60 protein-coding genes and 2 pseudogenes (2 of these 62 running past the window's edge) are annotated in these 56841 nt (G+C 53.6%); 26 read left to right on the forward strand and 36 right to left on the reverse strand.

The window, feature by feature from the left end; translation table 11 throughout:
* Both AV656_RS11135 and AV656_RS11140 read right to left on the reverse strand, forming a co-directional pair.
* A pseudogene (locus AV656_RS11135) lies at positions 1-251 on the reverse strand (AMP-binding protein); its annotated part reaches 1396 nt to the left of the window's first position; the annotation flags it as partial.
* A 126-nt stretch (positions 252-377) separates the two neighbouring features.
* Positions 378-1967 (reverse strand): FMN-binding glutamate synthase family protein, encoded by a 1590-nt coding sequence (locus AV656_RS11140; protein WP_156484852.1) that lies wholly within the window; start codon positions 1965-1967, stop codon positions 378-380.
* A gap of 125 nt (positions 1968-2092) precedes the next feature.
* Here AV656_RS11140 and nfsA point away from each other — a divergent pair, with 125 nt between their 5' ends.
* The 4 genes from nfsA to AV656_RS11160 all read left to right on the forward strand — a co-directional run bounded on the left by nfsA (position 2093) and on the right by AV656_RS11160 (position 5409).
* Positions 2093-2824 (forward strand): oxygen-insensitive NADPH nitroreductase, encoded by a 732-nt coding sequence (gene nfsA, locus AV656_RS11145; protein WP_063181972.1) that lies wholly within the window; start codon positions 2093-2095, stop codon positions 2822-2824.
* A 46-nt stretch (positions 2825-2870) separates the two neighbouring features.
* On the forward strand, positions 2871-4049 hold the full coding sequence (locus tag AV656_RS11150; RefSeq protein ID WP_063181973.1) for a class I SAM-dependent methyltransferase: 1179 nt from the start codon (positions 2871-2873) through the stop codon (positions 4047-4049).
* Between the two features lie 61 nt (positions 4050-4110).
* Entirely contained in the window at positions 4111-4932 is an 822-nt protein-coding gene (locus AV656_RS11155; RefSeq protein WP_063181974.1) for a purine-nucleoside phosphorylase, read from the forward strand.
* Positions 4933-5043: 111 nt separating this feature from the next.
* Positions 5044-5409, forward strand: a complete 366-nt coding sequence (locus AV656_RS11160; RefSeq protein ID WP_063181975.1) for a helix-turn-helix domain-containing protein — start codon at positions 5044-5046, stop codon at positions 5407-5409.
* Positions 5410-5471: 62 nt separating this feature from the next.
* Here the strand turns inward: AV656_RS11160 and AV656_RS11165 are convergent, their stop codons facing one another.
* From AV656_RS11165 to fumC, 4 genes are all read right to left on the reverse strand, one after another.
* Positions 5472-6080, reverse strand: a complete 609-nt coding sequence (locus AV656_RS11165; protein ID WP_063181976.1) for a tetratricopeptide repeat protein — start codon at positions 6078-6080, stop codon at positions 5472-5474.
* Entirely contained in the window at positions 6077-6736 is a 660-nt protein-coding gene (locus AV656_RS11170) for a diphthine--ammonia ligase (RefSeq protein ID WP_063181977.1), read from the reverse strand. Before AV656_RS11170 ends, AV656_RS11165 begins: the two co-directional genes overlap by 4 nt.
* Before the next feature lie 230 nt (positions 6737-6966).
* Positions 6967-7515, reverse strand: coding sequence for a PCYCGC motif-containing (lipo)protein (locus AV656_RS11175; RefSeq protein WP_063181979.1), 549 nt, complete (start codon positions 7513-7515; stop codon positions 6967-6969).
* 118 nt (positions 7516-7633) lie between these two features.
* Entirely contained in the window at positions 7634-9016 is a 1383-nt protein-coding gene (fumC, locus tag AV656_RS11180; RefSeq protein ID WP_063181981.1) for a class II fumarate hydratase, read from the reverse strand.
* Between the two features lie 177 nt (positions 9017-9193).
* On the opposite strand from fumC, the gene AV656_RS11185 reads away from it, so the two are divergent.
* Together AV656_RS11185 and AV656_RS11190 are read left to right on the forward strand one after the other, a co-directional pair.
* Positions 9194-9646 (forward strand): GNAT family N-acetyltransferase, encoded by a 453-nt coding sequence (locus AV656_RS11185; protein ID WP_063181984.1) that lies wholly within the window; start codon positions 9194-9196, stop codon positions 9644-9646.
* Positions 9643-10047: a hypothetical protein gene (locus tag AV656_RS11190; RefSeq protein WP_063181986.1), complete on the forward strand. Its 405-nt coding sequence runs from the start codon at positions 9643-9645 to the stop codon at positions 10045-10047. Before AV656_RS11185 ends, AV656_RS11190 begins: the two co-directional genes overlap by 4 nt.
* Positions 10048-10138: 91 nt before the next feature.
* On the opposite strand, the gene AV656_RS11195 is transcribed toward AV656_RS11190, so the two are convergent.
* Together AV656_RS11195 and AV656_RS11200 are read right to left on the reverse strand one after the other, a co-directional pair.
* On the reverse strand, positions 10139-11422 hold the full coding sequence (locus AV656_RS11195) for an ABC transporter permease (RefSeq protein ID WP_063181988.1): 1284 nt from the start codon (positions 11420-11422) through the stop codon (positions 10139-10141).
* Positions 11412-12110, reverse strand: a complete 699-nt coding sequence (locus AV656_RS11200) for an ABC transporter ATP-binding protein (protein WP_063181990.1) — start codon at positions 12108-12110, stop codon at positions 11412-11414. Before AV656_RS11200 ends, AV656_RS11195 begins: the two co-directional genes overlap by 11 nt.
* A 236-nt stretch (positions 12111-12346) precedes the next feature.
* Here AV656_RS11200 and AV656_RS11205 point away from each other — a divergent pair, with 236 nt between their 5' ends.
* Positions 12347-12817 carry a GtrA family protein gene (locus AV656_RS11205; RefSeq protein ID WP_063181992.1) on the forward strand — a complete coding sequence of 157 codons (471 nt, stop codon included), beginning with the start codon at positions 12347-12349 and terminating at the stop codon, positions 12815-12817.
* 484 nt (positions 12818-13301) lie between these two features.
* Here AV656_RS11205 and AV656_RS11210 read toward each other — a convergent pair whose 3' ends face one another.
* Both AV656_RS11210 and AV656_RS11215 read right to left on the reverse strand, forming a co-directional pair.
* Complete coding sequence (locus AV656_RS11210; RefSeq protein WP_063181993.1) at positions 13302-14879, reverse strand: flotillin family protein; 1578 nt, start codon at positions 14877-14879, stop codon at positions 13302-13304.
* 50 nt (positions 14880-14929) lie between these two features.
* A complete protein-coding gene (locus AV656_RS11215) occupies positions 14930-15472 on the reverse strand; it encodes an NfeD family protein (RefSeq protein ID WP_063181996.1) in 543 nt (180 codons plus the stop codon).
* Positions 15473-15747: 275 nt separating this feature from the next.
* Here AV656_RS11215 and AV656_RS11220 point away from each other — a divergent pair, with 275 nt between their 5' ends.
* On the forward strand, positions 15748-15948 hold the full coding sequence (locus AV656_RS11220; protein WP_008297547.1) for a cold-shock protein: 201 nt from the start codon (positions 15748-15750) through the stop codon (positions 15946-15948).
* Positions 15949-16005: 57 nt separating this feature from the next.
* Here AV656_RS11220 and AV656_RS11225 read toward each other — a convergent pair whose 3' ends face one another.
* Both AV656_RS11225 and AV656_RS11230 read right to left on the reverse strand, forming a co-directional pair.
* Positions 16006-16227 (reverse strand): hypothetical protein, encoded by a 222-nt coding sequence (locus tag AV656_RS11225; RefSeq protein ID WP_063181998.1) that lies wholly within the window; start codon positions 16225-16227, stop codon positions 16006-16008.
* Between the two features lie 35 nt (positions 16228-16262).
* A complete protein-coding gene (locus AV656_RS11230; protein WP_063182000.1) occupies positions 16263-16703 on the reverse strand; it encodes a MarR family winged helix-turn-helix transcriptional regulator in 441 nt (146 codons plus the stop codon).
* A 147-nt stretch (positions 16704-16850) separates the two neighbouring features.
* Between AV656_RS11230 and AV656_RS11235 the strand changes: the two genes are divergently transcribed.
* The 5 genes from AV656_RS11235 (at position 16851) to AV656_RS11265 (ending at position 23155) form a co-directional block, all read left to right on the forward strand.
* The gene (locus tag AV656_RS11235) at positions 16851-17348 is read left to right on the forward strand and encodes a CarD family transcriptional regulator (RefSeq protein WP_063182002.1); all 498 of its coding nucleotides are present in this window, start codon (positions 16851-16853) and stop codon (positions 17346-17348) included.
* A gap of 1148 nt (positions 17349-18496) precedes the next feature.
* Positions 18497-20647 (forward strand): MMPL family transporter, encoded by a 2151-nt coding sequence (locus AV656_RS11250; protein ID WP_156484853.1) that lies wholly within the window; start codon positions 18497-18499, stop codon positions 20645-20647.
* A gap of 144 nt (positions 20648-20791) precedes the next feature.
* Positions 20792-21727 (forward strand): ABC transporter permease subunit, encoded by a 936-nt coding sequence (locus AV656_RS11255; RefSeq protein WP_063182010.1) that lies wholly within the window; start codon positions 20792-20794, stop codon positions 21725-21727.
* Positions 21724-22614: an ABC transporter permease subunit gene (locus AV656_RS11260; protein WP_063182012.1), complete on the forward strand. Its 891-nt coding sequence runs from the start codon at positions 21724-21726 to the stop codon at positions 22612-22614. Before AV656_RS11255 ends, AV656_RS11260 begins: the two co-directional genes overlap by 4 nt.
* Before the next feature lie 31 nt (positions 22615-22645).
* A complete protein-coding gene (locus AV656_RS11265) occupies positions 22646-23155 on the forward strand; it encodes a GNAT family N-acetyltransferase (protein WP_082818759.1) in 510 nt (169 codons plus the stop codon).
* Between the two features lie 420 nt (positions 23156-23575).
* Here AV656_RS11265 and AV656_RS11275 read toward each other — a convergent pair whose 3' ends face one another.
* From AV656_RS11275 to AV656_RS11295, 5 genes are all read right to left on the reverse strand, one after another.
* Entirely contained in the window at positions 23576-24487 is a 912-nt protein-coding gene (locus tag AV656_RS11275; protein WP_063182018.1) for an EamA family transporter, read from the reverse strand.
* Between the two features lie 60 nt (positions 24488-24547).
* Entirely contained in the window at positions 24548-24952 is a 405-nt protein-coding gene (locus tag AV656_RS11280) for an HIT family protein (RefSeq protein ID WP_231877276.1), read from the reverse strand.
* 97 nt (positions 24953-25049) lie between these two features.
* On the reverse strand, positions 25050-25517 hold the full coding sequence (locus AV656_RS11285; protein WP_063182020.1) for a hypothetical protein: 468 nt from the start codon (positions 25515-25517) through the stop codon (positions 25050-25052).
* A gap of 62 nt (positions 25518-25579) precedes the next feature.
* Positions 25580-25951, reverse strand: a complete 372-nt coding sequence (locus AV656_RS11290; RefSeq protein WP_063182022.1) for an iron chaperone — start codon at positions 25949-25951, stop codon at positions 25580-25582.
* Positions 25952-25970: 19 nt separating this feature from the next.
* Positions 25971-26612, reverse strand: coding sequence for a pentapeptide repeat-containing protein (locus tag AV656_RS11295; RefSeq protein WP_063182024.1), 642 nt, complete (start codon positions 26610-26612; stop codon positions 25971-25973).
* A 239-nt stretch (positions 26613-26851) separates the two neighbouring features.
* Between AV656_RS11295 and AV656_RS11300 the strand changes: the two genes are divergently transcribed.
* The 3 genes from AV656_RS11300 to AV656_RS11310 all read left to right on the forward strand — a co-directional run bounded on the left by AV656_RS11300 (position 26852) and on the right by AV656_RS11310 (position 30394).
* The gene (locus AV656_RS11300) at positions 26852-27997 is read left to right on the forward strand and encodes a zinc-dependent alcohol dehydrogenase (protein ID WP_063182026.1); all 1146 of its coding nucleotides are present in this window, start codon (positions 26852-26854) and stop codon (positions 27995-27997) included.
* Positions 27998-28199: 202 nt separating this feature from the next.
* Positions 28200-29345, forward strand: coding sequence for a zinc-dependent alcohol dehydrogenase (locus AV656_RS11305; RefSeq protein WP_063182028.1), 1146 nt, complete (start codon positions 28200-28202; stop codon positions 29343-29345).
* Between the two features lie 269 nt (positions 29346-29614).
* Complete coding sequence (locus tag AV656_RS11310) at positions 29615-30394, forward strand: DUF3298 and DUF4163 domain-containing protein (RefSeq protein ID WP_082818721.1); 780 nt, start codon at positions 29615-29617, stop codon at positions 30392-30394.
* 110 nt (positions 30395-30504) lie between these two features.
* Here AV656_RS11310 and AV656_RS11315 read toward each other — a convergent pair whose 3' ends face one another.
* Positions 30505-31476 (reverse strand): bile acid:sodium symporter family protein, encoded by a 972-nt coding sequence (locus tag AV656_RS11315; RefSeq protein WP_063182032.1) that lies wholly within the window; start codon positions 31474-31476, stop codon positions 30505-30507.
* A gap of 128 nt (positions 31477-31604) precedes the next feature.
* Here AV656_RS11315 and AV656_RS11320 point away from each other — a divergent pair, with 128 nt between their 5' ends.
* Complete coding sequence (locus AV656_RS11320; protein WP_063182034.1) at positions 31605-32744, forward strand: CAP domain-containing protein; 1140 nt, start codon at positions 31605-31607, stop codon at positions 32742-32744.
* 48 nt (positions 32745-32792) lie between these two features.
* Here AV656_RS11320 and AV656_RS11325 read toward each other — a convergent pair whose 3' ends face one another.
* Both AV656_RS11325 and AV656_RS11330 read right to left on the reverse strand, forming a co-directional pair.
* The gene (locus AV656_RS11325; protein ID WP_063182035.1) at positions 32793-33356 is read right to left on the reverse strand and encodes a superoxide dismutase family protein; all 564 of its coding nucleotides are present in this window, start codon (positions 33354-33356) and stop codon (positions 32793-32795) included.
* Between the two features lie 414 nt (positions 33357-33770).
* Complete coding sequence (locus AV656_RS11330) at positions 33771-36980, reverse strand: efflux RND transporter permease subunit (RefSeq protein WP_063182038.1); 3210 nt, start codon at positions 36978-36980, stop codon at positions 33771-33773.
* Between the two features lie 166 nt (positions 36981-37146).
* Between AV656_RS11330 and AV656_RS11335 the strand changes: the two genes are divergently transcribed.
* A complete protein-coding gene (locus AV656_RS11335; RefSeq protein WP_063182040.1) occupies positions 37147-38034 on the forward strand; it encodes a TetR/AcrR family transcriptional regulator in 888 nt (295 codons plus the stop codon).
* Between the two features lie 56 nt (positions 38035-38090).
* Here AV656_RS11335 and AV656_RS11340 read toward each other — a convergent pair whose 3' ends face one another.
* Both AV656_RS11340 and AV656_RS11345 read right to left on the reverse strand, forming a co-directional pair.
* Positions 38091-38774: a phosphoribosylaminoimidazolesuccinocarboxamide synthase gene (locus tag AV656_RS11340; RefSeq protein ID WP_063182042.1), complete on the reverse strand. Its 684-nt coding sequence runs from the start codon at positions 38772-38774 to the stop codon at positions 38091-38093.
* A gap of 267 nt (positions 38775-39041) precedes the next feature.
* Entirely contained in the window at positions 39042-41597 is a 2556-nt protein-coding gene (locus AV656_RS11345; protein ID WP_063182044.1) for a DEAD/DEAH box helicase family protein, read from the reverse strand.
* 177 nt (positions 41598-41774) lie between these two features.
* Here AV656_RS11345 and AV656_RS11350 point away from each other — a divergent pair, with 177 nt between their 5' ends.
* Positions 41775-42146, forward strand: coding sequence for a VOC family protein (locus AV656_RS11350; RefSeq protein ID WP_063182046.1), 372 nt, complete (start codon positions 41775-41777; stop codon positions 42144-42146).
* 81 nt (positions 42147-42227) lie between these two features.
* Here the strand turns inward: AV656_RS11350 and AV656_RS16740 are convergent.
* Positions 42228-42353 (reverse strand): annotated as a pseudogene (locus AV656_RS16740) (DUF600 domain-containing protein); the annotation flags it as partial.
* A gap of 65 nt (positions 42354-42418) precedes the next feature.
* Complete coding sequence (locus AV656_RS11355) at positions 42419-43315, reverse strand: LysR family transcriptional regulator (RefSeq protein WP_063182048.1); 897 nt, start codon at positions 43313-43315, stop codon at positions 42419-42421.
* A 132-nt stretch (positions 43316-43447) separates the two neighbouring features.
* Here AV656_RS11355 and AV656_RS11360 point away from each other — a divergent pair, with 132 nt between their 5' ends.
* Positions 43448-44428: a DMT family transporter gene (locus AV656_RS11360; protein ID WP_419865561.1), complete on the forward strand. Its 981-nt coding sequence runs from the start codon at positions 43448-43450 to the stop codon at positions 44426-44428.
* 89 nt (positions 44429-44517) lie between these two features.
* Here AV656_RS11360 and AV656_RS11365 read toward each other — a convergent pair whose 3' ends face one another.
* From AV656_RS11365 to AV656_RS11385, 5 genes are all read right to left on the reverse strand, one after another.
* On the reverse strand, positions 44518-44964 hold the full coding sequence (locus AV656_RS11365; protein WP_063182052.1) for an SMI1/KNR4 family protein: 447 nt from the start codon (positions 44962-44964) through the stop codon (positions 44518-44520).
* Between the two features lie 126 nt (positions 44965-45090).
* Positions 45091-45540 carry a hypothetical protein gene (locus AV656_RS11370; protein WP_063182053.1) on the reverse strand — a complete coding sequence of 150 codons (450 nt, stop codon included), beginning with the start codon at positions 45538-45540 and terminating at the stop codon, positions 45091-45093.
* A gap of 136 nt (positions 45541-45676) precedes the next feature.
* The gene (locus AV656_RS11375) at positions 45677-46102 is read right to left on the reverse strand and encodes a hypothetical protein (protein WP_063182981.1); all 426 of its coding nucleotides are present in this window, start codon (positions 46100-46102) and stop codon (positions 45677-45679) included.
* A 98-nt stretch (positions 46103-46200) separates the two neighbouring features.
* Positions 46201-46593, reverse strand: a complete 393-nt coding sequence (locus AV656_RS11380) for a hypothetical protein (protein ID WP_063182983.1) — start codon at positions 46591-46593, stop codon at positions 46201-46203.
* Positions 46594-46782: 189 nt separating this feature from the next.
* The gene (locus AV656_RS11385) at positions 46783-47307 is read right to left on the reverse strand and encodes an LXG domain-containing protein (protein WP_063182054.1); all 525 of its coding nucleotides are present in this window, start codon (positions 47305-47307) and stop codon (positions 46783-46785) included.
* A 428-nt stretch (positions 47308-47735) separates the two neighbouring features.
* On the opposite strand from AV656_RS11385, the gene AV656_RS11390 reads away from it, so the two are divergent.
* Together AV656_RS11390 and AV656_RS11395 are read left to right on the forward strand one after the other, a co-directional pair.
* Positions 47736-48617: a DMT family transporter gene (locus tag AV656_RS11390; RefSeq protein ID WP_063182055.1), complete on the forward strand. Its 882-nt coding sequence runs from the start codon at positions 47736-47738 to the stop codon at positions 48615-48617.
* Between the two features lie 18 nt (positions 48618-48635).
* A complete protein-coding gene (locus tag AV656_RS11395; RefSeq protein WP_063182056.1) occupies positions 48636-49301 on the forward strand; it encodes a CPBP family intramembrane glutamic endopeptidase in 666 nt (221 codons plus the stop codon).
* A 52-nt stretch (positions 49302-49353) separates the two neighbouring features.
* Here the strand turns inward: AV656_RS11395 and AV656_RS11400 are convergent, their stop codons facing one another.
* On the reverse strand, positions 49354-50028 hold the full coding sequence (locus AV656_RS11400; RefSeq protein ID WP_063182057.1) for a hypothetical protein: 675 nt from the start codon (positions 50026-50028) through the stop codon (positions 49354-49356).
* A gap of 409 nt (positions 50029-50437) precedes the next feature.
* On the opposite strand from AV656_RS11400, the gene AV656_RS11405 reads away from it, so the two are divergent.
* The 4 genes from AV656_RS11405 to AV656_RS11420 all read left to right on the forward strand — a co-directional run bounded on the left by AV656_RS11405 (position 50438) and on the right by AV656_RS11420 (position 52867).
* Complete coding sequence (locus AV656_RS11405; protein WP_063182059.1) at positions 50438-50755, forward strand: YbjQ family protein; 318 nt, start codon at positions 50438-50440, stop codon at positions 50753-50755.
* Positions 50716-51669, forward strand: a complete 954-nt coding sequence (locus AV656_RS11410; RefSeq protein ID WP_156484854.1) for a hypothetical protein — start codon at positions 50716-50718, stop codon at positions 51667-51669. The genes AV656_RS11405 and AV656_RS11410 overlap by 40 nt, the downstream gene beginning before the upstream one ends.
* A gap of 55 nt (positions 51670-51724) precedes the next feature.
* Entirely contained in the window at positions 51725-52108 is a 384-nt protein-coding gene (locus AV656_RS11415; protein ID WP_063182062.1) for a YkvA family protein, read from the forward strand.
* Between the two features lie 123 nt (positions 52109-52231).
* Entirely contained in the window at positions 52232-52867 is a 636-nt protein-coding gene (locus AV656_RS11420) for an O-methyltransferase (protein ID WP_063182064.1), read from the forward strand.
* Between the two features lie 59 nt (positions 52868-52926).
* Here the strand turns inward: AV656_RS11420 and ssuE are convergent, their stop codons facing one another.
* The 6 genes in view from ssuE to AV656_RS11450 are tightly spaced (at most 45 nt apart) and all read right to left on the reverse strand, a layout consistent with a single transcriptional unit that may run on beyond the window.
* On the reverse strand, positions 52927-53469 hold the full coding sequence (gene ssuE, locus AV656_RS11425; RefSeq protein ID WP_063182067.1) for an NADPH-dependent FMN reductase: 543 nt from the start codon (positions 53467-53469) through the stop codon (positions 52927-52929).
* Positions 53470-53486: 17 nt separating this feature from the next.
* Complete coding sequence (locus tag AV656_RS11430) at positions 53487-53744, reverse strand: glutaredoxin family protein (protein WP_063182069.1); 258 nt, start codon at positions 53742-53744, stop codon at positions 53487-53489.
* Positions 53745-53769: 25 nt separating this feature from the next.
* The gene (locus AV656_RS11435; protein WP_063182071.1) at positions 53770-55101 is read right to left on the reverse strand and encodes an LLM class flavin-dependent oxidoreductase; all 1332 of its coding nucleotides are present in this window, start codon (positions 55099-55101) and stop codon (positions 53770-53772) included.
* 18 nt (positions 55102-55119) lie between these two features.
* Positions 55120-55920: a transporter substrate-binding domain-containing protein gene (locus AV656_RS11440; RefSeq protein ID WP_063182073.1), complete on the reverse strand. Its 801-nt coding sequence runs from the start codon at positions 55918-55920 to the stop codon at positions 55120-55122.
* A 22-nt stretch (positions 55921-55942) separates the two neighbouring features.
* Positions 55943-56614, reverse strand: coding sequence for an amino acid ABC transporter permease (locus AV656_RS11445; RefSeq protein ID WP_063182075.1), 672 nt, complete (start codon positions 56612-56614; stop codon positions 55943-55945).
* Between the two features lie 45 nt (positions 56615-56659).
* On the reverse strand, positions 56660-56841 hold the 3' end of the coding sequence (locus tag AV656_RS11450; protein ID WP_063182077.1) for an amino acid ABC transporter ATP-binding protein. The gene runs 607 nt beyond the window's last position; the window shows 182 of its 789 coding nt (coding positions 608-789); its start codon lies off the right edge, out of view; its stop codon occupies positions 56660-56662.

Here is a 56841-nt window from a genome sequence, read left to right on the forward strand (position 1 = left end):
GCCCCCATCTTGCCGCTCGCGAACTGGCTCAGAAACCACTGGCGCTTGTTGTCACTCCAGATGGCCACATGTTCCCCTTTTTTGATCCCCATCCCGAGATACGCTTTCGCCAGACGGTCCGTCTCTTCGTCGAATTCCCGGTACGTTTTCCGGATTCCGTGCTCCGGATAAACGTAGGCTTCCACATCAGGAAACTCCCGTGCCTTGTCCCGTACCACTTCTCCGACGGTTTTATTGAGCAGTGCCATCCAAACGCCCCCTTGAAATCGTTTTCAACAGTATGTTACCACATTTTTCAGAGGGTTTAGAAACTTTATTGAAGACGATAGACCAGAAAAACACGCCGCTCCCTAAGGACGGCGTGTCCATCGTTATCGTTATCGAACACTCAGGTGCTCATCGTGGGTCTGCACCGGATGTGCACGGCCCCTCTCATCCATGTAGACCAGGTGACTGCGGTTCAGTTTTGTCGGAGAATCGACGCCGGCCGCAGCGGCGATGCGGAAAAGCCCTTCGCGCATCGTGAGGATGTAATTTGTGACACGGTATTTTTTCTCGTCGACGACAAGTGCGCGCTGAAGGTCCTCGTCGGTTGTGGCGACACCTGCAGGACATTCGTTCGTATGGCATTTCAGCGCCATGATGCATCCGACGGAAATCATGAAGCCGCGGGCCACCTGGACAAGATCCGCTCCAAGTGCGAGCGCGATGGCCGCTTTATCGGGTGTGGTAATCTTGCCGGAGGCGATGATCTTCACCCGGTCGCGGACACCATGCTCGCGGAGAGAGTCATCGAGGATCGTGAGCGCCGTCTTGATCGGGAGGCCGAGGCTGTCCGCCAGATCCTGGTAAGTCGCGCCTGAACCGCCTTCCGATCCGTCGACCGAGATAAAGTCGGGGCCTTTTCCGGTCTTCTGCATCCAATTCGCCAGTTCATCGGCTTCACTCTTGCTGCCGATGACCACCTTGATGCCGACCGGCTTCCCCCCGACCTCACGAATATGGCCAATGAATTCGAACATCGACGGATAATCATCGAACTCGCGGAACCGGTTCGGGCTGTTGATTGTCGTGTACGGCTCGACGGTCCGGATTTTTGCGATCTCTTCTGTTACTTTCGAGCCTTCGACGTGCCCGCCGCGCATCTTTGCACCCTGTGCAAGCTTCAATTCAAATGCCCGGACATTCGGGATGGCGGCCTTTTCTTTCACCTTTTCGATATCAAACTCCCCGTCCGGGGTCCGATAGCCGAACAGGCCGGAGCTGATCTGCGCGATGATTTCCGGTCCGCCTGACAAGTGATAGTCTGACAGGCCGCCTTCGCCGGTGTTCATCCAGGCGCCTTTCGCCATGCCGATGCCCTTCGACAGTGCGGTGATGGCGTTTTTGCCGAGTGACCCGAAACTCATCGCCGACTGGCCAAGCAGGCTGCGCACATGGAACGGCTCACGGCAATCCGGCCCGATCACGACTGCGTCATCCGGCGGCAGCAGCCAAGGCAGCGCCGGAATATCCTTCATATGCTCACGGCGGGTGAACAGTCCCTCATCGTCGATCACATAGTGGCGGGTGTCGACAAGGTCAGCGTTGTCCACACGCATCTCTTCATTCTGCTTGGTGAACATCGCGTTCCGGATGTAATATCCGGGTTCATCAAAATCCCTCTTTGAACCGAATCCGATCAGCGAGCTTTTGTACTTGCCCGGAAGCACCATATGCAGGTACTCCTCCCGGCTGAACGGCTTTCCGCTGTTGTCATCCGAGAACAGGTATTGCCTGAACTCCGGTCCCGTCTTCTCAAGAAAATAGCGGACCCGCCCGAGAATCGGGAAATTCCGCAGGATTGAGTGCTGCTTCTGCCCGCGGTCATAGAAAAATAGCCAGATCAGTGTTGCGATCGGTACAATGATCAGCAAAATAAACAGGATCATCGCCGTCAGCGACACATTTTCAAAAAAAGAGCTCATCCTCCGTTCTCTCCTTTCAATATGTATTTTCCGTTGGTGCAGACCTCAGAAATTGTTTACCCTAAAACTCTTTTGATAAGCTAGGGTGTATGCATGACTACATAAACATGAAAGGGGTCTTATAGTTGGTTATCGATCTTCTTGCCTCCCACTCCTCCGTCCGCGATTACGAGGATGAAACGCTCAGCCGTGAAACGGTCGAGCGGCTCGTCAGCGCCGGCCAGCACGCGGCGAGTTCTCATTTTGTCCAAGCCTATTCTGTCATTCACGTAACGGATCCGGCAAAGCGTCAGGCACTTGCGGAGCTTTCGAAAAACCCCAAACAATTCCTGAATGCCGGTGCGGCACTGATCTTCTGCATGGACTTCCGCCGGCTGGAAGCGGCGGCGGCCCTTCAGGACGAGAACATCGTCTATTCGAACGCCGAAGCACTCGTCGTCGGCGTGACCGATACCGCATTGTTCGCGCAGAACGTCGCCGTTGCTGCTGAATCGGAAGGCTACGGCATCTGCTATATCGGCGGCGTCCGCAACGCACCCGAAGAAATCAGCGAAGTTCTCGGCCTGCCGAAAGGCGTCGCGCCGCTTTACGGAATGACGATCGGGGTGCCGAAGTTCCGCAATGAAGTAAAACCGCGTCTGCCTGTAAGCGCTGTGCTGCATGAGAATGAGTACAATAGTCAAAAGTATGAAGAGCAGCTTCCGGAATACGACCGGACGATGAATGACTACTACCTGAACCGCGGAAGCAACCGGAAAGACGCCACATGGTCAGGCGACATGGCCGAATTCCTGAAGTCACCGCGCCGTATGCACCTGAAGGAATTCCTCGGAAAACAAGGGTTCCGATTCGAGTAAGGATCGACGCGAGCTCCCCATCTCCCTTCAGAAAGGAGGACAACCGTTGGAATTTGAAGAGATGATCGATGCACTTGCGTCCCGCTTGGCGAACGGCACGCTGGTCAAGGCGACAATCAGCCAGCCCCGCCTCAAATCCGAGGAGCTGAAGCGCATCAGGCTGAAACCCGTCGAGCTTCGTGGAGAGCTCCATATCCAGTTTGAATACCAGTACGAACGCATCCTGAAGCACGAAAACGTGCCGGCCGGAGTAGTACGCCCCGTCCTGGACGGCATGCTCCGAAATTTCCGCCAGATGCAGGCAACCTTCACCGGCGAAGAAGTGCAGATCAGGCTCTCGAAGAAGCTGAAGGTTTCCTGGAAGACCGAACAGTCCGAAACGAAAGCGGCACCGAACCTCTCCCACAACCGCAAAAAGCAGTACATCCTAGAGGAAGGGACACCGTACCCGTTCCTCGTGCGGCTCGGCGTGCAGACCGAGGACGGGACAGTGAAAAAAGGGAAAATGGACAAGTTCCGGCAGATTAACCGGTTTACCGAGTACATCTCCGACAGCCTTTCCCATCTGCCGACGGACCGTACCATCCGGATCCTCGACTTTGGTTCGGGCAAGTCGTATCTCACGTTCGCCCTTTACCACTACCTGAGGGTCGAAAAAGAACTCGACGTCAGGGTGACCGGTCTCGATCTGAAAAAGGAAGTGATCGAAGAATGCTGGCAGATCGCATCCGATCTGGGCTATGGGGATGACCTTGAGTTTCTTGTCGGTGACATTAACGACTACAATGACGAGACGGCGGTCGACATGGTCGTGACGCTGCATGCCTGCGATGTCGCGACTGATATGGCGCTTGCCCGCGCGGTTCGCTGGGATGCAGATGTCATCCTGAGCGTGCCGTGCTGCCAGCACGAGCTGTTCGGCCAGCTGGATGCGCCGGAACTCGGTGTCATGCTCCAGCACGGCCTCATCAAAGAGCGCTTCGCGGCGCTCGCGACCGACTCGATCCGGGCAGAACTGCTGGGATTGCTCGGATACGAGGCTCAGCTGCTGGAATTCATCGACATGGCCCATACGCCTAAAAACATCATGATCCGCGCCTACAAGACCGGACGGACTCCGGACACGGCAAGGGTAACGCATTACAAAGCATTCCGGGATATGCTGGGCGCAGAACCATTCATGGAGCGGGAACTGAAAAACGAACTCGCCCCGGTCCTCGACTGAGGACATCAACACTGCAGGAATCGGGCGGCACCGGCCTGCCCGTAAAAGAGGAGAGATTCAGATGAACCTGTTCCATAAAATTTGGGAAGCCACATCATTTATCCAAGAAAAGACAGAACACAGCCCGACAGTCGGCCTGATCCTCGGATCCGGACTCGGCTCGCTGGCCGACGAAATTGAAGAAGCCATCACCATCCCCTATTCAGACATCCCGCATTTCGCGACATCGTCCGCTGTTGGCCATGCAAACGAACTCGTCATCGGTAAGCTGAACGGCGTCACCGTCGCGGCGATGAAAGGCCGCTACCACTACTACGAAGGCTATTCGCTCGAGGAGGTTACGTTCCCCGTGCGCGTCATGAAGGGTCTCGGAATCGAAGAACTCATCATCACGAACGCCTGCGGCTCGGTGAACAAGGACTACAGCCCGGGAGATCTCATGCTGATCACTGACCACCTCAACCTGACCGGCACCAACCCGCTGATCGGGCCGAACCACGAGGAGCTCGGTACGCGCTTCCCGGATCTGACGCAAGTGTACAGCAAGGAACTGCAGACGAAGGCGTTTGGCGTTGCGGACAGCCTCGGCTTCAGCCTCCGGGAAGGCGTCTACGCCTGGTGGAGCGGGCCGACTTATGAAACACCGGCTGAAATCCGGATGATCCGCACGCTCGGCGCGGATGCGGTCGGCATGTCGACCGTACCGGAAGTCATTGTCGCGGCCCACGGCGGAATGCGCGTACTCGGCATTTCGTGCCTGACGAACATGGCGGCAGGCATCCTGGATCAGCCGCTCAGCCACGATGAAGTCATTGAGGTAGCCGCGCAGGTGCGGTCGAAATTCTCAGGCCTTGTAAAAGGTGTACTCGCCGAAATGGCATAAATACGCAAAAAACGACAGCCCCAAGGGTTGTCGTTTTATTTTTCAGGCAATATATGATATGCTACACGAGGAATTTAAATTTTCTAACTTTTATACAGAAAGGTGTTTGCATTGAACGAGACCCTCACATTCGGCGAGCGGCTAAAAGCCCTCCGAATCCAGCATGATGTGTCCCCTGACCAATTGGCAGAGAAGATCGGCGTCGCCAAAAGCCTGATCTGGACGTTCGAGCTCGACAAGAAACTGCCAACCTATCCCCAGTTGATTGCCCTTGCAGACTACTTCGAAGTGACCACTGACTATTTGCTGAATCGCGAACCCGTTTCCGTAGATATGAAACAGGCGGCCGACGATATGCTCGACAAGTATGAGCTTTGTCTGGATGGCCGACGGTTGTCGAAGGACGAACTATTGGACGCGATGACGTTCATCCGAACACAGCGGACCGTCCGCCCAAAGGACTATACAGTCATCTGAATGCCCATGCCGGGCGGGTTGTCCGGCAATAGCGCCGACATTCGGCGCTTTTTATTTTGCCCTTATCCGGACTGTTGCTCCAGCAGGCGGCGGGCTTCTGCTTCGCCCTTGGCATCGCCGGCTCTCCGGAAGGCATCCAGACTTTGTTCATAAGCCGGTCCCGGGTTGTGCCCGAACCGGATGCTCGCCTGTCCGATTCCACGCCAGGCGCAGGCGATGCACATGTCATCTTTGGCTTTCTTCCCCTCACGCAGTGCGAGGCGGAAAGCCCCGATCGCTTCCTCAAGCTTCCCTTCCAGGAGAGCGGCTTCGCCGAATTCGCAGGCGTTGGCCGAATGGCCGGCGTGGTCATCCTGAAGCCTTTCGCGGCGGAGGGTACGCTCCCGCTCCAGCCACTTTGTTGCGGATGGCGCATCCCCTTCCATCCGGCAGACCATACCGAGCTGGTGCATCGCAATGGCGGCGGCTCTGTCCTGATCATGCTGTTCCGCTCTGCGGAGCAGCTTTTCGTAGAGGGAGCGTGACTCGTTGAATTCTTTTTTCATCGCCAGCGTGAACGCGAGCATATGCATCGCGTTTTCTTCCTGTTCCGGGTCGGCAAGCTGCTCCCGGTAAAGCCGCTCCGCCTCCGTCCAGTCCTCCCGTTCGAATGCTTCAAACGCTTCGTTCATTCCGCCAGCTCCATCCGTGCAAAGGAATAGCCGTCACGTTTCAGGACAGCGGACTGCCGCAGGCGGAGCGGCTCTTTAAAGACAGGGCCATCCGTCACAAGTGTATGGAACTCGCCCGCTTCTCCGCACGGGTCGATACCGCGGCTTTCCATGTCTTTGATCAGTTCGCGGTCGAACGCCCGCCCCACCCATTCGGACGGGAAGCGCTCATCGTGACCCACAACGACCGTCGCCCGGAAACCGGCATCAAGAAACGCCAGGACCACTTCCATTCGGCTCATGCCCCAGAGCGGATGCAGCGCTTCGATGCCCCTCTCCGCACATGTATCGACCACCCACTTGCGGTGATCTTCCAGGTCGATGTCCCCGAACACGCCTGTCGTGATGCCCGCCGTTTTCATCTCATCCAGCCCCGAGAGGAACTGTTCCTTATAATTCATCCACCCCGAGCGCCGGATCACAAGCGGGATGCCCATCGCATCCGCCTGCGCGCGGATCACAGCCTCGCTCACCGCATGCGACTTTGAGCGGTCTCCCTCACTGTCGAACATCGTCAGCAGCCGCGCCGCCCTGCCGCCGTTTTGGATCGCCCGGTGCAGGGCAAACGCCGAATCTTTGCCCCCGCTCCAGGAAGAGAAGAATGATTGATTGTTCATCGTATAGTCCCCCTTTAGGGAGAGTGTAGCATATGGGCGGCAGATCCGGAGGCCTGGGTAGGATTCGCGTCGGCACGGGTCCGGTTCGCGTCGGCACGGAGTGGTTTCGCGACGGCACGGGCCCATTTCGCGTCGGCACGGATTAATTTCGCGACTGCAAAGGCCTGGTTCGCGTCGGCTCCTCAATTTCTCCATTTAAAAAAGCGGGGCTCTATCGCCCCGCTTCCCCCTTATGCCGGCATTGGCGTCGGGGTCGGCTCTGCATAGCCTTCATTATATGTTTCATCGATCGTCTCCCGGATTTCCTTAAGCGACTTGCCGTCCTGGAACATCTTCACGGATTCCACCGCGATTTCCATGCAGACGAGGCAGCGCGTGCCATGGTCATCCCAGACGACAGAGCCGTCTTCGCGGACTTCCGAGATAAAGCAGTTCATGTTGCTTTTATGGCCGGCGCTATCCCCGCAGCCGCAGTAGCACGGCATCCATTCCAGAATCTCCGTCGCGGAACCTGCCACCTGGTAGACGAGCTGCATGTCTTCCGGCTTGTTATCGAGGAATGACGGCAGCTCCTCCGCCGAAGCCGTCACCTCCTGGAGGTCGCCATTCGGCAGCACGGTCTGGCCTTCCTTCACTTCACGTTCTGCAGGAGCGGCATGGTCGTGTCCTTCATGGGAGGCTTCATCTTTATGGGAATCGGTCTCCCCTGCCGCGTCATTGCCGCATGCGGACAGGACAAGCCCGAGTGCGGCCAATATATAGACGAACCGTTTCTTCACGTGGATCACTCCTTTGCGTACCACTATACCGCAAGACGCGGACAGATGCTGTGAGCAAAAGATGACATCTCTCCACATAAAAACAGCCGGAGACCCCAGTCCCCGGCTGCATCCTATCTTATCGTCCGATCATTTTAGAAGGAACGACGTATTCATCAAACTGCTCTTCTGTCAGAAGGCCGGACTTGATGGCCGCTTCTTTCAGAGTGGAACCTTCCGCGTGGGCAGTTTTCGCGATTTTCGCCGCGTTTTCGTAGCCGATGTGCGGGTTCAGCGCCGTGACGAGCATGAGCGAATTGTCCAGAAGCTCCTGGATCTTCTCGTGGTTCGGCTCGATGCCGACCGCGCAGTTGTCGTTGAAGCTGATGATCCCGTCAGTCAGCAGGCGTACCGACTGGAGGAAGTTATAGGCGATGACCGGCTTGAAGACGTTCAGTTCGAAGTTACCCTGGCTTGCGGCAAATCCGATTGTCGCGTCGTTCCCCATGACCTGGGCAACAACCATTGTCAGCGCTTCGCTCTGAGTCGGGTTGACCTTGCCCGGCATGATCGAGCTGCCCGGCTCGTTTGCAGGAATCGTGATCTCGCCGATGCCGGAACGCGGGCCGCTTGCGAGCCAGCGCACGTCGTTCGCGATTTTCATGAGGTCCGCCGCGAGTGCTTTGATCGCGCCGTGTGTGAAGACGGCTTCGTCATAGCTTGTGAGCGCGTGGAACTTGTTTTCCGCAGATGTAAAATCAATGCCGACCTGCTTGGAGATCTGCGCCGCGACTTTGTCGCCGAAGCCTGCCGGCGCGTTCAGTCCCGTACCGACAGCTGTGCCGCCGATTGCAAGTTCTTTCATCTGCTCGACTGCAGTTTCAATCATGACGCGATCTTTTTCGAGCATGCGCACCCAGCCGCTGATTTCCTGGCCGAGTGTAAGCGGCGTCGCGTCCTGCAGGTGCGTACGGCCGATCTTGATGATGTCGTCGAACTGCTTCGACTTGTCTTCAAGTGTCGCCTTCAGCTTGTCGATTGCCGGAAGAAGATCGTTGAGAACGGCAACGACTGCGGAGACGTGGAGCGCCGTCGGGTATGTATCGTTCGACGACTGCGACTTGTTGATGTCATCGTTCGGGTGGAGGCGGTCTTCCTCGCCCCACTCTTCAAGCAGCTGGTTGCCGCGGTGAGCAAGCACTTCGTTCATGTTCATGTTCGACTGCGTGCCGGAACCGGTCTGCCAGACAACGAGCGGGAAGTTGTCGTCGAGCTTGCCTTCGATCACTTCGTCTGCTGCCGCAGCGATTGCTTTTGCTTTCGCGTCGGACAGGTTTCCGAGCTCATTGCTTGTGATCGCAGCCGCCTTTTTCAGGTTGGCGAATGCACGGACGACTTCCATCGGCATTTTTTCCCAGCCGATTTTGAAGTTCTGCTTGCTTCGCTGCGTCTGCGCGCCCCAGAGCTTGTCCGCAGGCACCTGGATTTCGCCGATCGTATCGCGTTCAATGCGGTATTCCATCATTCCTCATCCTTTCGGGTCTGCTGAAATTCAATCCTTCTCTATTTTGCTACATTTCCGGTCAATAAACAATAGAAGGCACAGCCGGTCATTCAAGCCCATTAGACAATTTTTAGTAAGTTCTGTTATTCTTGAAATCTCATTCGCAACATTGACTGATTTTAGGGGAGGACGCACATGGAAGTTGTTCAAGCTACCATTGAAGATTTGAAAGGCGTATCCCGCCTGTTTAACCTGTATCGGGAGTTTTACAATCAGCCGTCCGATCCGGAAGGGGCCGAAAGTTATGTGCGGGGGCGGCTGGCCAATGCTGATTCCGTCATTTTCACTGTCAGGAAAAAGGAAAATGAATACCTCGGATTCACCCAGCTGTATCCGACGTTTTCATCGATCTCCATGAAAAAGGCTTGGATCCTGAATGACCTGTATGTGGATGCCACCGCCCGTAACCAAGGCATTGGAGAGTTGCTTCTCCAGAAAGCGAAGAGCCTGGCACTGGAGACCGGAGCAGCAAGCATCAGCCTGAGTACGGAGGTGGATAACCGCGCGGCACAGCGTCTGTACGAGAAAAACGGATACGTGCGTGATGAGGCTTTCTTCCATTATGAACTGGATCCGGGAGCCAAGTGAGGTTTATTGCAGCCTTTCTCGCTTCATACGTGACCATGAGCAGCACGGTTCTGATGGCGTTTTCCGTCATTTCCTTTTTTCGCGGGGAAACGTTCAGGCTGAGCTTTTTCTTCTTTTATTACCTGCTCCTGTTCGGCATCCCGTTCGCACTCATCGGCTGCCTGTTCGGTGAGATGCTCATCAAATACGACCCGCGTTCGTCCCTCGGCAATTTCATTTTCTATGGAGCGTTTTTTGGGGCCCTTCTCTATATTGTGATGAATGTCCCGAACATCGAGTCCGAAGCCAACCTGGGCCTTGATCTTTTCGGTATCCTTTTGCTGGGCGGTACCGGCGCCGTCACCTCGGCCATTTTTTACAGGGTGAGGACGCATCGCGGCCGCCTGTTCCGAATAGGATAAAAGAGGCCGCCAGACCGGAAACGGCAGGCAGGCCCTTACATAGGAAAAGGCATCCGATATAGTTCGGATGCCTTTTCACCTTATCTGTTCCTTAAAGCTCATGCCGCAGCGCACCGATGACATCGGTCTTGGTGGCCTTGCGCGCCGGCCGCCAGCCGGAGATCATGGCAACGGTCAATGAGATCGCCGAGGCAATGAGCACGAGCTGCCATGGGATGACTGAGAATGTGACTTCAAACGAGTCACCCGTTTCCCCGCCGAGAGCGGCATCCACAATGATCGGAAGTATCGCGTTCGCCGCGAAGCTCACACCATAGGAGATCACGACCGCTATGACCGTGCCGACGAGACCGATCCATGCGCTTTCCATCAGGAACAACCGTTGGATCAGTTTTGGTCCGGCGCCGAGTGCTTTCATAACGCCGATTTCCCGCGTCCGCTCCGTGACCGCCATCGTCATCGTATTGAAGATGCCGATTGAGGCGATCAGGATCGCGATTGTCCCTACAAAGATCAGCCCCGCCTTCAGTGCAAGGAAGAACACATCGATCTGCTCGATCTCCTCGGAGACGGAGTACACCGCATACCCGTCGTCCTTCAGCTTCTGCGTGATGGCCTTGACGTTCGCCAGGTCATCCGCATACACATTCACCGAGCTGTTCGTGAATGGCATGTCTTCCTGTTCGTCCAAATCCGGGGAAGCGGCCACATAAGCCGACTCGATCTCTTTCATGAATGATTCATCCAGGTAAAGGTAACCGTCGAACGCCCAGTCCTTGCCCGGTGCTTCCTTGACGCCGACGATGGTAAACGGCCAGGTCCCCGAGGCAGTTTCATCATTTTCTCCTTCAAATGAGAACGTGAATGTCTGACCGATGACGCTCCCATCATAGGAAGCCGGCTCTTCTCCTTCCTTCACCTCCACACTTTCAGCTATCAATTGAGCAGCAAACTGTGATCCGACGATCACCTCGCCCGGCTTTTCGGGAAACCGGCCTTCCGCAAGCCTGAATCCGGATGCCTGCTCATCCTTGAAGTTGGTAAAGTACGTATTCAGATGCCCTTTGTAGGCTTCCAGTTCCCCTATAGCCGCCGGCACAAGCTGCTTGCGGTGGACAACAGCCTCGACGTGGTCGATCTCCTTCATCGCGTCAGCTTTCGCATCTGTCATCTCTTCGCTGTACACTTCAATCTGCGTCACCATCTGGTTCGACAGGATATCATCCTTGATCGTCTTCTGAAGTCCAAAACCGACTGAGGCCAGGACGATCAGGAAGGCCGTGCCCATTGTTGCGGCTAGCACGGTCATGAACACACGGAGCCGGTTCCGCCGGATGTGCTGACGGACAAATGCGATCTGGTCCTTAAACGACATGGCGGATGCCCCCTTCCGCAAGTTCGCCGTCGTGCATCCGGTACTGGCGGTTCGCAATGGCCGCAACCTCGTCGTCATGCGTGATGATGACAAACGTGATGCCGTACTTCCGGTTAAGGGAAAGGATCAGGTTCAAGATGTCCTGCTCGGTCTCGGAGTCGAGGCTCCCCGTCGGCTCATCCGCGAAGATGACCGGGGGCTCGGTGACAAGGGCGCGCGCAATACCGACCCGCTGCTGCTGTCCCCCTGACAGCTCGTTCGGGTAATGACCGCGGATTCCTGTCAGACCGACACTCTCCATCAGCTCCTCCACTTTCCGCTTTCGCTCCGATGCCGGCACGCCCTTCAGCGTCAGCGGCAATTCAATGTTTTCGAATGCCGTCAGCCCGGGCATCAGCTGGAAGTTCTGAAAGACGAAGCCGAACCGGTCCAGCCGGAATGCCGCCCGCTGCGCTTCACCCATCGCGGTAAGGTCCGTGCCGTCCACAAGTACCCGCCCCGCATCCGGCTGCAGGAATCCCGCCAGAATGTGAAGAAGCGTCGACTTTCCCGAACCGCTCCGGCCAACAATCGACACGATCTCCCCGTCCCGCGCCTTCAGTGCCAGCTCTTTTAAGACGGGAACTTCCGTCTCCTTCCCCTTCTTGCCGACCCGGAACGAGTGGGACAGCCCCTTCACTTCGATCATGTTCATTCCTCCAATAAGTGGTTGGTGATTTCAGTATAGAGGGAAAATCTGAAGGTTTATGGAGGGGGAAAATGAAGATTTTCTTAAGGCCGGAACCCGAGTATTCACATTGGCCGGCCGAGATTACACAATCAGCCCGCGAGATTACACACTGACGTTGGGAAATTACACATTCCCGCGCCCCGGTTCATCCGGCTGCACTGAGGGTATGGGACAGATAAAAAGGAGGTGCGGCCATGAAGAAAATTCGGAAAGAGACGTACCGCACCTTTGGCTGGTTCACGTTGTCTGCCGTCGCCTCATTCGCCATTGATATCGGCCTGTTCTGGGTGTTCTCGAGGTGGCTCGAGGACGACTCACCGGTGATGTACATCACGTTTGCGACCGTCATTGCCCGCACGATGTCCTCTGTGTTCAACTATACTGTCAACCGGCGACTTGTCTTCAAGTCCGGGTCGAAGCATTCATTCCTGAAATACGCGGCGCTCGTCCTCTTTAACATGGCGGCATCCGCCGCGCTCGTCACCGCTCTCCACTTCCTGTTCAAGTTCATGAATGAAGCCATCCTGAAAGTCTTCGTCGACTTCGGACTGTTCATCGCGGGATTCCTGATCCAGCGGACTTGGGTATTTGCAGGGAAGAAGAGCGTGCGGAGGCATCATCAGACACATCAGCATCTCACGCCAAAAATCCCTGCCCGGAAATGATTCTTCCGAAGCAGGGGCGAACGTCACGCAGCATGTTAAAATAGAGGAACAGCAGCACGGTTTGCACAGGGTGGTCTGCCCACTCCCCGCAAGAGAGGGGGTGAGGCCTGTGTCCATATATGAAACACTGATGTTCGCAGTTGCATTTGCGGCTTTGGTTGTCGCCATTATGGAATCGACACACAAAAAATGACCCCCTGACTTGAGTTGACGGCTCGCTAAGGGGGTCATTTTGTGATTCGCTGACTGCGGGCGGCTTCTCTGAGCGCCGTGTTGCTGGGCCATCCGGTTGCCGCCGGATGGCTTTTCTGATTTTAGTATACCACGCTTCAGTTTATTCTAAAACCGATACAAAAGTACCTGATGCAACCACGGCCTTTTCCGGCACACGTCTTTATTCTGATCTTCTTCATCGAATGTATCCGCACAAGAAAACCCGGATCCTGCGCCTCCCAGAGGCCTGGATCCGGGTCCACTTATGTCCTTACACTTCCACCTGCTCCGCATCTTCAGTCGGGGATTCCTCATCCACCGCAACGGACACAGGTTCTTCCTTCTTCTCCCGCTTCTCCTTCATCTCGAATGCGATATCATCCAAGCTTGGCCGCAGGTTATGCTTGCCCGAATAGTTCTCGAGCATTTCCTTCACGTCGATACCGGAGCTCGCCTTGAGCGATTCCTGCAGGCTCGTCATGAGGCCGGTGGCGTAGCCCGCAACACGGTTCGCGCCTCCGCCTTCGCCGCTGCCCGTGTCGACGACGGTGAGTTTGTCGATGTTGCTGAGCGGAGTCGCGACGTTTTTCGCGTATTCCGGCAGCATGCGGACGATCATGTCGAGCACCGCAGCCTGGCCGTACTGCTCAAACGCTTCGGCAATCTTGCGCTTTGCTTCCGCCTCGGCAAGACCTTTCAGGCGGATGACGTCCGCTTCGGATTCACCCTGCGCGCGCTCGGATTCGGCTTTGGCGATCCCGTCCAGCCGGATCTTTTCGGCATCGGCTTTCGCGCGTGCTTCTATGCGGTATTTCTCCGCGTCTGCTTCCGCGAGCTGCTTTGCCTTGTCGGCGGCCGCACTCTGCTCGACGGCATAGCGGTCTGCGTCGGCCTTTTTCTTGACCTCGGAATCGTACTGGCGCTCCCGGCGCTGGATTTCCTTTTCTTCGAGCTCGATCTGCTTCTGGCGCTCGATGATGCGCACCTGCATTTCCTGCTCGGTGACTTCCTGCTTGGCCCGTGCGGATTCCAGCTCGTACGCCTGATCGGCACGCGCCTTCGCAACGTCCTGCTCGCGGCGGTATTCCGCGACCTTCAGCTGGTTATCCTTCTCGGACTCGGCGATTTCAGTGGCGCGGAAGAGTTCCGCCTGCTTGGCTTCCTTGTCGGCCTCTGCCCGCTTGATGCGGGTTTCCTTTTCCGCTTCAGCAGTTGCGATGTCTGCGTCGCGCTTAACCTGAGCGATCCGCGGTTTACCGAGCGAGTCGAGATAGCCGTTTTTGTCCCTGACATCTTTAATCGTAAAGGACACGATGATGAGCCCCATCTTCGCCAGGTCATGCGAGGCGACGCGCTGCACTTCCTGAGAAAACTTGTCGCGGTTTTTGTAGATCTCTTCGACCGTCATCGAGCCGAGGATCGAGCGGAGGTGTCCCTCCAGCACTTCTTTCGCCTCGTTTTCCCGGTCTTCCTTCGCCTTGCCGAGGAACTGCTCGGCGGCCGTCGCGATTTCGGAGATCGAGCCGCCGATCTTGATGATCGCTGTGCCGTCAGCCATGACCGGCACGCCCTGTTCGGTATATACTTCCGGAGTCGTTACCTCCAGTTTGCTCGACAGTAAGCTGAGCGGTTCCGCCTGCTGGAACACCGGGAAGACAAATGTCCCGCCGCCGCGGATGATCTTGATCTTGTTCCCAGCTTCATCCGTATGCACAGTTTTCGTACCCAGATAACTTCCCGTGACGATGAGCGCTTCGTCCGGCCCCGCGGTGCGGTAGCGCGTCACATAAACGCCGATAATAGCCAGTAACACGAATGCGACAATTCCGATTGCAATCCAAACCAACATGTATGATGCCCCCTTTAATCAGATGTAAGCAGAACAGCCGGAGGAGATGCTCAAGACAATTCTTTAAAGCGGAACGGCTCGTACTCCTTCACGATCAGTGTTCCTTCCCGGATGTCGATGATCAGCACTTCCCTGTCGTAGTCGATCGCGGCATTTTCCAGGCCGGCCGCCCGCTTCGAGATGAGGCCGCTCACTGTCTCGATCACGACCTCGCCGAACCCGTCTTCCGGGACCGGCGTGATCACGCGGCCAACCTGGCCGAGAAGCGATTCCTCGGTATAGGCGGTCGACGCCTCTGCGGACCGGAGCGGAAGTAGTACGAAGAAATAAAGAAGAAACGACAGAACCGCCGAGATTCCCGCTGAAACCGCCAGGATCGCGCCACTCCCCATTCCCGTCACGTTCTCGAAGATGAACCCGGAAGCCGACAGAAACGTGATGAATGCCAGGATCACCGCCGGATTCAGAAAAGGCAGCGCCTCCCCGGCACCGTCCGCCACGTCCCCGAAAAACAGATACAGCACAGTTGCCAGCCCTGCTGCGACCAAGACGACCAGATACAGTTGCTCCACCGGCAGTCCGAATACCTCCATCTTCCCACCCCCTCTGTTTGCTTACCTGTTCTACGCACAGAGATTGAAAAGGTTTCAAAAAATTCTCATTTACGGTCGGGAGAAGACAGAGGTCTGTCTTCTCTAAACTCTTCGTCATTTCACTTGCAATGATTTGGAAGGGCTGTTATGATGTAAAAGAATTATTTTTGTTCGGCAATGACGTTCGGGTGGAATTCGCTTCATCCTGACACATCAAGACTTGAGCAAGGATAGTAACACACGTGTGCCTGATCGGCCGCAAGGAGGAAACAAACATGGAACAAGGTAAAGTAAAATGGTTTAACGCAGAAAAGGGCTTCGGTTTCATCGAGCGCGAAGATGGCGACGATGTATTCGTACACTTCTCCGCTATCCAGCAAGACGGCTTCAAGTCCCTTGATGAAGGTCAAGAAGTAGAATTCGAAATCGAAGAAGGCCCACGCGGTCTTCAAGCTGCGAACGTCGTAAAAATGTAATCCATTAAACGACTGCTAAAAACGCCGTCTCCTCCGGGAGACGGCGTTTTTTTGCTATTACCAGGGATTGGCCAGCAGGAACCCCATCAGCAGCAGCGCTACAATCAGAAGGTTCCACCCACGCTTCTCCCCTTCTTTTGGCCGGATGACCCGGTAGACGAAGGCAATCGCAAACGCAAGGAACATGAAGCGGAACAGGTCACGATTAAATATGGAAGCCACCAGGATCACCAAAGCAATCCCGAAAAGAATCTTTTCGGCTGTTGACAGATTCCTCAATAGGATTCCCCTCCTGCTATCTTTGACTCTCTTCCTTACGATTCCCTGTTTTCCAGTCTCCAATCCATTGCAAGGATCTCCTTCAGCGCCGCGACCCTGTCCGCTCCGATCGCTTCGGCAATCCGTGCTTCCAGTTCCGCTTTCAGCTTTTCATTATGTTCATAGCACGAATGGCCCAACGCGGTCAGGCGTACGCGCTTCACTTTTTTGTTCCGTTCATCGTCGGACACTTCCACAAGCCCCTTGTCCGACATTTTGCGGATTAGCTTGTGGGTTGCCTGGCGGGTGATGTCCACCTGCCTGCTGACCTCGGCGATTGTCGGCCCGCCCTTGCCAATCCTCGCCATGAGGAACCATTCCGAGTTGGAGATCGCCAGTTCTCCGCGCTCATTCCACAATTCCTCTGCAATCCGCCGAAGGCCGAAATGCCGTTCTCCAAGCAGGTCAATCAAGTCCAGGCCGCTCATTTCAGGCATCCTGACCCTTCCTTTCCATATCCAGTTTTATAACGGGATAATCATGACAAGCGACGGGCTGATTGTCAACTGATTTGACAAATTAAACAATCAGCGTTACAATGAATGTAAACTTAGTTGACAATATGCCATGAGGAGGCCATGCGGATGTTTGAGATCGGTGATGTCGTCATCTATTCCGAGCACGGACTGTGCAAAATCGATGACATTTGCAAGAAGGAACTGTTTGGCGAGACCCGGCTTTATTATGTACTCCACCCGCTTGGAGAACAGACACTGAAAATCAGCACGCCGGTGGATGGCAAGAAAAAGCGGATCATGCGAACGATGAACCGCGAAGAAGCCGTTGAGCTGATGGACGTATTCGGGAAACCGGGCATTGACTGGGTGGACGACCCGAAGCACCGGGCACGCGCCTACCAGGCACTTGTCCAGTCAGGTGACCGGCAGAAAATCGCTGAAGTGGCCGGCGCACTCATGGACAAGAAACTCAACACCGACCAGAAAATCTATGATCAGGACCGCAAAATCCTGAACCATGTCCAGTCCATCCTGTTCAGAGAGCTCTCGATGGCCCTCGGCATTTCGATCGATGAGGTGGCGGACCAAGTGGAAGAGCGCATCTTGGCCGCCACCCCACAATAAATTCACTCAGACGCATCCCGTGAGCGGGGTGCGTTTTTTTGCTGTCCAATGGCCGTTACTCTCGCGCCCAGATGGTATACTCTCAAACAGTTCGTATACGTTCGACTCAATCTGTAAATATGCAGTAATTCATAAATACGCTTTGCAGGGCTTATATATCAAAATTAGACATTCCAGCCTGATGTAGTAATAGGAATTTTGAGTCTGAAGGACAAAATGGTTGCTTAAGGCGGGGGCTTTTTACATGATTTATTCAAAAAAGAGAAATCCTTTCCTTTTTTAGAACGTATAATATTGGAAAAGAAAATTAGTGAAGAGGTGATTGGTTGTTTAGTTTTGAAACCTTTAAAGATAAGCGATATTGGATTCTTCTGTTCCCATTCTTAATTATCTTGGTAGGGTTTTCTGTTTTTGCGTCTAATTATTTTGCAGAGAATCCTTTAATGATCTTCTTATTTTTAGTCTTAGATGCAAGTTTGTTTTGGGGGATCTATCACTTATGGAAATATGTTGGAGATAAAAAAGCACAGAGATAGTAGCATCCATCCGTAAAACCAAAATAAAATTAGCTCCTTCCCAAACAGGAAGGGGCTAATTGTTTAGACATTTCTATTATAGGCATTCACTGAGTAGGTGATTGTATCAAGCATGCATTACCTTTTGAGATACGAATGTACCGCAATAACCAATGTAATAAGAGGCAGCAAAAACCATAACGAGTCCCTTTCAAAGAAATGAGAAAGTTCGTTTATGAAAACCAGATTATGCCCCACATACAAAAACATGAAAAAAGATCCTACTATCAAAATGGACTCAGCAGTATTGATACTTTTTTTCTTCTCCACAACAAATCACCCCCTAACTCGTTTAATTCTTTCTTTAGTAAAAAAATCCTGTGCCCGCTATAAACAAACCTGTACTTATCAATGCTATAAACCATTCCATTGAAAATTAAAAACTGTGTCCATCTACCTTGTGGGTATCAATGAACACGAAATCTCCTGGCCGCATGTCATCAGGAGAAACCGGTTTGCCGAGATGCTTCGCCAGGCTCCCTCGTCCTCACTGCTGATCAGACCTATGCTCACTGCCCTTCCCGCACGACAAACCCTCTTCCGCTCATGTAAACTATTGGAGAAAAACAATCAATGTTTGACCCGAAAGGAAGAAGCCTTTTGCGTACGTTAGCCAATCTCGTCATCCGGTTTCCGAAGTGGATCATTGCGCTCTGGATCGTCATTGCGGCCTTCATGGCTTTCCAGGCAATCAAGCTGCCGGGGGTCCTCGATGGGGACGGATTCCGGATGGACGGCGAATATGAACAAGTGGCCGACCGGCTGACCGAGGAGTTCGGCCTGCCGGCGGAAACGATGTTCCTTGTCTTTGAAGACATGACTGATGAAGAAATCGAAACGGCCTTGTCGGACGTGGAGGATCTGGGACTCGCGGAAGAGATCGTTTCTCCAATGGAAGACAGCTCCCTTTACACCGAAAACCTTTCCTACGCTCTTCTTCATTTTGAAGAGGACACGGACATGAGCGATGCTGTATCGGCCATCCAGGAAACCGCCGATCATGACGGTGCTGTTCTCACCGGCGGCACCGCGATCAGTGAGGACATCAACAAGGCGAGCCAGCGCGACCTGGTCAAGGCCGAGACGATCGGTCTTCCGATTGCCCTCGTCGTCCTGCTCCTAGCTTTCGGATCGGTTGTTGCGGCACTTGTCCCGTTCTTTGTCGGAATCGCCACGATCATCACGACATTCGGCACGATGACACTGATCGGCCAGTCGATGGACCTGTCGATCTTCATGCTGAACATCGTCCCGATGCTGGGCCTCGCTCTCAGCATCGACTTCTCGCTCCTGTTCATCAACCGGTACCGGGAAGAGCGGAAAAAGCAGTCTGTGGCGGAAGCGGTACGGACGACAATTCTCACCGCCGGGCGCTCCGTCCTGTTTTCGGCGTTCTGTGTGTTCATCGGGCTAGGTGCCCTGTTCATCATCCAGATCGACCTGTTCAAGAACATCGGCGTCGGCGGCATGGCGGTCGTGACGCTTGCCGTCCTGTCTTCCCTCACCCTGCTTCCGGCCGTCCTGCTCGTACTCGGCGACCGGCTGAATAAGTGGACCATCCTCAAGGTGAAAGAGGATGGCAAAAGCGGATGGCGCAAATTCGCGGAGCGCGTCATCAGGCGACCGGTTTTGGTTGCGATCGGCGCTCTCCTCGTCCTCGGGATCTCCATGATTCCGGTGAAAGACATGGAACTGACCATCCCGGAACTGGACTCGCTCCCGGCTTCCAATGACACCCGCCAGGCGTTCGAGAACATCGAGGATGAGTTCGGGCTATCCAACTCTATAGCCTACGTCATCGCCGAGCGCGAAGGCGGCTGGGAGGATGAAGACGGCATTCGTGAGATCGAAAACGTCCAGACAGCGCTCCTCGACGACCCGCGCACCGATGAAGTCTCCTCCATCTTTACTGAAGGCGACATCGAAGACGCAGACACGTGGCTGCAGGCCACACAAGTTCCTCAGACGGCAGCGGCCCTCGAGCCGCTCCTCGACTCATTTATCGAAGGCGACTCGCTTCTCATCCCGGTCACCCTGAAGCCGGAAGGCGCATCGGCCGAAGCCCAGGACTGGGCGCGAGAGTGGGCGGAGAAGGACACCGGGTGGAACCTGTCAGTCGGCGGCTATCCGAAGTTCAACCAGGAAATCTTCGATGAGATCTCGGACAAGATCGCCTATGTGCTCGCAATCATCATCGTTTCGACGTACATCATTCTTATGATCGCGTTCCGCTCCGTCCTGATCCCGCTGAAGGCGATCATCATGAACGTCATCGGCCTTGCAGCGGCGTTCGGTGCGCTCGTCTATATCTTCCAGTACGGTCACTTTGGTCTGGAAGCCGGCAGTATTGCGCTGATCATCCCGGTCCTTGTCTTCAGCCTTGTTTTCGGACTGAGCATGGACTACGAGGTGTTCCTCATTTCGCGCATCCAGGAAGAGTATACGAAGGACTATGACAACGACCGCGCGACCGTAGAAGGACTCGCCGCCACCAGCAAGATCATCACATCCGCGGCGCTCATCATGATCGTCCTCACCGGGGCATTCGCGTTCACCGAAGTCATGCCGGTCAAGCAGATCGGCGTCGGCATCGCGATTGCCGTTGCCATCGATGCGACCATCATCCGCCTCCTTCTCGTCCCGAGCCTCATGAAACTGTTCGGCAAGTGGAATTGGTGGATGCCGTTCCGGAAAGGGCCGTACAAGGCGGGGAACTGGCATTAATGAAGAATAGAAAGCGGCTTGCCCGATTCCGGAGCAGCCGCTTTTATTTTGTGCCTTCTCTATTTCCTGGAAGATTGGCAATGTTTTTATTGTATAATTAAAAGGATAAGTTTGAGATGATTTACATATTAGGGGTGTTTCGTCTTGTTCAAAACCATTGCACTCCGGACAGCCGTTTGGCTTTTCTCAATCGGTATCCTGGTGCTGCTTCTGCTGATTCCAATGGATACTGAATTCGAGGAAGGAAGGGGCGGCTCGTTCATGGGCGCCACTTATGATTATCAGGTTCAACATCATGTCGCCAATATCCAATCCTTTTTTCCCTATATTTATGAGACAAGAGGTCTGGGCACGGATGAGGCCGGCCATCCGATCATGGATCAGGTCACGTCCGTGTTTGTGAGAAGCATGCTGATTTTCATGCCGGCCATCCTCATCGGTTTTTTTGTTGGCATCGCCAAAGGGATTTTCGACTTCAGGGCGAGAAAAACAAAGGCGAGACTGATCGGACAGCCCGCCACCATCAGCTTTTTGTCCGTACCCGACATTGCCATCATCGTATTTATTCAACTGTCGGTACTTCTGCTGCAAAGCTACGGCCTTGTCGATATCGACCTGTTCGGCCACGATCAGATTGATAATGTCCTGATGAATATCCTGTACCTGTCGATTTATCCGGTCATGTTCATCGCGAACATCACGTTCAAGACCCTTGAGGCCGAGCAGGGCCTGGACTATATCCGCACCGCACGCTCGAAAGGGACCGGAGAGCTGAAGATTCTGTATCGGCACATGCTGAAAAATGGCCTGCCGAAAATATTGGCCTACTCCAACACGATGGTCCTCTACACCCTATCGAATCTGTTTATCGTCGAAGTGTTTACCGACTATAAGGGTGCCGCTTATTACATGTACACCACGCTTGGGAGCCCGACCACTTTTTATGTCGGCGCCCTCGTCTCACCGAATATCATTTCGCAAATCGGCTATATCTTTATGTTCACCATTGTAATTCTGGCCTTCAACATCATTTCAGGTGTAGCGCGTTCAGCCATTTCGCCGCTGGGTGACGGACGATGAACCGGACATTATGGATCGGATCCGCCATGATTGGTACCTTACTGATCATCATCCTATTCGGCCCCTACCTGCCGGCCGTGGACGGCTCGATGGACCGGACGCTCGTCCTGAGGGATTCGGAAGGTACACTGCTGGTGCCCCCGATCCCGCCGTCCGACGATTATCTCATCGGGACTGACCGGAAAGGAGTGGATCTCTGGTCCAAGGTGATCATCGGTGCGAGGGAAACCTTCTACATTATTGGTGTGATCGTGGCAGTGCGTGTAGTGGCCGCCTTCCTCATTTCCATAGGGGCGTTTTATTTTAACGGCCTGCGTTTGCTCATGAATTTGTGGAACTCTTTCTTCTCCTTCATGCCGACGATCTTCATCATCTGTATTCTGCTTGCGATCCCCGGCGTGATGTTTTCCGATCATCGGTCCTTCTGGGTGCTTGTCATCATTTCGGCCGTCGAGGTCGGCAGATTGGCCATGGTGTTTTATGAAAATCTGCATCAGCAGCGGAAACAGACGTATATGGAAGCAGCCATCACAAATGGGGGCAGCAGATGGACACTTTTTAAGAATTACTACTGGCCATCTCTGGTAAAGGAGCTGGTCATCACGACACCAATGGAAGCGGGACGCTCGATGATCTTGCTCGTTCAGTTGGGTGTCATCGGCATTTACGTCAATCAGAAATTCTTTTCACAGCTGGACAGAAGTTACCGGGCCGTTGAAACGTCCGATGCCTGGCCGGTACTGTTGAGCAGCCTGCGGCAGGATATCTATTCGGCCCAATGGATCCCCCTTGCTGCACTGTTCGCCATGACATTTTCCATTATCGGCTTTTACCTGTTGGCAGAGGGACTGAAAAAGCAGCAGGAGATAAAAATACGGCGTGTTTGAACCACACAGTGGAAATGAGGTGGGTTCTATGTTGAAGATTATCGAAACGGACCGATTATACTTGCGAGAGTTAAGAATGGAAGATCAGGCCGAGTTATCAAAGGTCCTCTCCGATGCGGAATCGATGCAATATTACCCTCATCCTTTTAACCATGAAGAAGTGGAGAATTGGATTAAATGGAACATGGAAAACTACAGGAGATATGGGCACGGCTTGTGGGCAGTAATTTTAAAAGATGGCGATCTATTTATTGGTGATTGCGGAATCACCATGCAAAACATCGAAAACCGGGTGTTACCGGAGATCGGTTTTCACATGATTAAAGAGTTCTGGAATAAAGGCTATGCAACAGAAGCTGCATGGGCTTGTACGGAATATGCCTTACATGATTTAGGATATTCAAAACTATTCTCTTATACGACTTTAGAGAACATCCCCTCACAAAAAGTCGCTGAAAAAATTGGAATGAAGCCTTATAAAATCTTTGAGAAAAATGGTAAACAACAAATCGTTCAATCTATATCCGCTGATGAAGCATAAAAAATAACCTCCAAACCATTGTTGGTTTGGAGGTTATTCAGAAAGGTATAAGCAGTCAGCTGCTTTCCTCTTTGTGTAGGTGACTTCCCCTGATTCTTCTCATAAAAAGACCGGCAATGTAAAAACAGCTTACGCCGAGTATTGCCTTAACGGTATTGCCGATGAACCCCAGTCCATCAAACGTTAAGGTAAACAGAAAAGATCCGATCAAAATAAACAGAAGAACAGCCGCCCATCGCAATATGAGAAACATGCCTGTGGCCTCCTTTTTACCACCATCCGAAGAGTTTCGGCAAAATCAGGACACCAAGTAAAAACCCTGCGCCGAACAGGAGGAATCGTACGATGTTTCTGCGCTTGTCCATAGCCCCACCTCCTGCGTCTATCTTGCATCCTAACCTATCCGCCCGGCATCATCCTTTACTCTGCCGCGGGTTTCTTGCTGAACGCCATGAACAAAATCATGCCGATGATGGCGGCCGTTCCGGCCCACTGGAACCCGCCGAACGGCTCATTCAGCCAGAAGACTGTTGTCAGGACTGCCGCCAGCGGCTCCAGGCTGCCAAGCAGGCTCGTTTCCTTCGGCTGAAGGCTCTGGAGGCTCTCAATGTAGAACCAGAAGGCGATCATCGTGCCGAAAATGATGACGAATGCGATGTAGCCGAGCGCTTCCGCTGTCAGTCCCGACAAGTCGATCTGCCAGGGCGGATGAACGAAACTGAGCGCAAAGCCCCCGATGATCATCGCCCAGCCGACAATGACCAGCGAATCGAACCGTGCGAGAAGCGGGATGGCATATAACGTATAAAAAGCCAGTGAGACCCCTGACAGCACGCCCCAGATCACCGCTGGTGCGGGAACGGACAGCCCGGAAAGCGAGCCGTTCGTCAGCAGAAGAAAACAGCCGCCCAGTGCGAGGATGACCGTCACGAGATCTTCCCGCCGGAAAACGGTCTGCCTGCGGAGGACCAGGTAGAAAATGATCATGACCGGCGCCAGGTACTGGAGCAAAGTCGCCACGGCGGCATTGCCGTGCCGGATGGAGGCCATGTAGGTATACTGGACAGCCAGCATGCCGAGAAGGCCGAATACGACCAGCTGGGCGCCTGTCTGCTTTTCTTTCCAGACGCCGAAAATCTGGGAACGGTCCTTCATCAGGAACTGGACCGTCAGCAGAAGCAGACCGGCAATGAGGAGCCGGGTTGTGACGAGCCAGTTGACGTCAATGCCGTACTGCTGGAACAGCTTCTGTGCGACGGTACCTCCGACGCCCCACAGTGTCGCTCCCGTGATGACGAGGAAAAAGCCTGTTTTTCTCGAAGTGCCCTCCATCGGTCTCCCCCCTGTATCTCTCGCTCTTAAAAAGGCGCTTCCGGGGTACGGAAGCGCCCATTATTCGGCCTCAGGGACCGGTCTCCTGTTGTCCCGGCTTTTCAGCCAATGCCGGATTCCTCGCCCGGCATATGGTTCATCGGCAAACCTCGGAATGACATGAAGATGGGCGTGCGGGATGTGCTGGCCGCCGGTCTCACCGGAATTCCACCCGATATTGTAGCCGTCCGGCGAGAATTTCCGGTCCAGCAGTTCCTTTGCCGCAACCAGTATCTCATGTGTCGAACGCCATTCCTCAGGCGTCAGATCAAACACTGTTTCCCGGTGTGCAACCGGGACGATGACTCCGGAACCTTTCAGCACTTCCTGCGGCATCATCAGGAATCGGCAAAGGCTGTTTTCCAATACGACTTCCTGCCCGTCCATCAGGGAAAGGTCGCAGAACGGGCAATTCCCGCCGCTCACTGGTCCACCCGGTAGAACACCCAGAAGCTGAGCAGGACACCGACAATGACCAGGACAAAGATTGTCAGGAAAACAATGACGAACTTTTTGCCGTCCATTACATGGCGCCTCCCGATTTCATGCGGAAGCCTTCTTCCTTCAGATACAAATGCGCTTCCTTTGGAGAGTCGAATCCTTCCTCGAGGTTCTCACCATAGTACAGGTTAAAGTAGCCGTTCTCCTCCTTCAGATGGAGTTCGGTGCCTTCACGGTTCACCCACGCTTCATTGACCGGCTCTCCGGCAGGATCGCTTGAAAGATAGCGGATCGATTCCGCCAGAACCTCTTCCAGCTCGTCTGCCGAGAAGTCTCGGATATTGATAAAACCTTTTTTGTCCGCATCGTATTGTGGAAGCTTGCCGACGTAGACAAAGCCGTTGCCGTTTTCGTGCAGATGGCGCACGACGATTTTCTTTTCATGGAGCGATTCTTCGTAATGGTAATTCACACGCCCCATCGACACTTCTTTCCGGGTCAGTTCCGGGAATTTCGCGATGATGGCTTCTTTTTCTTGAAAACTGAGCATCCTAAACACCTTCCTTAATCTCTCCGGGTCACGGAGAGTAATCAAACATGAATCCGCTGCGTTTATTGTCTCCAGAACGTCTGACAGTCCGCCTTGTCCTCAATATTGAACTCAATGAATTTCCTGAGCAGGCCGTAGTCGACTTCTTTCTTCCACGGCATCCGGACCAATCCCTTCGTATAGGTCAATCCGGAAGCTTCGATGTCTTCCCGGAACTTCATCATCGTCGCTTCCTCAGGAGCGACGGACAGGTGATTCTTGGCGACGCTAAAGCCGATGATGTACGTGCCGTGATGAGTAAACATCGGCTGGTTCCACTTGATCACCGGCTCCAGTTCCGGAAACGTTTCGGCCACCCAGCCGAGCATCTCCTCCATCCGTTCCCGGTGGTCGGGATGGTCGATGCCATTCAGGTACTCTTTAAAAGCTTCCATTTATGCTTCCTCCATCGAATTAATCTTCTTCCACGACCAGGCCGAACGTCCGGGCAAACCCGATTGCCTGCTCGCGCGTCACTTTGCAACCCGCGAGTTTCATCGGCGTGACGGTGATCCGGCTGAATTCCGTACGGGTCAGGTCAATGCCGTCAAGATCTGTATCGAGAAAACTGATGTCGTCCAGCCGATTATTGCCGAATGCCACATCTTTCATCGAACAGTCCACGAAATCTGCAGATTCCAGCTCACAGCCATCGAACGCAACGTTCCTCAGCTTTGAGAAGTTAAAGCTTGAGTAACGCCCCGCACAGTCTGTGAAGCGCACGTCACGGAGCATCGACTCGCTGAAGACTGCGCCGGTCAGCTTGGTTCCGCGGAACTCACAGCGGTGCAGCGAAGACCTGGAAAAGTCCGCATTCGACAGGTCGCAGCCGTCAAACACGACGTCCATCAGTTCGGACGCAGGTGCACGGAAGCCCTGAAAGTCCATTTTCCTGAAAAGGACACCGTCGAAGATGACCCGCCCATCGGCAGTTGCCCGTCCGCCTTCCATGCAGGACGCACGGACAGATGCATCCTCTTCGTCAAATGACTCTTCCCAGGAGGCCACCGGCAGTTCCTTCATGAGCTTTGGCGCCCGAATTTTCACGCCGGTCACCGTGTCCACCACTCGGCGACGATGATGAACAGAATCACCACGCAGATTGCGAGAACATAAAACCACATCGGGACGCTGTCCATTCCGAAAATCATGCGTTCTCCTCCCAGGCCCGCAGAGTCGCGGGTTTTCATGTTCCCAGTATACCTGTCCGCCCGCTCCGGCGCATCCCCCGGCGTTTACACCGACCGGAAAACGGAAACGATGATGAGAGACATCCCAAAGGAGGAAATCGACCAATGAGAGCAGTGACGATCCATGGCGCAAAGGATATCCGGGTCAAAAATGTGGATGCCCCGAAAATTGAAAAAGACGATGACATCATCATCCGAGTCACCTCCACCGCCATCTGCGGCTCGGACCTGCACATCTACGCAGGCTCCATCATGACCCGCCCGGGATATGTTATCGGCCATGAGCCGATGGGCATTGTCGAAGAAGTCGGACCTGCCGTCACAAAAGTAAAAAAGGGAGACCGGGTTGTCATCCCGTTCAACGTTGCCTGCGGCGAATGCTGGTACTGCACGCATGACATGGAAAGCCAGTGCGACCATCCCGAGTCAAACCCTACACCGGGCACCGACTTCGCCGGCTATTTCGGTTATACGGAGATGTTCGGCAACCACCCGGGCGGACAGGCCGAGTATATGCGTGTGCCATTCGGAAACTTCCTGCCGTTCGTCATCCCGGAATCGGCCGAGGTGCCGGATGAAGCGGTCCTCTTCATGTCGGACGTCCTTCCGACCGCCTACTGGAGCGTGCTCAACGCCGGGGTGAAAAAGGGAGATACGGTCATCGTTCTCGGATGCGGTCCGGTCGGCCTCATGACCCAGAAGTTCGCGTGGATGATGGGCGCCAAGCGGGTCATCGGCGTCGACCATGTGCCGTACCGGCTGGCCAAAGCGAAAGAGATGAACAAAGTCGAGACGGTCACTTACCATGAACCGAACGAGACGGGCGATTATCTCAAAGAACTTACATCCGGCGGTGCCGATGTCGTCATCGACTGCGTCGGCATGGACGGGGAAAAGACCATTCCGGAAAGGGTTCAGCATAAGCTGAAGCTCCACGGCGGATCGCTCACTGCTCTCCGCACCGCCCACCGCGCCGTGCGCCGTTTCGGCACTGTCCAGCTTACGGGCGTCTATGGCCTGTGGTACAACGCTTTCCCGCTGGGCCGATTCTTCGAGCGCAACGTCACCATCAAGTCCGGACAGGCGCCTGTTCCCCACCTGATGCCGGAACTATTCGAGATGATTACGGAACATAAAATCGACCCGACCGAAATCATTTCCCATATCGTCCCGCTCGAACAAGCACCGATCGCCTATAAGACGTTCTATGAGCATGGCGATGAATGTACGAAAGTGATTCTGAAACCATAACAGGATCCGAAAGGCCTTTCCGCATGGCGGAAGGCAACTCATTCCGCAAAAATCCTACGATCTCCTCACAGCCCGCAGATTTGCGGGTTTTTATGTTCCCGATCCACCTGTCCTCCTTTTGCTCCGGCGCCTCCCCTCGTGTTTACCCCCTCCAGAAACAGGCAACTAGTTAAGGAGAGACCCCAAAGGAGGAGTTTGACTGATGAGAGCTGTAACATTCCAAGGCGCAAAGGACATCCAGGTAAAAAACGTCGAAGCCCCCAAAATTGAAAAAGACGACGACATTATCATCCGCGTCACGTCGACCGCCATCTGCGGGTCGGACCTGCACATCTATACGGGAGCCATGATGACACGTCCGGGATACGTTATCGGCCATGAACCGATGGGAATTGTTGAAGAAGTCGGACCTGCCGTAACGAAGGTGAAAAAAGGCGACCGTGTCGTCATCCCGTTTAACGTGGCATGCGGTGAATGCTGGTACTGCACGCACGACATGGAAAGCCAGTGTGAACATCCCGACACGAACCCGATACCGGAAACCGATTTCGGGGGCTATTTCGGGTTTACGGAAATGTACGGAAACCATCCGGGCGGCCAGGCCGAGTACATGCGCGTTCCGTTCGGCAACTTCCTGCCTTTCGTTATCCCCGAATCGGCGGAAGTTCCTGACGAAGCCGTTCTCTTTATGTCCGACGTCCTCCCGACCGCCTACTGGAGCGTCCTCAACTCCGGTGTGAAGAAAGGCGACACCGTCATCGTGATGGGCTGCGGTCCGATCGGCCTCATGACCCAGAAGTTTGCATGGATGATGGGCGCCAAACGGGTCATCGGCGTCGACAACGTTCCATACCGCCTGGAAAAGGCAAGGGAGATGAACAGGGTCGAGACAGTCACCTACAGTGATCCAAACGAGACCGGTGACTATCTCAAGGAACTCACTTCCGGCGGAGCCGATGTCGTCATCGACTGTGTCGGCATGGATGGCGAAAAGACGGTACCTGAGAAGATCCAGCAAAAATTGAAAGCTTCGGGCGGATCACTCACTGCTCTCCGCACCGCGCACCGTGCCGTCCGCCGCTTCGGTACAGTCCAGCTCACGGGTATTTATGGTCTATGGTACAACGCCTTCCCGCTCGGCCGTTTCTTCGAGCGCAATGTCACCATCAAGTCCGGACAGGCACCCGTCCCGCACCTGATGCCGGAGCTGTTCAAAATGATCACGGAGCACAAACTCGATCCGACCGAGATCATTTCCCATATCGTTCCGCTCGAAGAAGCACCGGTGGCCTATAAGACGTTCTATGAACATGGCGATGAATGTACAAAAGTGATTCTGAAACCATAACAAACCTTAAAAAGGCTTTCCGCATGCCGGGAAGCCTTTTGATTCAGTCCGGAAATGTATTCCGGGCAGCAATAATTGTCCGGTTCGAGGAAGACAAATGTCTTTCCATTTCCAAAAAGGAACTTTCACAAAGCCTGCATCCATGCAGGCTTTTGTCATTTTCCCTCCCTTATTCCGGGAATCAATGGTATACTGGACGAGGTAATAGGGGGGTCGCCCGAACATATAAATAACGGGTGGCCAAAAAATAGAAGGGCTGATTTACATTTATGAAAACGCGAATGAAGCGGCCGGGATGGCCAGCATGGACCCTTGCGGCCGTGCTGGCTCTGACCGCCATGCTCGGATTCGCCCTTTCGCAAACCGTTGAACCGGATGTGATTGAGGACTCGGGTATCGCGGACGCGGCCGTAACGAAGGAACAGCCGGAAACTCCGGGCCTTCAGCTTCAGACGGTTACAGAACAGACAAGATGGTACACAATGGACATCAATACAGTATCGGCCGACCACATGGCAGTGGAGGAACCGATCACCAAGTGGATCGACGAGCAGAAAAACCTTTTTGAAAGCAGCGTCGACGAATATAAAAAACAGCTGGAAGACGGCGATCGCGCGCACCTCAGGCTCACGGCCGAAAAGCTTCCCCATACCGGAAACCTCTACAGCTTGCTGTACACATCGTATCAGTACACCGGGGGCGAAAACGGAATCACGAAGATCAAGCCGTTTAACATCGATCCTTCCGAGGGCCGGATTGTTCAACTGGCGGACCTGTTTGATCTGAAGAGTGACGGCCGGGTGCTGCAGAAACTCGTAAAAGATGAACTGCTTGCACAGAAACCGCTGAAAGACGACCTTTTCGACGACTTGCTCGCGATGGCGCTTAACGACCCGTCCTCCTGGAAATGGGCACTCCGCAATGACCGTCTCTCGATTTATTTCGATGAGTATGAAATCGCGGTCGGTGCCGCCGGAGTCGTCCGCGCGGACATTCCGCTCGACCTGGTCCGCGGTTTCCTGAAAGAAGAATATGCCGGACGGATCTAACCTCCCGGACCTTTCCCAGACCCCCAGCGGGTCTTTTTTTGTTCAGAAGTTTTCCGCGCCGTCCATCCGAAGCAAACAGAAGGCCGGCAGCCTTTCGCTTCCCGGGTGCTTCATTCCGCGGGAATGACCTGTCCGACCTCTTTATTCAGCCTGTGACGCTGCTCAATCACTTTGCCGAAGACGGCGGAGAGTACCTGCTGGAACAGCATACCGCATACCACCGGTACGGCAACCTTCGCCGGGAAATAGACAGTCGCGATAACGACACCGAGTGCAATGTTCCGCATGCCTCCGTTAAAGACGAACATGACCGAAATGTCCGGACTGTCTTTCCACACCTTTTCCCCGATCAGAAGAGCGAATGCATAGCCCGATGCGGCGAGCACCAGGACGCCCGCAATCACCTTGAGCAGTTCGAGATTGAAATCCTTGAGATAGGGCGCAATCACACTGCTGTTGATGAGAACAATCGAGAATATGGATAATTTTGACACAGGTGAAAGCTTGGAACCGAGAAACTTCCCCGCTTGTCCTTTCGTCCATTCATTCAGGAGCAATCCGGCAAGCGACGGGAGCACGACCATCAGGAGCAGGTCCGTGACAAGGGCCCCTGCATCGACCGGGACCCCCTCCCCCGCCACGACAAAAAGGGTCGCCGGGATGATCAGCGGTGCGAGCATGGTGTTGATGAGGATGATCGACAGGCACAGCGCCAGGTTTCCGCGGTACATGCTCACCCAGATGATGCTCGAGACTCCCGTCGGCACGGCGGCAGACAGGACAAACCCAATTGTCAGCAGATGGTCATCGAACACCAGGACCGAGAATACATAAGCCCAGACCGGTATGAGCAGGTGAAGAAAAGCGAGGCTCAGCAACACCGCCAGCGGATGCCTGACCGCGTTCTTAAGATCTGTCACCCGCATCCCGAGGCTGCCCGCAAACGTCATGAGGGCGAAAATCCACGGGACAAGGCCCAGGAGGCGGCTGCCTGTATCCGCAATGAGCACGCCGACAACCAGACACAGCGGCGTGATGACCGGCATCCCTTTCTTGAGGAAGCCATCGAAACGTTCCAGCATGGTCGAATCCTTCTCTCTTTGCATCGTTGGGAACTATTATAACCCCCAAGCGGGAAGGTTTCGAATCGGCGGATGCATGAAACCATGACGTTGGTGGTAAAATGGAAAGATAAAGGAGGTGATTGTGCATGGTGAGAAGGTTGTTCGGACTGATCCTTTTGGCCGTCCTGGTCTTTGTTGCCCGGCCGCTGTGGGAAGAGCCGCTGTCCCGTGTCGTCGACCTGTCATTCCTCGACCGGGTAGACGAGCTGATTGCAGACATTGGCGGGCAGCCCGCGGTCGATCAGGCCCTCGGCAAGCTGAATGAAGGCGCCAACTCTCTTTACGCGAAACTGGAGCAGTCCGTAAAGGACGAGCGCGTCCGCCAGGCTTCCGGCGGAGAAGCCGAAAAACCGGAACTGGAGCGGCCGGAATCCGTCCCGATCACCGTGCACAATATCGGGATCGGTGACACCCGTGAGCTCGTCCAGAACGAGCTTGGCGAACCCGCACGCTCCACGATGAACGAATACGGAGTCGAATGGCATGCCTACCATGACGGATACCACAACTTCGCAATGGTTTCGTTTGATGGGGATGACCGCGTCAACGGACTTTTCACAAACCAGGATATCATCGCCTCCACAAGCGGGATCGCCTACGGCTCCCAGAAAGCATCTGTCCGTGCGGAATACGGCCGTCCTCTTGACCGCATCGTCAAGGGGCGCAGCGCATTCCTCATCCAGAGCAACGGAGAATATGATGTGTTTGAGCTGGACAACAGCTATGTCACCATCTTCTATGACCTCCACCGGACCGACACCGTTACCGCTGTCCAGATCATCGAAAAGGACCTCGAGCAATCGCAGAATGCATTGTACGGTGCCGCCGACGCGGATCTGAAGGAAGGCTTCGAGCGCCAGCTGTTCGATTTGACGAACGCCGCACGCGTGGCTCACGGCTATGGCGTCCTGGACTGGGACGGGCGCACCGCCGCCACTGCAGTGAAGCACAGCGAGGACATGGCGGTGAATGACTATTTCGCCCATGAGAACCTGGAGGGCCAGTCGCCGTTCGACCGGATGGCGGAAGACGGCATCCAGTTCCGCGGGGCCGGCGAGAACCTCGCCTATGGCCAGCCGAGCAGCATCTTCGCCCACGAAGGGCTCATGAACTCGCTCGGCCACCGGAAAAACATTTTGAACGAAGACTACCGCATGCTCGGCGTGGGGGTCGCCTTCAACGAAGAAGACCAGCCATACTATACGGAGAACTTCCTGTTCAAATAATTGAGCAAGCAAAAACCGCACGCAGGTTCGCGTGCGGTTTTTACATGCTTATTTTTTGTTGAATGCTGCGCAGGCAATGCGGGGACCGGAATTTCCTGCCGGGTCCGTCTTGTAGTCATCCGGCCCTTCATGGACCACAACCGCACTGCCGTCCTTATCCAGCAGGTAGCCCGGATTGCCTTCCTTCAGGGAGATGTACTTGGAAGTGGTCTCGAGGTCCACCTTGCCCTCTTTGTCCACTTCGATGTTCGGCAGATCACCGGCATGGAAGCCTTTCGGGTTCTCGAAACCATGCTGCTTATGCTCAGGATTCAAGTGGGCCCCTGTGGACTCAAAGTCAGGCGGCGTGCACTCGCCCTTTTCGTGGACATGGATCGCCTTCACACCGGGCTCCAGCCCTTCTGCGGTGATGCGGATACCGGTCCCCTCATTGCCTTCCGTGAGAAGAACCTTCCCGATCGTCTCCCCTTTGGCATTAATCAGATCCGACTCCATGGCGGTGGTGACTCCCTCGCTCATGACCGGGATCTTCATCTCTTCCTCTCCCGTCTGCATGCCGCACCCGGCAAGCATGATCGCTGTCGCCGCTGATGCGAATATCCATTTCTTCATTTCAATCATCCTCCTTCATTTGGAGGATGGTCAAGGTGGAGAAAAGGTATTCATTGGCGAGGGTTCCGGGTGGGATTCAGGTGGGGGAACTTGGCGGTTGAGCCTGCCACTATTGTGAAGCTTGTGGCAACTACACCGCCCATGTGGCAATTCCCCAACCCATGTGGCGATTCCCCGGCCCATGTGGCAATTCTCCAACCCATGTGGCAATTCTCCGGCTCATGTGGCAATTATCTACCCCATATGGCAACTCCCCGCCCCATGTGGCAATTCTCTACCCCATGTGGCAATTCTCCAACCCATGTGGCAATTCTCCAACCTATGTGGCAACTCTCCGCCCCATGTGGCGATTCCCGTCTCTCCCCTCCCCAGTCAAAAAACACCCGCCCCCTAAGGGACAGGTGCCTTTACAACTTATTCTGGTTCGACCATCGGTTTTTTGCGGAATTTCGCGAGGACTTCGTACACGATCGGCACGATGAGCAGCGTCAGCAGGGTGGAGCTGACGAGGCCGCCGATGACCGTGATGCCGAGGCCTTTGGAAATCATGCCGCCGCCTTCTGCTCCGATGGCGAGCGGAATCAGGGCAAAGATGGTGGCAAGTGCGGTCATGAGGATCGGTCGGAGACGGGTGGCGCCGGCTTCAAGCAGTGCCTGGCGCGTCGTTTCGCCTTCGTTTTCCTTATGGATGACGCGGTCGATTAGGACGATCGCGTTCGTAACGACAATCCCGATAAGCATCAGTGCACCGATCATGACGGACACCGAGATCGGTTCGCCGGCGATCCAGAGGGCCACGAAGCTTCCGATCAGTGCAAATGGCAGCGAGAACAGGATGGCGAACGGTGCGAGCGCGCCGCCGAATGTCACGACGAGGACGAAGTAGACGATGGCGATCGCCGCCAGCATGGCGAGGCCGAGCTGCGTGAATGATTCATTGATCTGCTCGGTGACGCCGCCGAATTCGATTGTGGCACCTGCAGGGAGATCCAGCTGATCCACTTCTTCCTGGACCTCGCGGGAAATCGCTACGGAGTCCTTGCCGGTCACTTCCGCGGAGACGGTCGTATACAGCTTTCCGTTCATGCGGGTCACCGTCGTCGGTGCCTCGCCTTCCTCGGCTTCGGCAATTTCTCCGAGCTGGACCGTACCGCCGAGCGCAGTCGGGATCTCGGTCGATTCAAGCTCTTCAAACGAACCGAATTCCTTTTCTTCAACGGCGACGAAGACATCAAGCGTATCCCCCTCATGCTTCACGGAAGTGAGGGCCGCTCCCTGGGCGCCTTCGTTCAGTGCCATGCCAATCTGTGCAGTGGTCAGGCCGAGCTCGGCAAGGCGCTGCTGGTCGGTGACGAAGGTGTACTGGTCGTATGCTTCCGTCAGGTCACTTTCGACCGCTTCCAGGCCGTCCGTTCCGTTCAGAATTTCTTCCATCTGATCGGATGCGGCCTTCAGGTCTTCATCATTGTCCGCGTAGACAATCAGTTCGAAGCCGCCGCTCATGGACGTGAAGTCCATCGAGCCCCATTCGCCTCTTCCTAATTCTTCGTTCAGTGTCTCAATGAGCTTTTTCGGTTCTTCCGAGAAGTTTTCAAAGTCGGAATCATATTCAATGAAGAACAGCGCGGAGTTGGCCCCGCCGCCCATCATCATGCCCATGCCGCCGGCTTCCTCGATGGAGAACTGATAGGACGTGACGCCCTTCCGCTCTTCCAGGAGCTCTTCCGCACGGGAGATGATTTCAAGCGTTTCTTCCTTCGGCTGGCCGGCTTCCGGATTGTAGGTCGCCATCACGACTTTCTGTTCTTCTTCCGGCATGAACGTGACGCCGATCAGCGGCACGAGCAGGAAGCTCGCCGCCAGAAGCACAACCGAGATTCCAGCCGTAATCCATTTATGGTTAAGCGCCCATTCCAGGATTCCGGTATACCACTGTGCGAGGCGCCCCGGCTTCTCTGTCTTGCGCGCAACCCCAGTCTTGCTGCCGTAGAGTTGCTTTTTGAACAACGAATGGGACAGCATTGGCACGACCGTGATCGCGACAAGGAGGGATGCGAGCAGGGCGAACACGACTGCTAGTGCGAACGGAAGGAACAGTTCACCGACCTGACCCGAGACGAGCGCGAGCGGCAGGAAGACCGCGATTGTGACAATCGTCGAGGACGCGATCGGGACAAACATTTCCTTTGTTGCTTCCAGAATCAGCTTCTTGCCCTTCAACGGCTCATCCGGCAGGTGCATCCTGCGGTAGATGTTCTCGACGACGACAATCGAGTCGTCGATGACCCGCCCGATCGCGACGGTGAGCGCACCGAGCGTCATGATGTTGAGCGTAATGTCCATCGAGTTGAGGACAAGCAGCGCGAGGAGAAGCGACAGCGGAATCGAAATGACCGCGATGAACGTAGTCTTGATGCTTCTCAGGAACAGCAGGATGATGACGATCGCGAACAGCGCACCGAAGAGCGCCTTCGACAGCATCGTTTCGACCGACTGTTCAATCGGCTCTCCCTGGTCAAACGTGACGGCGATATTGACGCCATAGTCTTCTTCCAGTTCAGCCGCTTTGTCCTTCACGCCGTTGACGACATCGACCGTGTTGGCATCCGGACTCTTGACGACCTGGACGCCGATCGAGTCTTCCCCGTTCGTGCGGGAGATGGACTGGGATTCATTGATGACTTCGATGGTCGCCACATCAGAGAGGGCGACCGTCGGAAGGCCTGTCATGGCAGCCGGCTGCATGCCGCCTGCACCCGGAACTGTCTGACCTTCGGCACCCTGCCCGGCTTGTGCCGCGTCGGTTCCCGGAGCTGCCTGACCCTCGGCGCCCTGTCCGGCCTGTGCCGCGTCGGCGCCCGGCTGGACGGCACCCTGTGAAGGAACTGCCGGAATCTGCAGGTTCTCCAGTGCTTCGAGGGAAGCAATCGACCCGTCGATGACCACGTTCTTCATTGAGCCATCTAGCTCGTTCAGCCCGAGCGGGAAGGCGATGTTGGAGCCCTGGATCATACCCGTGACCGTTTCGCGGTCGAGACCTGCCTCGGCAAGTTTGGCATCATCGAAGTCAATCCGGACTTCCTTCGACTTCTGTCCGCTTGCCTGGACGTTCCCTACCCCTTTAACTTCTTCCATTGCAGGGACAATGTCCTTGACGGCAATTTCCGTCAGTTCATCGAGGTCCTGGCCGTTGCCCGTGATGCTGACGGCGACGACCGGGAAGGCATTGATGCTGATCCTGGAAATGGCCGGATCCTGTGCGTCATCCGGAAGCGAGACATTTTTCAGGACGCCTTCCACTTCCGTGACCGCCCGGTCCATATCCTTCTCGAAATCAAACTCGACCTGGATGGACGAGACGTTCTCCATCGAGGAGGAAAGGATCGTCTTCACGCCCTCGACGTTCCGTAAACGCTGCTCGACCGGGACGGTGACCGAATCGGCGACCTCATCCGGAGAAGCACCCGGATAGACGGTCATCACCGACACGACCGGTACCGTGATGTCCGGCATCGACTCCTGCTTCATGGTGGCAGCGGAATAGATCCCCGCCGCGATGGCCATGATCGTCAGGAGCCAGATGGCGAATTTATTGTTGATGGAAAAGTTGATGATCTTCTTCAAGCCTGTTTTCCTCCGTTCTAGTGACTGACCGGTCAGTTTACCTATATTAGGATAAAGGAAACACCGGCCGGATACAATCATATGAATCGTTTGTCACACTTTATCCATTTTTCTTCTGCTATACTGTTTGTACTGACCATGCGGTCAAAGGAGTGTGTAAAATAGCATGAACGAAACAAAGAAGCGCATCATCGAGTCGGCGATCGCCCTTTTCACGGAAAAAGGGTTCCATGGCACCTCCATCCAGGAGATCGCGGCCCGTGCCGAAATATCTAAAGGCGCCTTCTACCTCCATTTCAAATCCAAAGATGCTCTCCAGGTGGAGATTTTCCGATACTACACTTCATTGATCACGAACGAAATGAAGAATGCCGTCGATCCCAAGCAGTCCGCAGCGGAGAACTACCGGCGCCAGACAGAGGTCCAGATTTCCCAGATCCAGCGCCACACCGATTTTATCGCGATGGTCGTCCGAGATCAGGCCTTTAATCTGAATCCGGAGCTGATCCGCTTCATCGAAGAGCTGCGGGTCTCGCAGGCCGAGTGGTATCGTGACCAGCTTACCGCCATGTATGGCGAGGCCGTCCGCCCATTTATTTATGACATCTCCGTCATCGTGGAAGGCACCAAAAACAATTATATGCAACAGTTCATTTCGAATCCCCAGTCCCTGAATCCAAAAATGCTGGCCGAGCTCATTGTCCTGATGACCGGCCATGCAGCAGAGGGCTTCCTTGCCGGAACCTACCGGCCGCTCCTTGACGAGGAAACGGTACGGACGCTGTTCTCCGGCTTCTTTCCGGAAAGTGAGGAGGAGGCTGAATTGGCAGGTGTCATTGATGAGATGCGCAGCATCCTGTCCGGCCTGGCGCTTCCCCGCGCGACCGCCCAGTACTTGTCGTCGAGCCTCGACTTTCTAGGAACACAGGCCGATGCAGGCCCAAGTGCTGATATCACCGCAATCCGGGGTGTCCTCTCCGTTTTCCGGCCGTACCCCGAATTCGGGGACAGCCTGAGGCGGCTGGAGGAGAAGTTCGGGCTGGGAGAAGATTAAAAAACGTTCCAAAAAGAAGCACCTGCCTATCCGGCAGGTGCTACTTTTCTGTATCCTCACCCAAACAGCAGCTGTTCGAGCTGGAGGGGTTCGATATATTCGCCGTCTTTGTAGACGCGCATGTTGCCGCCGGAGATCTCATCGATCAGGAGGACCTCGCCGGTTTCTGCGTCGCGGCCGAATTCGAGCTTGATGTCATACAGTTCCATGCCGCGTGCAGCGAGTTCGTCCTTCACGACTCCGGAAATCTGTTGGGTCAGTTCTTTAAGCGTGTCATACTCCCCGGCGTCCAGGATGCCGAGCCCCACAAGGGCATCTTTGCTGATCGGCGGATCCTGGCGCTCGTCGTCCTTGATCGTCACTTCGACAAATGCGTCAAGCGGCTGTCCTTTTTCCGCATAAGCCCCGTAGCGGCGCAGGAAGCTTCCGACCGCGCGGTAGCGGCAGATGACCTCAAGTCCCTTGCCGAACACGTCCGCCTTCCGGACATTCATCGTCTGATTGTCCACATCGGCTCCGATAAAGTGCGTCGGGATACCGGCCTCAGCCAGCTTCCCGAAAAAGTATTCCGTCATGCGGAGGCCGGCGCGCCCTGCACCCTCTATTGTCAGTCCGACCGTGTTGGCACCGGGATCGAATACACCGTTCTCCCCGGTCACGTCATCCTTGAACTTCAGCTGGATCGTCCCGTCCTGCAGCTCGTAGACATCCTTTGTCTTGCCTTCGTAAATCCGCTTCACACAGTCCACCTCTTTCGGCTGATCTGACACAATTATAACCGAAAGACGAACATTAAGAAATGATTCTTCATATATTTTACGCCTTTTTCACATTCTCACCCTATAGCCAGGCGGGTTATTTGTGGAAAAGATACACGTTCTTAATGAAATCGCCTGTGGATAACCAGGTTATCCCCGGAATTACGTGCAAAAGTCGGATTTTTCTGTGGAAAACGGGGATAACCGGGGATTCCGGACATTCGGGCTTCCGGGTATCCGTGGATAACTCTAGCGCCATCCGCTGATGCGCTCCGGTTCCGGGACAAATGCCGCGGACAGCGCACGCATCCTTGCCTCAAGCAGCCGGCGGCGGCCTTTAGGCGTCCTCGTGTAAATCAGATCGGCCCGGCCGACACGCTTCTTCCATTCTTCCAGGAAGATTTCCACGGTCTCCTTTTTACGCCCCAGTTCCTCCGGCACGGCATGGATGTCTGTCCGCTTTCCGAAGCCGCGGGAGCGTCTTTCGATCAGGTATCGCGGGTTTTCAATGGGCCCGAGCAGTTCCGCGAGCGCATTCATGAACCGGGTCTTTTCATGGGTCGTGCCGGCGGAGAGCCAGCATGTGTAATATCCCTGCCCGTCATAAGTGACCCGGATGCCCCCCTCTTCTGGCGGCCCGGCAAGCATCCCGCTCCGGTGCATCGCGGCGTACAGCGCTTCAGCGATCTCCTTCAGGCTCGATTCGACTGACGGATGCCGCATGTACAGCCTGCCCGCACGCCAGAATGACGGCGCGGCGACCGCAAGTCCGGCAAGCCCGCCCCAAAGTGTTGATTCACCGAACGGGCTGTCGGTCAGCTGGCGGATCCAGCCGCTAGCGTCCCACGCCGCACCGGCGGCGGTAAACCCGGCGACATACAATAGCCCCTTTAGCGTATTGTCGAGATAAAACGGTCTCGGAACGGATCGCCGCGGCAGGACCGCCTCCTCCACCATCCGGCTGCCGGAATCGACCGCCCGCATCCACCGTTCCCGGAGCGTTTCCCGCGAGTGGGCCCTGCGCTCCATTTCCGCGTTCAGCCGGTCGATCTCCTCCATTGAAAACGGAGGCTCCCCGACCGCGAGACGGCCGATGCCCGTCTCGATCACATCCCGCTCCGCCCCCGGCCCCGCAAGCGAGCGGAACCGGCGGACGAGCGAGCGCCAGTCATCGCCGCCGTCCTCCGCATCGCGGTCTACGGTGACGAGATGCCAGATCGACGCCGTCTTATCCGGGTCAGCCGGATTGCGTCGGATCGCCCGGCCGCGCATCTGATTGGACAGCATGTACGAACCGACATACGATGCCATGATGAGCGAATTCACGCACGGGGCATCCCAGCCCTCGCCGAGGAGAGCCGCCGTCCCGGTGAGCACGTCGATCTCCCCTTTTTCAAGAAGCTCCGTGACAGTGGCGACCATACCTTGACGGTTCAAATCATTCACCGGGATGCGCACGAACGACGGATCATGCGGGAGCGGAATCGCCCCTTCCAGCATTGACGCGGCCGTTGCCGGCACGACCGCAATCGAGCCTGTGAGAATGGCCGGCTTCACTTGGTCGCCCAACGTCCGCCTCACCATCTCGAACACCGGAACCGCGCCGATCCGGGTCAGCGGCTTTTCATCGCCGGGCGCTGACGGCATGTCATCCGCCCGTATGTAATCAGTCAGAATGACCATGCGCATCCGGTCACCCAAGATTTCTTTTTCAAGACGGACGGTTTCCGCAACCGCCTTGAGTTTCGATTGGCTCTGGACCAGTGCGCGGCTGATCGCCGGCGTAGACGTCAGGTAAACGGTGCGCCGGTGGATGGCTCCAATCCTGGACAGCCTTTTACGCAGACGTTTGACCGTTTCCTCCTCATCCCCCAGCCTGAACAACAGCCCCGTCAGCAGTTCTTCCATCCAGTTCCGGTCAAGCTTTGGCATCGTCTCCTCCGGCATGCCGATCAGCGGCAGCGCCTCCCGGTACGCCTCTGAACCGCTTTCCTTCAATACCATCAGCATCGCTGAAAATACTGCGGGCAGCCCGAGAATCTCCTCGACATGGGCCTCCGTCTGAGAGATCCACCGGTGTTGCTCGAGGTAGCGGATGAATTCCTTGTCTTCCCCCAGCTCATCCAGGAATTCATCCGTCCGTTCCCGGAACGCCAAAATCTCCGAGAGCTCTTCGGCCGATGGAACCGTGAACCGGATAAAATCCTGGTGCGGACACAAGTCACCCGCCTTCACGAGCGAGGCAACCGGGATTTCGAGATCGATCGGTCCGCACAGCGAAACGTACCGCTGCCAGCCTGCAGGCGACTCGTCATAAGGTGGCGTCGCGGTCAGCGCGACAACCGCCGGGTCTCCAAGCCCCTCTTTAATATCCATCATCGTCTTCCACCAGGAAGTCCGCAGGTGATGCGCCTCATCCAACACAATCGTGCCGAAACCCTCGGAGAGCAGCTGCTTTTCCCCGCCGGACCTGAACAGTGCGTGAAGCGACTGATACGTTGTCACCGTCACAAATGCCGGCGACGAAAGATCAGACGACAGCCAGTCCGGCCGTACGCCGTCCAGGAACAATTCAGTGAGCCGGTCCGCCCACTGCTCCCGGAGCGCAATCGTTGGGGCAACGATCAGCGTCCGCCTGCCGATCCGCCGCATCACCTCCAGCCCCAGCACCGTCTTCCCCGAACCCGGCGGCGCGACCAGATGAAGATGCCCATTTTCCAGGTGCTGATCAAGCTCCGACAACACCTCTTCCTGATAAGACCGCCAAGGATGGCAGAACTTCATCACCACCGGAAACTTCTCCATATCTGCTTGTCTCCTTCCGCCAACCACATCATTCTTCTCCTAATCCTATCAAACCCGCAGAGAGGTGTCCCTGCATCCTTAAAGCCGATCATAGGAAATTTATTGTTCTGTTAAAGGAACAAGGTATATAGAAAGGGAACTAATTTGATATCCGGCTTAAATAAAGGAGCGAAGGCTATGGGCCAATCATTTATTGAACAGGTACATTACATTAGAATTCCTGTAAAAGATTTAGAACTGTCCGCACGATGGTATAGCGAGGTATTAGGGCTCCAGTTACTAAACACTACGGATGAGCGTGCAATTATAAAAGTAAATGAAGGACCTCTCCTGCTGATCTTAGTTCCTACAGAAGATGAAACCTTTGCGCATTTCACGATTGATTCAGAACAAGAATTCAGCATCGGCTTTACAAGTCCGGAATTATCCAATTTTCATCAACACTTAATCGATCATCAAGTTAAGGTCGAGGATATTAAAGAAGATCACGGCCATGCCTATTTCCACTTTTATGATCCAAATGGAAATAAACTTCAAGCACACTGGTAAGATGATTGCATCACTTCTTCTTCAAGGTGGCCTGAGTAACCGGCAAGAAACCCGCAGGGAGGCTCTCTGCGGGTTTCTTATTCACACAGTTTCTTGGTTCTTCACTTCTTCAAACCATGCATCAAAAATATCGCTAGGTAATAATTCATCATCATTGGAGTAGATAAGATCGTAGCGATACTTCGCCGCGAGTTTGTTTACCTTAATGAATCGAGCCTGGCTAGTTTCCTGTTAAAGAGTCGTAATAACTGAAAAAATCCTCAGATACGTTTTCAAGTACTGAGGACTTTTTTATTCGCAAGCGGGTATGCCATTTCGCCTTCGACCCGTTCAAATGTTTCGATGAACTTTTCGAGTGTGGAAGTTAAATAGGCATCTTTCCGTCTAATGAATACTGTATTGATTTTACTATATTTTTCAGGCAAGTAATGGCAGTGTATAATTCCTCTTTCTTCCAGATGAGAAACAGCTGATTTGGGAATGAACGTAATGCCCAGCCCCATCGTTACGCTCCCCAAAATCGTTTCCAACGTCCCGAACTCCATTAATTTTTGCGGTGTTATGTTTTGATCTTTATACCACTTTGCCAGTCGTGCCCGGTAGCCGCATCCTTCGCTAAAGCAAAGAATCGGTTCTTCTTTTAGTTCATCCAAAGAAGTCTTCGTACTGTCTGATATCAGGACAAGCTCTTCTTGGAAAACATCATGGGAAACTAGTTCAGGATGGTCATCGATTTCTGTCACGAAAGCACCGTCCAAACGGTGGTGTAACACATCATTTTGGAGTTGATGAGTAACACCAGTGAAGAGAGATAAGTCTACGTTTTTATACTTTTTGTTATAAGAAGCTAGTATAACTGGTAATTTCATAACGGTTTCGACAGTCCCGATTTCAAGTTTGCCTGCTGGTTCAGTTTTACTTTGAACGACTTTCTTCATTTCATTTGTCAGCGCAAGAATCTTTTCGCAGTAAACAAGAAGTTTTTTTCCTTCCGGCGTTAATGTCATTCCACGACTATGACGGTTAAAAAGAGCTGTATTCATTTCAGTCTCTAGTTTTTTGATTCTTGAGGTGATATTGGATTGGACATAACTTAATTCTTTTGCAGCATCGGTAACTGTACCTTTTTGTGCAACCATTTGAAAAATCTCTAAATCTTTAAATTCCATATGATCACTCCTCCAATATCCTCTTTCTTACGATATCACTAATTGAGATGGCAGACATCATTATTGTTCATTTTGAGAGATATCGAACCTATGATTTAATTAGTAGAGTTACAGAGTTGAAGGAGATCGAACATCATGAAGAACACCGTAGTATGGGCCGCTATTTTATGTCTGATTTCCGCAGTTTCCTGGGGAGCAATGTTTCCAGTTGCGAATCATGCATTTCAACATATAGACCCATTTTACTTCACACTTTTTCGGTATGGTTTTGTAACGATTATTTTACTTGTATGGCTGTTTTGGAAGGAAGGGAAGGAAGCTTTCCGTTTTGAGGGGAAGGGCTGGCTTCTCTGGTTTTTTGGAACAATGGCCTTTGCGGTTTATAATTTGTTGATTTTCTGGGGACAGGATTTATTGGGTGATCCAGGTACGATGATTGCTTCGATTATGGAATCGTTAATGCCTATGATTTCTATTGTTATTGCTTGGGTGTTCATCAGGCAACGACCTCATGCATTTACGATGTTTTGTGTTGTTCTTGGGTTTGTCGGCGCATCGTTAGTCGTAACAAAAGGCGATTTCGGTGCCTTTTTCTCAGCTGCAAATGCGATCATTCCATCTTTATTGATCTTTATCGCTGTCGTTGGGTGGGTTGTGTACACGATGGGTGGAACCCGATTCAGTAACGATGGCTGGTCTGCATTGCGTTATTCAACTTTGAGCTGTTTGCTCGGAACGGCTACTGCGGCTGTTGTCGTGATTGGTGTAACGCTTACAGGATATGTCTCGTTTCCAACCGTTGAAACATTGACCATTACAAGCCCGCATATTGCATTTATGGTCATCTTCCCGGGAGTGATCGCACTGGTTGGGTGGAACTATGGCGTAAGTGTCATCACACCGTTGAATGGGTTGTTATTTCTAAACTTTGTGCCCGTTACAACGCTAGCCATTCAAATTATCCAAGGTGTAAGCGTCACAGCTTACGATTATATCGGCACAGTTTTCATTATCATGTCCTTACTTTTAAACAATATGTTTCTTCGGTTACAGCAGAAGAAAAGGGAAACAAAAGAGGATTTCAGAGGAAGATTGCAGGAAACGGAAGCATAATAGAGGGGCTGTCTCGGAAAATCAGTTATCACTGACTTTCCAGACAGCCCCTATACGATTAAAAAAAATAAATTAACCCTCCACTGGAATCAAAAATCTTCCCAAGCTTCTTTTGCATCCAATAACCTTTGTAACAAGAATTCATAGAAGTTCTCCGCTGTATCGAAGTCATCCAGTCCACCTCGTCGATTCCATGCAATTACCGGGCACTCATCGTTCTGCATTCTGCTTGTATCCAAACAATACGCGTATTCACCGATGTCATCGATCACAACCAAGTCACGATTCATTCCTATCTGCCTGTAACTCTTTGTTGTATGAACAACGGTAGCTATATTTGACTTGGCCACCCCTAATATAGCTACACCGAACAAGCCGCCTGATCCATGATTAGCCAAAAACCACTTATAACTTTTAGGCAACCGGATATCCAAAGTCTCTTGAATATATTTAATCTGCTTATCATTTACTCCGCCGGTAAAGTCATCAACGTCTATATTTTTCTTAATAAAGTCGGTTAATTCCTCTTTATTCATTCCATCTGTCCCCCTATAGCCATTCATTCCTCACTAACGGTGGAGAAAAGGACGGGCTCCATCTATCGCACATAGATAACCTGAGTAGACCCCCACTGGAAAACATTCTTGCAGGGTTAGACTTATTTATACATCATGACTTTTCACTTCATTGAACCAGGCATCGAAGATATGATCAGGCAGTCGCTCTTTATCATTTGAATAAACCGGCTCATATTTATAACTGCCTTTCAGCTTGTTTTTCTTCACATCATAGTGCAACTTGATCTCCGTTGGCATGTCTCTACCAAACTCTTTACACTTAGCATGAATTTTTATTAAGTTCTCATTTCCGATGCGTAATAACGCCCTCTGTCGATCGAGTGATACATCAAACTGTTCATTTGAAACGGCATCGTTCAATTTGTTTTTCCGAACGGTCTTGCCATTGATTCTAAAGAAAACATCAAAAGTATACATTTCCGGCTCATAAGAACAATAGATATATACATCATCCGCTTGATCATCAACATACTCCATACATACAGCAACCATATCTGTTTGCATATCTGCCAGATGATCTTCGAAATTTTTCATACTGACCACATCCTTATCACCAAAACTGCATTACCCTCACCCTTAAGAGAAGACTTGGCTCTTCATTGGGCCCTTTCTTCCGGTCGTGCTGAAAATAGGCGAGAAACCCGCAGGGACGCTTCCCTCGGGTTTCTTTTTAATCAGTTTCTTGGTTTTTCACTTCTTCAAACCATGCATCAAAAATGTGGCTTGGAAGTAATTCTTCATCATTGGAATAAATGAGATCATATTGATACTTTGCTGCGAGTTTGTTTTCCTTAACATCATAATGCAGTTTGATTTCTGTTGGACAGTCCATATTGTATTCCCGGCAGAGGTCATGAAGCTTAGTTAAGTCTTCCATTCCAACCTTCAAAAGTAATCTTTGACGTTCGTCTGATACATCATACTGTTCTACTTCTTCATGACTTTGCTGTAAAGCATCATTCAGTCGATGCTTGCGTACAACTTTACCAGATACCCGGTAAAACACATTCCATGAATACATTTCCGGTTCATATGATCCATATATGTATATATCATCTGCACGGTCTTCTACATACTCCATACAAACAGCGACCATGTCAGTCTGCAATTCGGAAAAAAGATCTTCAAATGACTTACTCACAGATGTCTCTCCTATCTCCAGTCTTCTTGTCCTTTGCTTCACCAATCGGATGCTTAAAAGTAATTACTGTGTATATCTGGAGCTTCGTCCTTGGAGATTCTCTCAAGAATAATATTCGAGCAAACTAGTTCAACATCTAAAGGGGGCATTTGAATTTTGCATTTTAACAAAGACTTACCTTCTACTTGAATATCCTCAATCTCTATGTCTTGTATAAAGTATGGTATTTGAGATTTCACCAATTCTTTTAAGGGTTTCAATCTGTCGTTTACGTGGGTCTTAAACGAGAAAACGGAACAGCCAGTGAAAAGAACCTTTATGTTTTCATCCGTATCTTCAAATACAATTGCAACCTCGTCACCAAAAAAACAGCTGTCCATTCGTAATACTCTGGCATCCCAATAATTTATCTCTTCAATGTCTCTTTGAATTTGTTTTGCTATCACAATAATCTCCTCACTTTTTATATGGAATATGAGCACTCGGACTTTTTCTATCAACAATATTCATATTTGTGTCCAAGGGATTTCCCTTCTCGTCATAGAAATGAACATGATCATACAACGTTTGTTTATCTGGGGGATCAATTCTCATTCGTATATTCCCTTTAATGTCTTTAATGGTGAACAAAACCGTTATTCTCCATAACACTCCACTCTTATGGTCGGCAGTTGTATCCGATGGGGATTGCAGGTGTCAATGCCTCCCCAGTTTCGGTCACCTTCCTGTACTTCACTGTCATCGAGATGAGGAAGAGAAACAATATCTGCAAGACTGTCCATGATGCTGTTTGTCTCGTCTGTCAGGGTTCCTGTAATTCTTCGAATCTCCTCTAACCCTGCTTGGACTTCTCCTTCGAGAAATTCCTGCCTGATGTATCCCAACTTATCGGGCTCGAATGAATTCAGTGCTTCTCCGATACGCCGGAGAGTACCAGCGAAACGGCTTTTAAAACTTACGAAGAAAGCCAACAGCGGCAAATGACATTCCTGGTAAAACGAGCGAATGGCATTACCGCCTTCTCCCTTTAAAGCATCTTCCAGCAAGACAAGTTCTTCCACCGCCTGTTTAATTCCTTGTATCTCTTCTTCCAGGCGGTTCAGCTTCTCTATATTCCGATGTAACCCCTCATGAAATTGCTGTACATCCAATACCTTCACTGATTCACACTCCCGGAAACGGAAATCTCTATTGTCATTAATTCTCTCAGAAATTCCCTGTTTCTCTAATCGGACAAAAGTCTGTATTCAATCTTGAGTAGACAGGAAATCCTTACTAGATCTTAGTGCCCGCGAACCTTCTCAGAAACGACGCCTATAAAAATAAGGGCAATCTTTTTATTTGTGGCGCTGTGGAGAACTCCTCCCCACTCCTGTAAAAAGGCTGTGGATATCCGTGTTATCCCCGGTTTTAACGTTAAAATCGGTTTTTGGCTGTGGAATGTCGGGATAAGTCCGGGGATAAGGGATGCATCTGCGCCCATTCGACCGTGGATAAGTCCTGCCGTCGGATATTAAGCCAATTTGACCCTCTTCACGCTTCACCCACATGATATATTAAAAGAATGACATCAAGGGGAGGGTCGGCCATGAAACGGTATATCGGGGATATCCTGCTTCTCATCACCGCAATCGTATGGGGAAGCGGGTTTGTCATGACGGCGATTGCGCTCGAGCATCTGACAGCTTATGAGGTGATGGCCGGGCGGTTCCTCCTGGGCACGCTGATCATCACGGTCCTCTTCTACAAGAAGCTCCGGCTGATCTCGAAGTCCCTGCTATGGAAAGGCGCGGTGCTCGGCACGATCCTGTTTGTGGCGTTTGCGCTGCAGACGGTCGGGCTCGAATACACGACGCCTTCGAAAAATGCTTTCCTTACGGCTGTCAACGTCGTCATCGTGCCGGTGATCGCCTATCTCGTGTACCGGCGGCGGATCGACCGTCATGAGCTGATGGCCTCCGTCATTGCGCTCACCGGGATTGCGTTCCTGTCGCTGCAGGGCTCATTCACCATCAATATCGGCGACCTGCTCACCCTGCTGTGCGCGGTCGGGTTTGCATTTGATATCTTCTATACGAATATGTTCGTCAAAAAAGAGGACGCCCTGGCACTGACCATTGTCCAGTTTGCGACGGCGGCTCTCCTCAGCACAGTAGCTGTCCTTTCCCAGGGAGGCTTCCCGGCAAGTCCGTCCAATGAAGCGATCTGGTCAGTCGTCTACCTGGCCGTCTTCTCGACGACGATCGCCTACGTCTGCCAGAACCTCGCTTTCCGCTACACGACACCTACGAAGGCGGCCGTCATCCTGTCACTGGAGTCGTTCTTCGGCTCGGTGCTTGCCGTCCTGTTCATCAACGACGTCATGACCGGCCGGATGGTGTTCGGAGCGGCGCTGATCCTGGTGGCCGTGCTCGTGGCTGAAGTCAAACCGGCTTTCCGGCTGAAAAGCCGCGTACGGACAGATCACTGATGGGAGGCGACCGAGAAAATGGACAGCATCCGCTATGAAGAACAAGCAGACAGCTTTTTCAGGACCCTCGTCATCTATTTCATTCTTTTCCTGGCCGTCTGGTCGATTCGTGAAATGGCCCTTCCCCCGTATCTGAACGAACTTCCGGAAACAACGGCTGCATTGGCAAAAGCGGCCGTCAAGGTCATGATCTGGATTGTTCCAGTCTGGCTGTTCATCCGATTCCGCCTGAATAGCGATCCGGCAGACTTCCTGAAGCTGACCACCAATCTCCGGAAGGGGCTCCTTTGGGGCTTCGGCCTGTCCGCCCTGCTGGGACTCTGGTTCACCATCCAGGCGTACGTTTTGAACGGCGGAGGTTTCCATTTCAACGTTTCGTTTGATCGCTTCCTGAATGTCTTTCTCCTTGTCGGCCTTACCGAGGAAATCGTCTTCCGGGGACTGTTTCTACAGGCTCTGGCAAAACGGCTCCCCTTCTGGAAGGCGAATGCTGCCGTGGCCCTCCTGTTTCTGGTCATCCATTATCCGATCTGGCTGTACGAAGGGACCTTCTTTAATCCGGGAAGCCATGCGTACATCCTCTTCGTAGGCCTGGTATTCGGGTGGATTTTCAGGAAAACCGGCTCGCTCTGGACCGTCATCATCCTTCACTCGTTCCACAACTTCTTTCTGATCATCATGTAAAAAAGCTCAGGGATGCAATCCCTGAGCTTTTTAATGCAGTCCTTCAGACCGTTCACGATGCCGACCGGCGGAATGGTACCCGGGACAGGCGTGCGCGGATGCCCCGGCGCGGGCTGATGGTGACGATGTTTCCGGGCGCTACATAGTTGCCGATCAGTCCCTCGTACACCGGCTCCAAAAGACTTGACTGCGTGAAGTGCCGGGCCTGTGCCCGCCAGGCCGGCTCATCTGTGATGCGGATACCGGCCGTCGCCAGCATAGCCACGACAAACTGTGAGCAGAAGTACGCGCGCTTGCGGCAGATTTCCCGGTTCAGGACCACGCCGATCAGTCCGATGAAATTGTACGTGTATCGGTCGCGCTCCCGCTCAATCTCCAAGATGCGCTCCCGGATCCTCCTGAGCTCGTCCTCCGTCACGCGGAACCGGAACACCGCGCATTGTGCATCTTTTAAAAGCCCTTTTCCCGCCCGTTCCTTCACAAACCCGCCGGAGAATGGATTGTGTTGCTGCACACGGCCGAAGCTGTACATCTCATCCAGCCGCTCATCGAACGCGATTGAGACGTGGTTTAGCGGGCAGCCCGTGTAGCGGCGGATGATCTTGGACAGCACAGTCCCCGTATCCGTCAGAACGATATAGATCTCCTTCACGATGGTGTTCCCCCTGTTATCCGGCCCCGGCCCGTTTCGGAATGCCGGCCCGGCCTTGTCATTCGTTATCTTCATTGTGGACCGGACCCTCCTTTTCCAAAACGGCCTCCGGCGGGAATCCGTCTCAGCCTCCGGACCGATTCCGCCCCGGGACCGCCGATCCCGTTACTACACTATACGTCCGAACGACGCCGGACGTTTCAGGCTTACACCCCGGTTCAGGAAATAATTTACGGACGATGCCTGAAACGTTGTGAATGTTAAGCAAGCAATCCTGAATGTTAAGCAAACGTGCGCGAATGTTACGGAAATGCTTTTGAAAGTTACGCACCCCCCACCGAGTGATCCAGGACTCCTTCTTTAACCCCACCATACGCTCCAAATCTGAACCTTTTCCTCATAAAGTCATGAAGATTCTATTAAGATGAAACGTTAAGCTCCACCGAAGCGTACAACAGGTATCAAGAAAATGGAGGGATCATTCATGCTGGTGACGACAACGAATTCTCTGGAAGGCAAGAAGATCGAGACGTATCACGGAATTGTGGTCGGAGAGGCGATCATGGGGGCCAACATCGTCCGGGATATCTTTGCATCGGTGACAGACGTGATCGGGGGCCGCAGCTCGGCGTATGAAAACAAACTGGCGGAAGGCCGGGAGATCGCACTTCGTGAAATGGAGGACCGGGCAAAACGACTCGGCGCAAATGCCGTGATCGGCGTTGACCTCGACTTCGAGACACTGCGCGAAGGCATGATGATGTGCATCGCGACGGGTACGGCTGTCACGTACAGGGACTGATGGCGGAAAAAAGTATCCGGCTTTCTCCCGTTTTCAGCCTGGAAGAGGAGATGGATGGCTATACGCCGCTCCGCCTGGCAATCGGTGCTCAGGGCGAACTGTGCGTTCTGCTCACGGAGCACGTTCCTGCCTATATCGACGGCATGTTCCCGCCGACCATCACGGAGGAATCGCGGACCTACCGGGGAATTGTCATCCGGGACGGTTGCAAGCACGTTTACGACTTTCCCGAGGAGAAATGGAACTACCATTTTTTCGAGCCTATTGATCATGGAGAGAATCTGCTTCTCTGTTCAGCACGCGCCTATCATCACGGGGACGGCAAGATTGAGCAGAATGCACGTGTTTATTCAACGGACGGACAGCTTCTCCGCGAGTTCTGTCTCGGAGACGGCATCGAGCATCTGTCGGTCACGCCTGACAACCACATCTGGTGCGGCTACTTCGATGAAGGGGTGTCCGGCAACTTTGGATGGAATGATCCGCTTGGCAGATCCGGCCTTGTAAAATGGAAAGCGGATGGCCGGATCGCCTGGGAGTACAAAGAAACCGGCAACCGGGTCATCGACGATTGCTATGCGATGACGGTCACCGGGAACGAAGCAGCCTTTCATTACTATACGGACTTTGACGTCGGGTTCACGCAGAGCGGGGAGACAGCGTTCTATATCACCGATATCGACGGCGCCTATGCCTTGGCCGTAACGAACGACGGCAGCCGGATCTTATTCCAGGAAGACAACCGGTTCTTCTGCACAGAGAGAAAAGGCAGCCGCTATGTCCGCCGCGGCCTTCTTCAGTTCAGGAAACCCAACGGGAAGAAACTCTCACCGCTGCTGGTTGCCACCCGCGGCCCGCTGCTTCTCATGATGGACGGGCCTGACCTCTATTTATATGACATCAGCGGACATTGAACCCTTCCGACTAAGGGTATATGAAGTAGACTTGCATTCAGAATCAGGTGATAGCATGTTGAGTAAAATGAAGGACTGGGCGAGGAATTTAAAACAGCAGATTTTCATCCTTTACCTCGCATACAAAGATGAGCGAGTCCCTTTGTATGCCAAGGTTTTTACTGCTCTTGTTGTGGCCTACGCGTTTAGCCCGATTGATTTAATACCAGATTTCATCCCGATTCTCGGCTACTTGGACGATCTCATTCTCGTTCCGCTCGGCGTGATGCTTGCCCTGAAAATGATACCCGAAGAGGTCATCTCTGACTGTAAAGCGAAGGCAGAAGAACGGATGAAAAATGGCAAGCCTAAAAACTGGCTGGCCGCTTTGATCATCCTGTTGATTTGGTGCGTCATTGCAGCTTGGATCGTTCATATGATTTATCCGCTTTTCACCTAGGATCTTTGCAGGGTCAGGTGATGGAGTCAGTGATGCCCTCTTTGTTTTATTGACAAAGTCCGAGGGAACCTGAATAGGACAATCAACATACTTCCATGAGGAAGAGAGCCAAAGGAGAGAGCCATGAAGAAGACAAATGAATACATCGAATCTGTTTTTACCGCTCCCGACCCGCTGCTTGATGACGTTCTAGCCTCCATCAAGGAAAACGACATGCAGCAGATCTCCGTCCCGCCCGCCTCAGGGAAACTTCTGACGATGCTCGCTTCGATCTCCGGTGCCAAGCGCGTCCTGGAAATCGGCGCGCTCGGCGGCTACAGCGGCATCTGTCTGGCAAGAGGGATGGCCAAGGGCGGCACGCTTACTTCACTCGAACTGGTCGAAGACTATGCGGAGCTGGCACACCGCAACCTCACCAAAGCCGGCTTCGGCGACCGGGTCACCTACAGAACGGGCCCTGCCCTCGAAAGCCTGGAACAGCTGGCCGAGGAAGGCGAGACGTTCGACTTTTTCTTTATCGATGCCGATAAGGAAAACTATGAGAATTATCTCGAAGCCTGCATCCGGATCGCAGACAGCGGTGCACTGATCGTCTGCGACAATGTTCTTGCGCGCGGCACCGTGGCGGACAAAGCTGCCGAACCTAACCGGAACACCGAGATCATGAAAGCCTTCAATGAACAGGTCGCCAACCATCCGAAACTAAAGTCCCTGCTGATTCCGGTCGGGGATGGGCTCACCCTTTCCAAAGTGAAATAATCAAAAAATCCCCCTCACCAGGCTTACTGTCCTGCTGAGGGGGATTCTTTTTTGTCCGGTCACACGCTTGCCGTCTGTTCCCGTCTGACCTTCCGGATGAAATAGGCCAACTGTTTTTCGGTGCGGAGAAATGCGTCTTCATCGATGAGGGGCTGTTCAGCCGTTTTATCGATCTGGCTGTCCATGAAGTAAAGCCCCTTCACGGTCACGCCCTTTAATGTGGCCAGCAGCGGCTTAAGCGCATATTCCATGGCGAGCAGATGGGACATGCTGCCGCCGGTCATGACCGGGAGCGCCGGCGTGTCTTCCAGGATGTCCTGAGGCATGATGTCGATTAGTGCCTTCAGTACACCCGAGTAAGACGCCTTGTACACCGGCGTGCCGACGATGACGCCTTTGGCCTGACTGATCTGTTCCGCAATGCGGATCACGTCGGGACTCTTGAAGTTGCTGAACATCAGGTCTTCCGCCGGCACATCCTTGACTGAAATATGCGTGACGGAAAACTGTTGTTGTTCCATGCGCTCACCGAGATAACGGAGAACCTTCTCCGAACGGGAATTCTCTGAAGGGCTTCCCGACAAGATGACGATCTCGCTCATTCCGATCCCTTCCTTTTTCACAGCCTGCCGAGCGCACTTTCCAGGTGCTCGACGCCGACTTCGGTGACCGCTTCATACCGGTTGCCGCGGCCGATCTCGATGACCGGCACATGGCGCACCCCGTATTTGGCATCCAAAATATCACGGCGGTCGTCATGTTCCGTGACATCAATCGTGCGGTACTCATAACCGTTTTTCTCGAGGTATTCTTTCACATCGCCGCAGTAGCTGCAGCCTTGTTTGGACCAGACCACAATGGACAAATCTTTGGACATGTTGCATCTTCCTTTCTTATATAAGTTAGTGAATCTCGGATGGCTTCGCCTGATACCGGTTTTCCTTGAACGGCAGGCCGAGCGTTTCACGCAGGGTTCCGCCATTGCCCGTGCGGTTGTAGTACCCCTTCTCTTCGAGGATCGGGAGGACGTGTTCGATGAACTCATCGTACTGACCGCCCAGCACCTGGAGGTTCAGCATGAATCCGTCTGCGGCTTCCTCATCGACCCACTGGATCATCCGGTCAGCGACCTGCTCATACGAGCCGAAGAACGGGTCCTTCGGAGTTGCCACGCGCAGCGCCACTTCACGGAGCGTCAGGCTTTCCTCTTTCGCCATCCGCTTGATTTCATCCGTCGTGGACCGGAAGGCGTTTTTGCCGACATCGCCGATATCCGGGAACGGCTCGTCCAGCGGGAATTGGCTGAATTCAAAGTGGTCAAAGTACCGACTGAGGAACGTCAGGGCCTCCTCGACAGAAAGCAGGTTTTTGATTTCTTCATACTTTCGCTCCGCCGCTTCCTCGGTCGGGCCAATGATCGGGGACAGTGACGGGAAAATCAGAAGGTCTTCGGCACGGCGCCCTTTATCCACTGCCGCCTGCTTGAGTTCTCGGTATTGGGCTTTCGCCTTTTCGATCGGTCCGCTGACCGTGAAGATTGCTTCTCCGTATTTGGCAGCGAAGTTCTGGCCGGTCTTCGAGGCGCCTGCCTGGAAGATGACCGGCTGGCCCTGCTCGGAGCGCTGGATGTTGAGCGGGCCCTGCGCCTTGAAGAACCGCCCTTTATGTTCGAGCCTGTGCATCTTGGAGAAATCGGAGAACTGTCCGGTCTCACGGTCCCGGACGAATGCATCGTCTTCCCACGAGTCCCACAGACCCTGGACAACGTCGACATACTCGGCCGCCATCTCATAGCGGAGGGAATGCTCCGGGTGGTTGCCGCGGTTAAAATTCTCAGCGCTGCCCTCAAGCGGGGATGTCACGACGTTCCATCCGGCACGGCCGCCGCTGAGCTTGTCGAGCGACGCGAACTGGCGGGCGATGTTGAACGGCTCGCTGTATGTTGTCGAAACCGTACCGACCAGCCCGATTTTCTCCGTGACCATGGCCAGTGCGGACAGAAGCGTGAGCGGCTCGAAGCGGTTCTGGAAATGCGGGATCGACTTTTCGTCGATATAGAGCCCGTCCGCGACAAACGCGAATGCGAAACCGGCATCCTCAGCCTTCTTGGTGATGTTGACGTAATGATCGATGTTGATGCTGCCATCAGCCGGAACGTCCGGTGCTTTCCAGGAATTCATATGGGCACCCGGGCCATAAAGCAGAACCCCGAGATTGATCTGTTTTTTTGTCATATCCGATTCCCTTCTTCCTTAGTTCTGTGCTGTGCTGTCTTCAAGCAGGTCCATGCCGTACCATTTCTCCGACAGCTCGGAAATGGTTCCGTCTTCGCGGAGTTTCTCGAGTGCACGGTTGACCTCTTCGATCATCTTGTCGCCTTCTTCATTTTTCTTGAATGGCAGTGCCACTGGCTGATCGCCGAACGGTTCGCCGACCACACGGAGCGGAAGGCCTTTTTCATTGATCTGGGCCATGAGGATTTCCCTGCCGTGAACAAACGCATCCAGCTTTCCGCTGCCGACGTCGCTATAGATGACATCAGCTGATTCGTACGTCACAAAATCAAACTCTTCGTCCGGATAAGCCTCCGTCAGGACGTTCGGATAGTTGGTTCCCATGGCTACGGCAATCTTCCCTTTTTTCAGTTCGTCAAACGAGATCTCTTCCCGGTCTTTGCCGGTTGCCAGGACAGCCTTCGAGTTGTAGTACGGCTCGGAGAAGTTGTACTTCTCGCCCCGCTCAGGCGTGGCTGCGAAGTTCGCGACCGTGTCGATCTTGCCGGTCTCCATGCTCGCGAGCACGCCGGTCCAGTCCGTTACTTCCCATTGGACTTCGTAGCCCAGTTCATCGTAGATCGCTTCGATCACATCGACGCTGAAGCCTTTCAGCTCGCCGTCTTCCTTGAAGTACTGCGGATACCCGTCAGGTGTCGCGCCGACTTTGACGACTTTTTTATCGGAGCCGCCGTCAGCGCTGTCTCCGGCCTCGCCGCCGCATGCCGCAAGAAGAGCAGCCAATGCAAGCAGGGCAAGTGTGAATGTAAGTTTTTTCATTGGATTGAATCCCCCTTTAGTTTCAGACCCGGTACGGCTTGCCGATCCGGTGTTCATACCATTGCTGGAGCCAGTTGTACAGAATCGTCAGCGCCCAGTAGATGAGGCCGACTGCAAGATAGGCTTCGAAGAATCTCAGATTGGCCGTCGCCAGCAGCTTCCCCTGCGACAGCAATTCCGTGACCCCGATCGTAAATGCGAGAGACGAGTTTTTGATCAGCCCGATGAAGATGTTTCCTGTTGCCGGGATCGCGTTCCGCACGGCCTGGGGAATGACGATTCCCCTCATGGCCTGCGCGTAGGTCATGCCAACCGACACCGCGGCTTCCGCCTGTCCCTTATCGACCGATTGGAGTCCCGCGCGGAAGATTTCGGCGAGGTAGGCGGACGTGTTCAGGCTGAACGCGATGATGGCTGCAGTTGCGGCAGACATCGCATTCAGTCCCGGGAACAGTTGCGGCAGCCCGAAGTAGATCAGGAGCAGCTGGACAAGAGCCGGCGTTCCTCGGAAAAAGGAGATGTACACTTTGGCAACCTGCAGAATGACGGGCGTTTTATTCACCAGGATCAATGCAAGGACCACGCCGATGATGACTGCGATGATCATGGACGTGATTGCCAGATAAAGCGTCATCGGCAAATATTTAAGAAGTTCCGGGATGATTTCAATCATATAACCGATGTCGAAGTTCATTTGTACACACCGCCAACCATTAAATTAAGTTGTTGAGCCATCAGGTCACCCCTGGCCCTTTTCGCCGGATGCCCGAACCGCAGCTTCCTGACGGGCAGAAGAATTTCGGTAGCTTTGCAGGAATCTCTTTGTCCTTTCGTTTTTCGGACGGTCGAAGATGTCCTCAGGCGTGCCTTCCTCGACTACCAACCCATCCGCCATAAAGACGACACGGTCCGCAATTTCAC

This window comes from Bhargavaea cecembensis (genome assembly GCF_001619585.1).
In the GTDB taxonomy this organism is placed as follows: domain Bacteria; phylum Bacillota; class Bacilli; order Bacillales_A; family Planococcaceae; genus Bhargavaea; species Bhargavaea cecembensis_A.

Excerpts from the sequence above, each read along its gene's own strand:
- AV656_RS11140 (WP_156484852.1), bottom strand. The coding sequence starts at position 1,967 with ATGAGCTCTTTTTTTGAAAATGTGTCGCTGACGGCGATGATCCTGTTT.
- AV656_RS11155 (WP_063181974.1), top strand. The coding sequence starts at position 4,111 with ATGAACCTGTTCCATAAAATTTGGGAAGCCACATCATTTATCCAAGAA.
- AV656_RS11165 (WP_063181976.1), bottom strand. The coding sequence starts at position 6,080 with ATGAACGAAGCGTTTGAAGCATTCGAACGGGAGGACTGGACGGAGGCG.
- AV656_RS11170 (WP_063181977.1), bottom strand. The coding sequence starts at position 6,736 with ATGAACAATCAATCATTCTTCTCTTCCTGGAGCGGGGGCAAAGATTCG.
- fumC (WP_063181981.1), bottom strand. The coding sequence starts at position 9,016 with ATGGAATACCGCATTGAACGCGATACGATCGGCGAAATCCAGGTGCCT.
- AV656_RS11185 (WP_063181984.1), top strand. The coding sequence starts at position 9,194 with ATGGAAGTTGTTCAAGCTACCATTGAAGATTTGAAAGGCGTATCCCGC.
- AV656_RS11195 (WP_063181988.1), bottom strand. The coding sequence starts at position 11,422 with ATGTCGTTTAAGGACCAGATCGCATTTGTCCGTCAGCACATCCGGCGG.
- AV656_RS11200 (WP_063181990.1), bottom strand. The coding sequence starts at position 12,110 with ATGATCGAAGTGAAGGGGCTGTCCCACTCGTTCCGGGTCGGCAAGAAG.
- AV656_RS11205 (WP_063181992.1), top strand. The coding sequence starts at position 12,347 with ATGAAGAAAATTCGGAAAGAGACGTACCGCACCTTTGGCTGGTTCACG.
- AV656_RS11210 (WP_063181993.1), bottom strand. The coding sequence starts at position 14,879 with ATGTTGGTTTGGATTGCAATCGGAATTGTCGCATTCGTGTTACTGGCT.
- AV656_RS11215 (WP_063181996.1), bottom strand. The coding sequence starts at position 15,472 with ATGGAGGTATTCGGACTGCCGGTGGAGCAACTGTATCTGGTCGTCTTG.
- AV656_RS11220 (WP_008297547.1), top strand. The coding sequence starts at position 15,748 with ATGGAACAAGGTAAAGTAAAATGGTTTAACGCAGAAAAGGGCTTCGGT.
- AV656_RS11230 (WP_063182000.1), bottom strand. The coding sequence starts at position 16,703 with ATGCCTGAAATGAGCGGCCTGGACTTGATTGACCTGCTTGGAGAACGG.
- AV656_RS11235 (WP_063182002.1), top strand. The coding sequence starts at position 16,851 with ATGTTTGAGATCGGTGATGTCGTCATCTATTCCGAGCACGGACTGTGC.
- AV656_RS11250 (WP_156484853.1), top strand. The coding sequence starts at position 18,497 with ATGTTTGACCCGAAAGGAAGAAGCCTTTTGCGTACGTTAGCCAATCTC.
- AV656_RS11260 (WP_063182012.1), top strand. The coding sequence starts at position 21,724 with ATGAACCGGACATTATGGATCGGATCCGCCATGATTGGTACCTTACTG.
- AV656_RS11275 (WP_063182018.1), bottom strand. The coding sequence starts at position 24,487 with ATGGAGGGCACTTCGAGAAAAACAGGCTTTTTCCTCGTCATCACGGGA.
- AV656_RS11285 (WP_063182020.1), bottom strand. The coding sequence starts at position 25,517 with ATGCTCAGTTTTCAAGAAAAAGAAGCCATCATCGCGAAATTCCCGGAA.
- AV656_RS11290 (WP_063182022.1), bottom strand. The coding sequence starts at position 25,951 with ATGGAAGCTTTTAAAGAGTACCTGAATGGCATCGACCATCCCGACCAC.
- AV656_RS11300 (WP_063182026.1), top strand. The coding sequence starts at position 26,852 with ATGAGAGCAGTGACGATCCATGGCGCAAAGGATATCCGGGTCAAAAAT.
- AV656_RS11305 (WP_063182028.1), top strand. The coding sequence starts at position 28,200 with ATGAGAGCTGTAACATTCCAAGGCGCAAAGGACATCCAGGTAAAAAAC.
- AV656_RS11310 (WP_082818721.1), top strand. The coding sequence starts at position 29,615 with ATGAAAACGCGAATGAAGCGGCCGGGATGGCCAGCATGGACCCTTGCG.
- AV656_RS11315 (WP_063182032.1), bottom strand. The coding sequence starts at position 31,476 with ATGCTGGAACGTTTCGATGGCTTCCTCAAGAAAGGGATGCCGGTCATC.
- AV656_RS11320 (WP_063182034.1), top strand. The coding sequence starts at position 31,605 with ATGGTGAGAAGGTTGTTCGGACTGATCCTTTTGGCCGTCCTGGTCTTT.
- AV656_RS11325 (WP_063182035.1), bottom strand. The coding sequence starts at position 33,356 with ATGAAGAAATGGATATTCGCATCAGCGGCGACAGCGATCATGCTTGCC.
- AV656_RS11335 (WP_063182040.1), top strand. The coding sequence starts at position 37,147 with ATGAACGAAACAAAGAAGCGCATCATCGAGTCGGCGATCGCCCTTTTC.
- AV656_RS11345 (WP_063182044.1), bottom strand. The coding sequence starts at position 41,597 with ATGGAGAAGTTTCCGGTGGTGATGAAGTTCTGCCATCCTTGGCGGTCT.
- AV656_RS11350 (WP_063182046.1), top strand. The coding sequence starts at position 41,775 with ATGGGCCAATCATTTATTGAACAGGTACATTACATTAGAATTCCTGTA.
- AV656_RS11355 (WP_063182048.1), bottom strand. The coding sequence starts at position 43,315 with ATGGAATTTAAAGATTTAGAGATTTTTCAAATGGTTGCACAAAAAGGT.
- AV656_RS11365 (WP_063182052.1), bottom strand. The coding sequence starts at position 44,964 with ATGAATAAAGAGGAATTAACCGACTTTATTAAGAAAAATATAGACGTT.
- AV656_RS11370 (WP_063182053.1), bottom strand. The coding sequence starts at position 45,540 with ATGAAAAATTTCGAAGATCATCTGGCAGATATGCAAACAGATATGGTT.
- AV656_RS11375 (WP_063182981.1), bottom strand. The coding sequence starts at position 46,102 with ATGGTCGCTGTTTGTATGGAGTATGTAGAAGACCGTGCAGATGATATA.
- AV656_RS11390 (WP_063182055.1), top strand. The coding sequence starts at position 47,736 with ATGAAACGGTATATCGGGGATATCCTGCTTCTCATCACCGCAATCGTA.
- AV656_RS11395 (WP_063182056.1), top strand. The coding sequence starts at position 48,636 with ATGGACAGCATCCGCTATGAAGAACAAGCAGACAGCTTTTTCAGGACC.
- AV656_RS11400 (WP_063182057.1), bottom strand. The coding sequence starts at position 50,028 with ATGAAGATAACGAATGACAAGGCCGGGCCGGCATTCCGAAACGGGCCG.
- AV656_RS11405 (WP_063182059.1), top strand. The coding sequence starts at position 50,438 with ATGCTGGTGACGACAACGAATTCTCTGGAAGGCAAGAAGATCGAGACG.
- AV656_RS11415 (WP_063182062.1), top strand. The coding sequence starts at position 51,725 with ATGTTGAGTAAAATGAAGGACTGGGCGAGGAATTTAAAACAGCAGATT.
- AV656_RS11420 (WP_063182064.1), top strand. The coding sequence starts at position 52,232 with ATGAAGAAGACAAATGAATACATCGAATCTGTTTTTACCGCTCCCGAC.
- ssuE (WP_063182067.1), bottom strand. The coding sequence starts at position 53,469 with ATGAGCGAGATCGTCATCTTGTCGGGAAGCCCTTCAGAGAATTCCCGT.
- AV656_RS11430 (WP_063182069.1), bottom strand. The coding sequence starts at position 53,744 with ATGTCCAAAGATTTGTCCATTGTGGTCTGGTCCAAACAAGGCTGCAGC.
- AV656_RS11435 (WP_063182071.1), bottom strand. The coding sequence starts at position 55,101 with ATGACAAAAAAACAGATCAATCTCGGGGTTCTGCTTTATGGCCCGGGT.
- AV656_RS11440 (WP_063182073.1), bottom strand. The coding sequence starts at position 55,920 with ATGAAAAAACTTACATTCACACTTGCCCTGCTTGCATTGGCTGCTCTT.
- AV656_RS11445 (WP_063182075.1), bottom strand. The coding sequence starts at position 56,614 with ATGAACTTCGACATCGGTTATATGATTGAAATCATCCCGGAACTTCTT.